At 68.0% G+C, this 57,501-nt stretch carries 46 protein-coding genes, 1 tRNA gene and 1 pseudogene (2 of these 48 running past the window's edge); 17 read left to right on the plus strand and 31 right to left on the minus strand.

The genetic code is table 11. The annotated features are described in order from the left end of the window. Both bioA and N5C18_RS16495 read left to right on the plus strand, forming a co-directional pair. Positions 1-950, plus strand: partial view of an adenosylmethionine--8-amino-7-oxononanoate transaminase gene (bioA, locus tag N5C18_RS16490; RefSeq protein ID WP_279945138.1) — the 3' portion only. Its footprint begins 442 nt before the window's first position; the window shows 950 of its 1,392 coding nt (coding positions 443-1,392); its start codon lies beyond the left edge, outside the window; its stop codon occupies positions 948-950. Then, the gene (locus N5C18_RS16495; RefSeq protein ID WP_279945139.1) at positions 941-1,678 is read left to right on the plus strand and encodes a 16S rRNA (uracil(1498)-N(3))-methyltransferase; all 738 of its coding nucleotides are present in this window, start codon (positions 941-943) and stop codon (positions 1,676-1,678) included. The genes bioA and N5C18_RS16495 overlap by 10 nt, the downstream gene beginning before the upstream one ends. Positions 1,679-1,786: 108 nt before the next feature. On the opposite strand, the gene N5C18_RS16500 is transcribed toward N5C18_RS16495, so the two are convergent. From N5C18_RS16500 to pilG, 7 genes are all read right to left on the minus strand, one after another. Next, entirely contained in the window at positions 1,787-2,251 is a 465-nt protein-coding gene (locus N5C18_RS16500; protein ID WP_053511044.1) for a chemotaxis protein CheW, read from the minus strand. After that, positions 2,248-3,570, minus strand: coding sequence for a chemotaxis protein CheB (locus N5C18_RS16505; protein ID WP_279945140.1), 1,323 nt, complete (start codon positions 3,568-3,570; stop codon positions 2,248-2,250). The genes N5C18_RS16500 and N5C18_RS16505 overlap by 4 nt, the downstream gene beginning before the upstream one ends. After that, the gene (locus N5C18_RS16510) at positions 3,557-10,117 is read right to left on the minus strand and encodes an Hpt domain-containing protein (RefSeq protein ID WP_279945141.1); all 6,561 of its coding nucleotides are present in this window, start codon (positions 10,115-10,117) and stop codon (positions 3,557-3,559) included. Before N5C18_RS16510 ends, N5C18_RS16505 begins: the two co-directional genes overlap by 14 nt. Positions 10,118-10,217: 100 nt before the next feature. After that, positions 10,218-12,254: a methyl-accepting chemotaxis protein gene (locus N5C18_RS16515; protein WP_008266837.1), complete on the minus strand. Its 2,037-nt coding sequence runs from the start codon at positions 12,252-12,254 to the stop codon at positions 10,218-10,220. Between the two features lie 41 nt (positions 12,255-12,295). Further along, the gene (locus tag N5C18_RS16520) at positions 12,296-12,826 is read right to left on the minus strand and encodes a chemotaxis protein CheW (protein WP_006464979.1); all 531 of its coding nucleotides are present in this window, start codon (positions 12,824-12,826) and stop codon (positions 12,296-12,298) included. Continuing rightward, on the minus strand, positions 12,826-13,188 hold the full coding sequence (locus N5C18_RS16525) for a response regulator (RefSeq protein WP_005410717.1): 363 nt from the start codon (positions 13,186-13,188) through the stop codon (positions 12,826-12,828). Before N5C18_RS16525 ends, N5C18_RS16520 begins: the two co-directional genes overlap by 1 nt. An 18-nt stretch (positions 13,189-13,206) precedes the next feature. Next, positions 13,207-13,608, minus strand: coding sequence for a twitching motility response regulator PilG (pilG, locus tag N5C18_RS16530; protein ID WP_005418455.1), 402 nt, complete (start codon positions 13,606-13,608; stop codon positions 13,207-13,209). 240 nt (positions 13,609-13,848) lie between these two features. Between pilG and gshB the strand changes: the two genes are divergently transcribed. Both gshB and N5C18_RS16540 read left to right on the plus strand, forming a co-directional pair. Further along, the gene (gene gshB, locus N5C18_RS16535; RefSeq protein ID WP_053450547.1) at positions 13,849-14,796 is read left to right on the plus strand and encodes a glutathione synthase; all 948 of its coding nucleotides are present in this window, start codon (positions 13,849-13,851) and stop codon (positions 14,794-14,796) included. Next, positions 14,796-15,680, plus strand: a complete 885-nt coding sequence (locus N5C18_RS16540; protein WP_053450548.1) for an energy transducer TonB — start codon at positions 14,796-14,798, stop codon at positions 15,678-15,680. Before gshB ends, N5C18_RS16540 begins: the two co-directional genes overlap by 1 nt. A 583-nt stretch (positions 15,681-16,263) precedes the next feature. Here N5C18_RS16540 and tsaB read toward each other — a convergent pair. From tsaB to N5C18_RS16580, 8 genes are all read right to left on the minus strand, one after another. Further along, positions 16,264-16,977 carry a tRNA (adenosine(37)-N6)-threonylcarbamoyltransferase complex dimerization subunit type 1 TsaB gene (gene tsaB / locus N5C18_RS16545; protein ID WP_164088090.1) on the minus strand — a complete coding sequence of 238 codons (714 nt, stop codon included), beginning with the start codon at positions 16,975-16,977 and terminating at the stop codon, positions 16,264-16,266. A gap of 9 nt (positions 16,978-16,986) precedes the next feature. Next, on the minus strand, positions 16,987-19,032 hold the full coding sequence (locus N5C18_RS16550) for an ATP-dependent DNA helicase (protein ID WP_279945142.1): 2,046 nt from the start codon (positions 19,030-19,032) through the stop codon (positions 16,987-16,989). A gap of 570 nt (positions 19,033-19,602) precedes the next feature. Next, entirely contained in the window at positions 19,603-20,127 is a 525-nt protein-coding gene (locus N5C18_RS16555) for a hypothetical protein (RefSeq protein ID WP_053511711.1), read from the minus strand. Positions 20,128-20,138: 11 nt separating this feature from the next. Then, complete coding sequence (gene mrcB, locus N5C18_RS16560; protein ID WP_279945143.1) at positions 20,139-22,577, minus strand: penicillin-binding protein 1B; 2,439 nt, start codon at positions 22,575-22,577, stop codon at positions 20,139-20,141. 85 nt (positions 22,578-22,662) lie between these two features. Beyond that, complete coding sequence (locus N5C18_RS16565) at positions 22,663-23,715, minus strand: glycosyltransferase family 2 protein (protein ID WP_279935710.1); 1,053 nt, start codon at positions 23,713-23,715, stop codon at positions 22,663-22,665. 69 nt (positions 23,716-23,784) lie between these two features. Next, positions 23,785-24,675 (minus strand): NAD-dependent epimerase/dehydratase family protein, encoded by an 891-nt coding sequence (locus tag N5C18_RS16570; protein ID WP_053450553.1) that lies wholly within the window; start codon positions 24,673-24,675, stop codon positions 23,785-23,787. Between the two features lie 63 nt (positions 24,676-24,738). Beyond that, positions 24,739-26,310 (minus strand): hypothetical protein, encoded by a 1,572-nt coding sequence (locus N5C18_RS16575; protein ID WP_279945145.1) that lies wholly within the window; start codon positions 26,308-26,310, stop codon positions 24,739-24,741. Between the two features lie 30 nt (positions 26,311-26,340). Further along, positions 26,341-28,497: a bifunctional (p)ppGpp synthetase/guanosine-3',5'-bis(diphosphate) 3'-pyrophosphohydrolase gene (locus tag N5C18_RS16580; RefSeq protein ID WP_053450555.1), complete on the minus strand. Its 2,157-nt coding sequence runs from the start codon at positions 28,495-28,497 to the stop codon at positions 26,341-26,343. 130 nt (positions 28,498-28,627) lie between these two features. On the opposite strand from N5C18_RS16580, the gene N5C18_RS16585 reads away from it, so the two are divergent. Next, positions 28,628-29,164, plus strand: coding sequence for a hypothetical protein (locus N5C18_RS16585; RefSeq protein ID WP_164242801.1), 537 nt, complete (start codon positions 28,628-28,630; stop codon positions 29,162-29,164). 53 nt (positions 29,165-29,217) lie between these two features. Here the strand turns inward: N5C18_RS16585 and hrpA are convergent, their stop codons facing one another. Beyond that, a complete protein-coding gene (gene hrpA, locus N5C18_RS16590; RefSeq protein WP_279945146.1) occupies positions 29,218-33,294 on the minus strand; it encodes an ATP-dependent RNA helicase HrpA in 4,077 nt (1,358 codons plus the stop codon). Between the two features lie 86 nt (positions 33,295-33,380). Between hrpA and N5C18_RS16595 the strand changes: the two genes are divergently transcribed. From N5C18_RS16595 to N5C18_RS16620, 6 genes are all read left to right on the plus strand, one after another. Further along, entirely contained in the window at positions 33,381-33,929 is a 549-nt protein-coding gene (locus N5C18_RS16595; protein ID WP_106468898.1) for a Dps family protein, read from the plus strand. 565 nt (positions 33,930-34,494) lie between these two features. Then, positions 34,495-36,300: a DNA helicase RecQ gene (gene recQ / locus N5C18_RS16600; protein ID WP_279945147.1), complete on the plus strand. Its 1,806-nt coding sequence runs from the start codon at positions 34,495-34,497 to the stop codon at positions 36,298-36,300. Positions 36,301-36,467: 167 nt separating this feature from the next. After that, entirely contained in the window at positions 36,468-36,851 is a 384-nt protein-coding gene (locus tag N5C18_RS16605; protein ID WP_164242906.1) for a CopL family metal-binding regulatory protein, read from the plus strand. A 75-nt stretch (positions 36,852-36,926) separates the two neighbouring features. Continuing rightward, a complete protein-coding gene (locus N5C18_RS16610) occupies positions 36,927-38,750 on the plus strand; it encodes a copper resistance system multicopper oxidase (RefSeq protein ID WP_279945149.1) in 1,824 nt (607 codons plus the stop codon). After that, positions 38,747-39,742 (plus strand): copper resistance protein B, encoded by a 996-nt coding sequence (locus N5C18_RS16615; RefSeq protein WP_279945150.1) that lies wholly within the window; start codon positions 38,747-38,749, stop codon positions 39,740-39,742. Before N5C18_RS16610 ends, N5C18_RS16615 begins: the two co-directional genes overlap by 4 nt. 81 nt (positions 39,743-39,823) lie before the next feature. Next, positions 39,824-40,336, plus strand: a complete 513-nt coding sequence (locus N5C18_RS16620; protein ID WP_279945151.1) for a GNAT family N-acetyltransferase — start codon at positions 39,824-39,826, stop codon at positions 40,334-40,336. 83 nt (positions 40,337-40,419) lie between these two features. Here N5C18_RS16620 and N5C18_RS16625 read toward each other — a convergent pair whose 3' ends face one another. Further along, on the minus strand, positions 40,420-40,734 hold the full coding sequence (locus tag N5C18_RS16625) for a zf-TFIIB domain-containing protein (RefSeq protein WP_279945152.1): 315 nt from the start codon (positions 40,732-40,734) through the stop codon (positions 40,420-40,422). Between the two features lie 149 nt (positions 40,735-40,883). Between N5C18_RS16625 and N5C18_RS16630 the strand changes: the two genes are divergently transcribed. Beyond that, entirely contained in the window at positions 40,884-41,651 is a 768-nt protein-coding gene (locus tag N5C18_RS16630) for a CPBP family glutamic-type intramembrane protease (protein WP_279945153.1), read from the plus strand. Between the two features lie 92 nt (positions 41,652-41,743). Beyond that, a complete protein-coding gene (locus tag N5C18_RS16635) occupies positions 41,744-42,166 on the plus strand; it encodes a response regulator (RefSeq protein WP_006438906.1) in 423 nt (140 codons plus the stop codon). A 67-nt stretch (positions 42,167-42,233) separates the two neighbouring features. Here N5C18_RS16635 and N5C18_RS16640 read toward each other — a convergent pair whose 3' ends face one another. Next, complete coding sequence (locus N5C18_RS16640) at positions 42,234-43,172, minus strand: alpha/beta hydrolase-fold protein (RefSeq protein ID WP_279945154.1); 939 nt, start codon at positions 43,170-43,172, stop codon at positions 42,234-42,236. A gap of 82 nt (positions 43,173-43,254) precedes the next feature. Continuing rightward, positions 43,255-44,106, minus strand: a complete 852-nt coding sequence (locus tag N5C18_RS16645; RefSeq protein ID WP_279945155.1) for an alpha/beta hydrolase-fold protein — start codon at positions 44,104-44,106, stop codon at positions 43,255-43,257. A gap of 737 nt (positions 44,107-44,843) precedes the next feature. Between N5C18_RS16645 and N5C18_RS16650 the strand changes: the two genes are divergently transcribed. The 3 genes from N5C18_RS16650 to N5C18_RS16660 all read left to right on the plus strand — a co-directional run bounded on the left by N5C18_RS16650 (position 44,844) and on the right by N5C18_RS16660 (position 46,128). Further along, positions 44,844-45,203 carry a hypothetical protein gene (locus N5C18_RS16650; protein WP_279945157.1) on the plus strand — a complete coding sequence of 120 codons (360 nt, stop codon included), beginning with the start codon at positions 44,844-44,846 and terminating at the stop codon, positions 45,201-45,203. Between the two features lie 78 nt (positions 45,204-45,281). After that, positions 45,282-45,611, plus strand: coding sequence for a hypothetical protein (locus N5C18_RS16655; RefSeq protein WP_279945158.1), 330 nt, complete (start codon positions 45,282-45,284; stop codon positions 45,609-45,611). 154 nt (positions 45,612-45,765) lie between these two features. Then, positions 45,766-46,128: a hypothetical protein gene (locus tag N5C18_RS16660; RefSeq protein ID WP_279945160.1), complete on the plus strand. Its 363-nt coding sequence runs from the start codon at positions 45,766-45,768 to the stop codon at positions 46,126-46,128. Positions 46,129-46,787: 659 nt separating this feature from the next. Here N5C18_RS16660 and N5C18_RS16665 read toward each other — a convergent pair. Then, positions 46,788-46,863, minus strand: a tRNA-Lys gene (locus N5C18_RS16665). Between the two features lie 235 nt (positions 46,864-47,098). Here N5C18_RS16665 and N5C18_RS16670 point away from each other — a divergent pair. Next, positions 47,099-47,344, plus strand: a pseudogene (locus tag N5C18_RS16670) (hypothetical protein); the annotation flags it as partial. A gap of 134 nt (positions 47,345-47,478) precedes the next feature. On the opposite strand, the gene queC reads toward N5C18_RS16670, so the two are convergent. The 11 genes from queC to N5C18_RS16725 all read right to left on the minus strand — a co-directional run. Beyond that, positions 47,479-48,144, minus strand: coding sequence for a 7-cyano-7-deazaguanine synthase QueC (gene queC / locus N5C18_RS16675; protein ID WP_279945161.1), 666 nt, complete (start codon positions 48,142-48,144; stop codon positions 47,479-47,481). 78 nt (positions 48,145-48,222) lie between these two features. After that, positions 48,223-48,924: a 7-carboxy-7-deazaguanine synthase QueE gene (queE, locus tag N5C18_RS16680; protein ID WP_279945162.1), complete on the minus strand. Its 702-nt coding sequence runs from the start codon at positions 48,922-48,924 to the stop codon at positions 48,223-48,225. Between the two features lie 201 nt (positions 48,925-49,125). Beyond that, positions 49,126-49,944: a tol-pal system protein YbgF gene (gene ybgF, locus N5C18_RS16685; RefSeq protein WP_053450574.1), complete on the minus strand. Its 819-nt coding sequence runs from the start codon at positions 49,942-49,944 to the stop codon at positions 49,126-49,128. Between the two features lie 3 nt (positions 49,945-49,947). Further along, positions 49,948-50,466 (minus strand): peptidoglycan-associated lipoprotein Pal, encoded by a 519-nt coding sequence (gene pal / locus N5C18_RS16690; RefSeq protein ID WP_005410748.1) that lies wholly within the window; start codon positions 50,464-50,466, stop codon positions 49,948-49,950. Positions 50,467-50,530: 64 nt separating this feature from the next. Beyond that, the gene (tolB, locus tag N5C18_RS16695; RefSeq protein WP_006438808.1) at positions 50,531-51,850 is read right to left on the minus strand and encodes a Tol-Pal system beta propeller repeat protein TolB; all 1,320 of its coding nucleotides are present in this window, start codon (positions 51,848-51,850) and stop codon (positions 50,531-50,533) included. 190 nt (positions 51,851-52,040) lie between these two features. Further along, positions 52,041-53,093 (minus strand): cell envelope integrity protein TolA, encoded by a 1,053-nt coding sequence (gene tolA, locus N5C18_RS16700; RefSeq protein ID WP_053511480.1) that lies wholly within the window; start codon positions 53,091-53,093, stop codon positions 52,041-52,043. Next, a complete protein-coding gene (gene tolR / locus N5C18_RS16705; protein WP_006438804.1) occupies positions 53,083-53,511 on the minus strand; it encodes a protein TolR in 429 nt (142 codons plus the stop codon). The genes tolA and tolR overlap by 11 nt, the downstream gene beginning before the upstream one ends. 24 nt (positions 53,512-53,535) lie before the next feature. Then, on the minus strand, positions 53,536-54,315 hold the full coding sequence (gene tolQ, locus N5C18_RS16710; protein ID WP_006438802.1) for a protein TolQ: 780 nt from the start codon (positions 54,313-54,315) through the stop codon (positions 53,536-53,538). Between the two features lie 10 nt (positions 54,316-54,325). After that, on the minus strand, positions 54,326-54,757 hold the full coding sequence (ybgC, locus tag N5C18_RS16715; protein ID WP_006438800.1) for a tol-pal system-associated acyl-CoA thioesterase: 432 nt from the start codon (positions 54,755-54,757) through the stop codon (positions 54,326-54,328). Continuing rightward, positions 54,747-55,787, minus strand: coding sequence for a Holliday junction branch migration DNA helicase RuvB (gene ruvB / locus N5C18_RS16720; protein WP_008264609.1), 1,041 nt, complete (start codon positions 55,785-55,787; stop codon positions 54,747-54,749). Before ruvB ends, ybgC begins: the two co-directional genes overlap by 11 nt. Positions 55,788-56,111: 324 nt before the next feature. Next, positions 56,112-57,501: the 3' portion of a potassium transporter Kup gene (locus tag N5C18_RS16725; RefSeq protein WP_168356094.1), read on the minus strand. It continues 461 nt past the right edge of the window; 1,390 of the gene's 1,851 nt are visible here — the last part of the coding sequence; the start codon falls outside the window, past its right edge; its stop codon occupies positions 56,112-56,114.

The following is a 57,501-nucleotide window of genomic DNA, read 5'->3' on the forward strand; positions in this document are numbered from 1 at the left end:
GTGAGTCCCGCCGCACCCGCTTCATCTCACTGGAGAACGGCTACCACGGCGAGACCCTGGGCGCCCTGGCGCTGGGTGACATTCCGCTGTACCGCCGTGTCTACGCGCCGCTGCTGGCCGAAGGCCTGTTAGCGCCCTCGCCCGATGCCTATCTGGCCGAGCCGGGCCAGAGCCCGGCCGACCGTGCGCGGCAGGCCGCCGACGGGCTGGCCACGCTGTTCGACCAGCACCCGGGCGAGATCTGCGCGGTGATCCTGGAGCCACGCCTGCAGTGTGCGGGCGGCATGCGCATGCATGACCCGGCCTACCTGCAGCGCGTGCGCGAACTGTGCGACGCACACGGTGCGTTCATGATTGCCGATGAGATCGCCACGGGCTTCGGCCGCACCGGCACGCTGTTCGCCTGCGAACAGGCCGGGGTGATGCCGGACCTGATGTGCCTGTCCAAGGGCCTGACCGGCGGCTTCCTGCCGCTGGCCGCGGTGCTGGCGACACAGGCGCTGTACGACGCCTTCCTTGATGACTCGCGCGAGCGTGCGTTCCTGCATTCGCACAGCTACACCGGCAACCCGCTGGCCTGCGCGGCCGCCCTGGCAACGCTGGACATCTTCCGCGACGACGATGTGATCGCCCGCAATCGCGGGATTGCTTCGGTGATGGGCACGCTGGCGGCACCGTTTGCCGATCACCCGCATGTGGCCGATGTGCGCCAGGCCGGCATGGTGGTGGCGTTCGAGCTGTCGCGTGGCGGCAACAGGCAGACGCCGTTCGACCCGGGCCTGCGGCTGGGGCTGCACGCCTACAAGGCCGCGCTGAAGCGTGGCGTGGTGCTGCGCCCGCTGGGCGACGTGCTGTACTGGATGCCACCCTACTGCGTGGACGACGAACAACTGGAGCTGCTGGCACATACCACGCTGGCAGCGATTGACGAGGCGATTGCATGCGCGTGACCCGCTGCCCCATCGACCTGGCGCTGCACAGCGGCCAGACCCTGGCCCTGCCGGAAGAGACCGCCAACCATCTGGTGCGGGTGATGCGCCTGCGCGAAGGCGATACCTGCGTGCTGTTCAACGGCGACGGCCATGACTACAGCGCCACCCTCACCGTGGCCGGCAAGCGCGAGGTTCAGGTCCGCATCGACGCAGTGGACAGGGTGGACAACGAATCACCGTTGGCGATCAACCTGCTGCAGGGCATCGCCCGTGGCGAGAAGATGGACCTGATCCTGCAGAAGGCCACCGAACTGGGCGTCGCAGCGATCATTCCGGTCAACGCCGAACGCACCGAGGTGAAGCTCGACGCCGCACGCGCCGAGAAGCGCGTAGCGCACTGGAACAACGTGGTGACCTCGGCGTGCGGCCAGTCGGGGCGTGCGCGCATTCCACCGGTGGGTCCGCCCCTGTCACTGGCGCAGGCTGCGGCGGCATTGCCTGCCAATACGTTGCGGCTGACACTGGACCCGCAGGGCGCGCATCGGCTGTCGACGCTGGACGCCGCACCCGCCGGTGGCATCGTGATCGCCATCGGTCCGGAGGGCGGTTGGTCGCCGCGCGACCGCGACCAGTTGGCGGCGGCCGGGTTCCAGGGATTGCAGCTGGGCCCGCGCATCCTGCGCACGGAAACCGCCGGCCTGGCCGCGATCGCGGCACTGCAGGCACGGCTGGGAGACCTGGGGTAAGGCTCGTTTGCTGGTAGTGCCGGTCGCTGGCCGGCACCCACGGGATCATGCGGTTGCGGGCCAGCGGCCGGCACTACCGGGAATTCAAAATGCCCGGCGGATGCCCGATCAGGCAGCCAGCGAATCCAACGCGGCTTCCAGCGCGTCCAGGTTCGGCAGCAGCGCGCTCTGCTCCCCCAACAGCACGCGCATGTGCACGATCTGCGGCAGGGTTTCCTCGGAGGCGTCAGCCAGCAGGCCGTCACGCGGCACCGAGATCAGCTGCGGGAAGTTCTGTGTCAGAAGCGCGTAGTAGGGACGCTGGGCGTTGCCGGACAGCGCCTTCAGCACCACCACCTTGTTGTGGCCCCCCACGGCCTCCTCGCCGAGTCCGGAAAGCCGCGCGAACGATACCAGTGGCACCTGCCAACCATGCCAGCCGATTTCCCCGACCAGCCAGCGCGGCGCGTCGGCGACCGGCTGCACCGGCACGCGCGACATCATTTCCGCCACCGTAGCGTTGGGCAGCAGCACGCGTTCGCTGCCGGCCTGGATCAGGACGCCGCGGATTTCATCATTGCTGGCGTAGCTCATGGTGCCTCTCCGTTGTCATCCTGCTCGCCCCAGCGCGCGGCGATGGCCTGCGCCAGTTCCTGCGGTTCACCGGCAACCATGCCGGCGGCAACGACAGCGGTGGCCGCCGCCGGGTCATAGCAGCCCTCGCCCACCTGCCCGGCCACCCAGGCCCCGGCAGCGGCGAGGTCCAGCGCCGGCCCGACGTGGGCCAGGTCGGCGCCGCTGAGCAGCACCAGCGCGGTGTATTCGGCCGGCAACGCTGCGATCGAGATACCTGCGGCATCGCTGAGGAAATGCAGGCCGTCACTGGCTGCCTGCACACCGATGTCGTCGGCCAGCACGTGCACTTCCCCGGGTACGGCGCGCTGGCCGGCCTCGGCCAGCTGCACCGGCAACGGCGACACCCGTGCCATCTGCTTGACCAGGTTGCCGTAACGACCGCCATCCAGGCGCATGTGCACCAGCACCGGCACGCTCAATGCAGGCGGCAGCGCACCCAGCAGGCGGCGCAGGGCATCCGGCCCGCCGATACCCGCCAGCACCAGCAGCGAACCGGCGCGCGCGCCGGCCGGTGCCGCAGCATCCAGGTCGACCAGGCTCAGGTGATCGGTATCGAACGAAGGCAACGGCGCTTCCATCGAAGCGCCGCGGGCAGCGGCGGCCGGTGCATCCGCCACGTCATCGACCAGCGACCACGCGGTATGGTCGAAGGACATCGGCGGTGCGGCCACCGGAGGCGATGGCAGGGCCGGTGCCTCCAGCCGTTCGGGCAGCACCGGCTGCAACGCAGCCAATGCCTGTTCCAGGGCAACCGGTTCGTGCAGGTGCGCCGGCGGCGAGTACAGGGTGTCAGCCGGCACACCGTCGGCCCAGCTCAGCGCCTGCTCCAGATGCGGTTGCAGGGCTTCTTCCTGCGGCGCCGGTGCCGGTGCCGGATGGCCCGGCTCCAGCTGCAGGCTGGGTTCTTCCTCGGCGCCGGGCGGCAGCACCTGCTGGTGACCATGCAGCTTGGCCGCCAGATGCCGGCCCCAGCGCTGCGCGTCCCAGCCATCCCGGCGCGCCGCCAGTTCGGCCTCGTCGAATACCAGGGTCAGGCCCGGCGCGGACAGCACGGGCTCAAGGCGCTCCAGCGCATCCTCGATGGCCGCCTCCAGGGCGATCACCACGATCTGCGGACGGGCATCCTGCAGCAGCTGCGGCTCCAGGCCGTTCGGGTCGTCTTCCAGCACCAGCTGCACATCGGCGTGCGACAGTGCCTCGCGCAGGCGCTCACGCGCCGCACCCGGGCGGGCAAGCAGGGCGACGGCCGGGGCCGGATGGGCTTCACTCACGGACACGGGCGATCCCCAGCAGGTCGTACACGTTACGCATCAGGTCCAGTTCCTGGTAAGGCTTGCCCAGGTAGCGCTGGACACCGATCTCGAAGGCGCGCTGGCGGTGCTTGTCGCCGCTGCGCGAGGTGATCATCACGATCGGCACCTCCCTGTAGCGCGGGTCGGCACGCATGGCGGTGGCGAGCTCGTAGCCATCCATGCGCGGCATCTCGATGTCCAGCAGCATCAGGTCGGGCACGCGCTCTTCCAGGCGCTCCAGCGCTTCCACGCCGTCGCGGGCAACGCTGACCTCGAAGTTGTGGCGTTCGAGGATGCGGCCGGTGACCTTGCGCATGGTCAGCGAGTCGTCGACCACCATCACCAGCGGCACCTGGCGCTCCTGGCGCGGTGCGTTGGCCAGTACCGGCAGCGTCGGGTTGGCCAGGAAACGACGCACCAGCGGTGCAACGTCGAGGATCACCACCACGCGGCCATCGCCGGTGATGGTGGCACCGTAGATACCTGGCACCGAAGCAATCTGCAGGCCGACCGGCTTGACCACGATTTCACGGTTGCCCAGCACCTGGTCGATCGCCACGGCGGCACGCAGGTCGCCGGCGCGGACCAGCAGCAGCGGCACCTGGTCCTGGCCGTCGGCACGCGCCGGGGCCTGGCCGACCAGGGTGCCGAGATCGTACAGCGGGTAATCTTCGCCGCTGTAGCGGTAGCTGCTGTCGGCCGCTTCAAAGCGCTCGCGCGACAGGCGGCCGATACCACTGACCGAGGCGACCGGCACCGCGAAGGTGGTTTCGCCGATCTGCACGAACACCGCCTGGGTGACGGCCAGTGTCTGTGGCAGGCGCAGGGTGAATCGCACGCCCTGGCCGCGTACCGACTGGATGTCGACCGAGCCACCGAGCTGGCGCACTTCGTTGCGCACCACGTCCATGCCCACGCCACGGCCCGCCAGCTGGCTGACCTGGTCGGCGGTGGTGAAGCCGGAAGCGAAGATCAGGTTGTCCAGTTCCTGCTCGTTCGGCTGCGCATCGGCGGCCAGCAGGCCCCGGTCGATGGCGCGGCGGCGGATCGCTTCGCGGTCCAGGCCGGCGCCGTCGTCGGCCACTTCCAGCACGATTTCAGAACCTTCGCGGTGCAGGCGGATGGCGATCTCGCCCTCCTCCGGCTTGCCGGCGGCGCGGCGCTGTTCCGGTGCTTCCAGGCCATGGGCCACGGAGTTGCGCAGCATGTGCTCCAGCGGCGCGACCATGCGGTCCAGGACGTTGCGGTCCAGTTCGCCGTGGGTGCCTTCCAGGGTCAGGTGAACCTGCTTGCCGGTGTCCAGGCCCGACTGGCGGACCACCCGGCGCAGGCGCGGCACCAGGCCATCGAACGGCACCATGCGCGCGCGCATCAGGCCATCCTGCAGTTCCGAACTGACGCGCGACTGCTGTTGCAGCAGCGAGTCGTACTGGCGCGACAGGTCGTCGAGCACGCCCTGCAGGCCGCCAAGGTCGGCCGCCGATTCGTTCAGTGCGCGGCTCAGCTGCTGCAGCGTGGAGAAGCGGTCCAGTTCCAACGGATCGAACTTCTGGTCGGCCTGGTCCTGCTCGCGCTGGTAGCGGGCAACGATCTGCGCCTCGGTTTCCAGATCGAGGCGGCGCAGCTGGTCGCGCAGTCGCGCATTGGTGCGCTCCAGTTCGCCCATGGCGCCGCGGAAGGCACCGAGCTGCTGTTCAAGCCGCGAACGGTAGATCGCCACTTCACCGGCGTGGTTGACCAGGCGGTCGAGCAGATCGGCACGCACACGCACCTGTTCCTGCTGCGGTCGCGCCAGCGGGTCTTCTTCGACCATGCCTTCGATCGGCAGCGGTGCCGACAACGGAGCGTCGACCACGGCGGTCGACGGGCTGTCGGCCGGCGCGGGTACGCTCTGGCCCACGCTGACCGCGTGGACGGCCGCGGCGGCGGCGATATCGGTGGTGGTGCGGACGTCGAAGGCGTCGACCAGGTCCTGCGCCGGCTCGACCACGCGATGGGCACCGGTACGGGTGAGCAGCTGGTGCAGGCGATCGAAGCCACGTTCCAGCAGCTGCACGTCACGGCGCTCGATCTCGGTGCGGCCGGCGGCCACCGCTTCCAGCAACGATTCGATGCTGTGGCCAAGGTCGCCGATGGCATTGATGCCGGCCATGCGTGCGCCACCCTTCAGGGTATGCAGGTCGCGCTGCAGGCCGGCCAGCACCTCGCGGTCCTGCGGCGCATCGCGCAGTTCGCTGATCAGGCCATCGCAATGATCCAGCAGGTCCTTGCCTTCCTCGACGAAGATGTCGACCAGCTCGCGGTCATACACGCTGAAGTCGAGTGCCTCGGCGCTGTCCGTGCCTTCTTCCCCAACAACCGCTTCAACATGGACCGGTGCGCTGGGCACGAGGTCGATCTCGACCGGCTCGACGTCGGCAGGCACGGTGGCCTGGCCCGGTGCTTCTTCGAGTTCGAAGAAGCGCACCGGCGCGGCGACATCCACCGCGGGGTGCCCATCCACCGTCGCCGGGGACGGCTGGTCGGCGCTCTCTCCTTCACCGACCGCCGCCTCCCCGCCGACGTCCGCATCCTCGGCAAAGGCATCCGCCTCGCCTGGCGCGAGTTCGCTGGCCTGGAGGCCGAGCACGGGCCACTGCCCGTCGTCGTCCAGGGTCTGCTCTTCGTCGATCACGTGCAGGCCGGCCTCGAGCGCGGCTGCCAGTGTGACCGGTTCTGCAAAACCCGGCGCAGCCATTTCATCCTGCAGGCTCGACAGCCCGCTGTCGAGTGGCAGTGCAGCAGCTTCGTCGATGAAGCGGTCTTCGCTGTCCAGTCCGTTGGCGGACGACTGCGTATTCAGGTCGATTGCGACAACTTCTGCGACCACAGGCAGTTCATCGGCGTCGCGGTCATCCACCGGCAGCGCGCTGGCGTCGAGGTATGGCGACAGATCGTCTGCAGCGGTCAGGTCGGCTTCGGCGTCCGGCGTCGGTGCGGCGTCCGCTTCGGCCACTGCTGCAAGCGGCGCATGCTCGACCGGCTGGATCGATTCAATCGACCCGATATCCACACTGGCTGCGTCGCCCTCAGCCGGCACCGCCGGCCATCCGGCATCGAAGTAGCGCGACAGATCATCGCTGCCGGTCAACTCGGCGGTCTCCAGGCCCGCGCCGATCGCGTCCGTGCTCTCCGCTGTCTGCACTTCGGCAGCACGCGGTTCCAGCTCCGGCTCGTCAGCCTCGGCTGCGGCAGCATCCGCTACCTCGGCAGCCTGCGTATCGGCTGCGGCCTCAGACGCTGCTTCGGCCTCCAGCGCCAGATCGTCGTCTTCGTCTTCCAGCCCGACCATCGGCCAGCGCGCTTCCGGCAGTTCGCCGGCCAGCGCCTGCAGGCGCTGCACCAGTGCTTCCTGCGGTGCAATCCGCGGCTGCTCGGCCTGCAAGGCTTCCATGGTCGCGGTGATCGCCTGCGCGGTCGCGTCCAGCGCGGCCACGCCTTCGTCACCCGGCACCACATCGGCGGCCAGTGCACGCTTGATGTAGGACTCGGCGCCGCCGGTGACGGCGGTGATTTCCGGCACTTCGGTCATCGCGAAGGCGCCATTCATGGTGTGCACCGCGCGCAGCAGCGCGTCGCTGACTGGCTGCGGTGCCTGCTGCGCCGAACGCAGCCAGCCCTGCAGGGTCGCCTGGTGCACTTCCACTTCGGCTTCGAGGATCTCGCGCAGCACGCTGTCGATGTTGGCGGGCGTGCCCACAGCCTCGGGTGCCGCCTCAGCGTCGGTGTGTACCGATGCAATCGCTTCGGCTTCGAGAATGCGGCTGATCTCGTCCTCGCCTTCGGCCTCGGTCTCGAGCACGGGTGCCACCGGTGCAGCTGCAACCGGCAGCGGCACGTAGTAGGTCTCTTCACCGGCGCCGACACGATCGGCAATGGCCTGCATGGCCTGCAGGTCCACACTGATGCGCTGGCCGTGGCGCAGCGCGGCGTTCAGCTGCGGCAGCGCGGCATGCGCGTTGTCGACCATGGCCAGCACCGCCGGCGAGGCCGCGCGGCTGCCATCGAGCACGCGGTTGAGCATGCCCTCGATCTTCCACGCGAACTCGCCCAGGGTGCGTGCACCGACCAGGCGGCCACTGCCCTTGAGGGTGTGGAAGATGCGGCGGATCGGCCGCAGCCGGTCCATGTTGTCCGGCTGCATGCGCCATGCCGGCAGCAAGGTGCCGAGATTGGCCAGTTCGTCGTCGAACTCTTCCAGGAACACCTCGCGGATGTCCTCGTCGATGTTCTCGGCGTCATCGTCGAAGCCTGCTTCGAAGCCGGCCTCGGCATCCGTCGCAACGGACGCTTCGGCAACGGTCGGTGCAGCCACGGCCTGCGGATTGAAGTCTGCGGCGGCCGCGCTCAGCTCGGCGAAGAACTGCGCGTCGGCTTCGCTGAAATCGATTGGTGCGATGGTGTCGATGTCGATCACCGAGACCGCGGGTGCATCCACAGGCGCGGCGTCCAGTCCGGCAACCGCCGGAGCCTCGTCCGCCACCGTTGCCGGGCTGGCGTCGACGACTTCCAGCGACGGGTGCAGCCCGGCATCGTCGTCCAGCGACAGCGTCTCCATCGCATGCAGCGACAGCACATCATCGGCGTTGTCCAACGCGTCGGCGTCGAAGCGGAACACCACGTCGTCGTGCGCCGCCACAGCGTCGTGCTCGGCGGCCACCGGATCGAACACCGGCGCGGCATACGCATCGGCGTCGATTCCTGCCGTCGCGTCTGCGTCCTCGTCGGCGTCGACAGCGACCGCATCCGCCCGTGCCGACGGCACGGCCTCCGAAAGCGTCCACTGTGCCGCAGCGCCCTGCCCTGCATCGTCCTGTTCGAAGCTGACCGGATCAAAGCTGGCAAAGGTCGGGCTGCGCTCATCATCGGCAGATGCGAGCGGGTCGGCATCCGGATGGAACGGCGCAAGATCCCATTGCGGGACGTCGGGTGCGGGCGCACTGGAAGCGGCAAAGACCAGCGGTGCCTCCGCGTCGTCCTGCAACGACAGCGGCGCGGTAGCGGCGTCGATCGCGGCGGAGCCCAGCGCACCGAACATCAGGCGGTTGTCGACAACCTCTGGCGCGGGTGCGACCGGTGACGGATCGAAAGTGAAGTCCGGCAGCGGCACCGGCACGGTGCCTGCCGCAGGCGCGGCCGGCTGCACCGGAATCTCGATGCGCTCCGGCTGCAGGGCCTCGGCCTGCAGCGCAACCGGCTCACGTTCGACCGGCTGTGCCGCGAACGGTGCCGGCTCGACCGCGTTGCGGTCCGGCAGCGGCCAGTAGCGCAGCGCCTCGAGGCTGCTGCGGGTGATGTCGAGGATGTCCTCACGACCCGGACGACGGTCGCGCAGGGCTTCCAAGTAGTACTCCAGGCTGGCCATGGCGTCGGCCAGGGTGTCCAGCTGACGACCGCTGGGCACGCGCTGGCGCCCGATCAACTCGGCCTCGATGTACTGCTGCACACCGCGCAGGTAGTCGGCCGCCGTGCCCAGGTCGAGCATGCGCAGTGCGCCGGCCACATCGCCCAGCAGGCGCGGCACGTCCTGCAGCTCGGCATGGTTCCAGCTGGTTTCGATGAAGGCGACGAAGTGTTCGCGCGCCGCCGCGAAGTTGGCGATCGCTTCGTGCGCCAGCACTTCCACCGTGCGCCGGTTCTCGACCGCGCTCGGGTCGTCCTCGCCACTGCCGCCGGCGCCCAGATGGGCCACCTGGTCGTCCAGCGAGGCGTCCACGTAGAGCAGCGCGCCGGCAATATCCAGCAGCAGGTTCTCGTCGATCTGCTGGCGGCCCTCGACCACGCCGCGCAACGCGTCGCGCTGCTGCACGACCACGCCACGGGCCACGCCCAGGCCCATCATGCCCAGGGTATCGGCCACCGCGCCCAGTTCGTTGGCCTGGGTCTGCAGCTGCTCCGGTGCACCGCCGGTACGCAGGTGCAGATCCAGCGCATCCTTGATGCGCAGCAGTTCTTCCTTCACCGCGCTGCCGACGGTATCCAGCAGTTCGCGGTTGCGTCCGCTCAGGCTGCCACGGGCATGATCCAGCTCGGCCTCGGTGGCGGTGACGCTGTCCGGTGCGAACGCCAGCAGCACGCTATCGTGCACGCCGTCCTCGCCACGCGCCGCGCGGATCTCGTTGAGCAGCGGCATCAGCACGATCGGAATATCGCGGTGGCCGTTCTGCAGGCGTTCCAGGTAATCGGGCAGCAGCACGCTGCCGCGCATCAGCGTCGCGCAGGCTTCGTCACGATCAGCGACGCGGCCCGCACCAATGGCATTGGCCAGCTGTTCAAGCTCTTCGGCCACCATTGCCGGGGCGTACAGCTCGACCATGCGCAGGGTGCCCTGCACCTGGTGCAGGAAGCCGGCGCAGATGCGCATGCGGCTGGCATCGCCGGGGTCTTCCGCGTAGTACTCGACCTCGTTGCGCACCTGGCGCAGGGTCTCGTCCAGCTCGGGCTTGACCCAGCCCAGCGCCGCGTGGCTCATCGCATCGCGCAGACTGCTCATGGACGCGCTCCGGTCGCCACCGCGCGAAGGCCGCGCGGATTCTGGCGTGGGAAATGGAAATGCTTCATCGAGGGGTTCCTTGCTCGCCGCCCTGCCCGCGTCACGCCGGCAGCTTGAAGTCGGCGACCGAACGACGCAGGTCGGCCGCCAGCTGCGCCAGGTGGCCGATCGATTCGGCGGTCTGCCCGGCACCCTGCGAGGTCTGGCCGGTGATCTGCCGGATCACGCCCATGGTGCGGGTGATGTCCGAGGCCGCCGCGGACTGCTGCTGGGCAGCGATGGAGATGTTCTTGATGAGGGTGTTCAGTGCATTGGACACGCGCTCGATCTCGGTCAGCGCTGTGCCCGCATCCTCGGCCAGGCGCGCACCGGACACCACTTCGGCGGTGGTCTGCTCCATCGAGGTGACCGCTTCGTTGGTGTCGGCCTGAATCGCCTGCACCAGGTTTTCGATGCGTCGGGTCGCACCCGAGGTACGTTCTGCCAGGCGCTGCACTTCGTCGGCCACGACCGCGAAACCGCGACCGGCCTCGCCCGCCGAGGCGGCCTGCACGGCGGCGTTCAACGCCAGGATGTTGGTCTGCTCGGAAATGTCGTTGATCAGTTCCACGATCGAGCCGATTTCCTGCGACGACTCGCCCAGGCGCTTGATGCGCTTGGAGGTTTCCTGGATCTGGTCGCGGATCTGGTCCATGCCCTGGATGGTCTCGCGCACCACGCCGGCACCCTCGGCGGCGATCACCACCGAGCGCTGTGCCACGTCGGCCGATTCGGCCGAGTTGCGCGACACCTGCTCGATGCTCGCCGCGATTTCGCCGATGCGGTCCGAGGCCGAGGTGATCTGGTTGGCCTGGTGGCCCGCCGCCTCTGCCAGCTGCATGGCGGTCGCCTGGGTTTCCTGGGTGGACAGCGCGACCTTGGCCGAGGTGTCGTTGATGGTGGTCACCAGGTGGCGCAGTTCGTCGACCGCGTAATTGATTGCGTCGGCGATGGCGCCGGTCATGTCCTCGGTCACCGAGGCCTTCACCGTCAGGTCACCCTCGCCGAGCGAGGAGATTTCATCCAGCAGCCGCATGATCGCCTGCTGGTTGCGGCTGTTGAACTCCACCTGGGTCTGGTAGCGCAGTTCCTGCTCGCGCGAACGGCTGCGCACGTTGGTGGAAACGAAGCCGATGATCGCGATCAGCGACAGCGCGCCGGACACCACGCCGATCCAGAAATTCGGGAACAGGCGGGTATCGGACACCGAGCCGAACGAGGAGAACGCTTCGAACAGCTTGCGGCTGTCATCCAGCATGTGCGCCGAACCCTGGCCCAGCGCGGTGGCGGCCGACTGCGCGGCGAACAGCTGGCGCGAGCTGGCCAGGATCGCGTCGGCGTCCTGCTTCATCGCCTCCCACTTCTGCTGCGATTGTTCCAGCGCGGCGATGGCGGCGGCACCGCGTACGGCGGTGATGCCCAGTTCGTCGTTGCCGTTGCGCAGGCCGTCGAGCACCTGCGAGAACACGGTGATGTCGCGGGCCAGCGCGTCACCGGCGGTGGCCGCGGCGCTGCCACCGGCCCGCATTTCAGTCACGCGGCGGGCCATCGAGCCGGCCACCACCACCTGCTGCAGCGCGCTGTACACCTGCGCCGAGGGAGCGCCGGAGGCGGACATCGCGCGCACCAGCTCGTTCAGCTGGGCCTGCAGGCCCGGCACCGCGCCGGTGAAGTTGTTGGCGTTGCCGGCCAGGGCCAGCACCGCCGGCTCGCTGGCAACCAGCTGCCCGGCCTGCTTGCCCAGCGGCGCCCAGGTCTCGCCCAGCGTGGCAATGGCACCGGACACGCCCGGCTCCTTGCCGTAGCGCCCCTGCAGGGTCGACACGTTCTGCTCGATCGCGTTGCGGGTCGCCTTGAAGGCGGTGAACGCCTGCGCGTTGCCGCCGACGGCGTCACGGCCCTGGTTGGCCAGCTGCTGTGACAGCACCTGCAGGTCGGCAGCCTTGGAACCGGCGTCCGCCAGGCGGCTGCCCTGCCAGGTGGCGACGCCGGTGTTGACGCCGAACAGGATCATCGATGCCAGCAGCAGGAACAGCCAGAGGTTGCTGCCGCCCAGCCGCAGCTTGCCGGATTTGGTGGCGTCCGAAGCAGTACTCATCGTTCAACCTCGATCTTCAATGCAGGGGGCGATGCCCGGCCTCAGGCCGCGGCTTGCCGGAATTCAGGGGTGCGCGACAGCAGCGAGAGCGAGAACACGCCCCAGTCGTGGCCGTCGGCATGGAAGGCGCGGTCGACGAAATGGCCGTAGCGCCCTTCGGCCAGCGTGCCGGCCGCGATCTGCTGGTCCAGTTCGAAGCTGCGCTGGCCGAACAGTTCATCGATGGTCAGCGCGACGTCGCCACCGGCCTGGCGCATGATCAGCACGCGCTGGCCTTCCTGCTGCACGGTACGCGTGCCTTCCAGGAAGTACTTCAGGTCGACCACCGGAAACAGGTTGCCGCGCAGGTTGCCCACGCCCAGCAGCCACGGCTGTGCACACGGCACCGGGGTCACTGGCGGCATCGGCACGATTTCCACCACTTCGCGGAAATCGGATACCAGCCGGCGCTGGCCGACGCGGTAACCGACGCCACGCCACAGGTCCAGGGCGAACTGCCGTTCTGGCAGCTGCACCGCATGGGCCAGGCTGCGCCGTTCGTAGGCCTCGAGGATGTCGAAGGGCGAGCGCATCAGGCCACCAGTTCGTTGATCCGCGCGATCAGTTCATCCTCGCGCGGCGGCTTGACGATGTAGTCGGCCGCGCCCTGGCGCAGGCCCCATGCCTTGTCGGTTTCCATCGCCTTGGTACTGACGATGATCACCGGGATATGCTTGATCGCCGCGTCGCGGGCCATGGCCCGGGTCGCCTGGAAGCCACTCATGCCGGGCAGCACCACGTCCATCAGCACCAGCTGCGGCACCTGGTCGCGGACCAGCTGCAGTCCATCCTCGGCGTTGTCCGCTTCCAGCACTTCATGGCCGGCACGGCGCAGCCACTGGGTGAACACCGCGCGGTCGGTCGGTGAATCCTCGATCAGAACGATACGAGCCATTGTGCCTTTCCCCCCTGGTCAGGCGTTGACGTATGTGCGGATGGCACCCAGCAGTTCTTCACGCGTGAAAGGCTTGGTCAGGTACTGCTCCGAGCCGACGATGCGTCCCCGCGCCTTGTCGAACAGGCCGTCCTTGGACGACAGCATGATCACCGGGGTCGCCTTGAACAGCTGGTTGCCCTTGATCAGCGCACACGTCTGGTACCCGTCCAGGCGCGGCATCATGATGTCGACGAAGATGATCTGCGGTTGCTGGTCTGCGATCTTGGCAAGCGCTTCGAAGCCGTCGGTGGCGGTGACCACCTCGCAGCCTTCGCGCTTGAGCAGCGTTTCCGCAGTCCTGCGGATGGTCTTCGAATCATCGATGACCATCACCCGGAGTCCTGCGAGTTCCCCGCCCGCAGTCGTGTTTTCAGTCATTGCCTATCCCCAAGCGCACGGCCCGTTCTCTGGCGGGGGCCGCTACGAAAGCGTATCTATATCGCACTTTCCGCGCCCGCTTCAAGGCCGGCCCACCGCGCAGGGGGTGGCGGCCGGCTGAACGTGACGGGGTTCGCAATGATTGCGCTGCCGCCGGGCGGACGCTGCGTTGCAGTGCGGCAGGGAGGCGCGCGGCCGGCGTTGCCGCTACCATCAACGCCTTGCCTGACAGGTGCGCCCATGCCGTTGAACGTCATCGTGGTGATGGACCCCATCGCCCACATCAAGATCGCCAAGGACACCACTTTCGCCATGCTGCTGGAAGCCCAGCGCCGCGGCCATGCCCTGCACTACGTGCGCCCGGGCGGCCTGGCCCTGGAAGGGGGTGTGGCGGTGGCCCAGACCGCGCCGCTGCAGGTGCGCGACGACCCGTCCGGCTGGTACGAGCTGGGCACGTTCAGCCGTACCGAGTTCGGCCCCGGCCAGATCGTACTGATGCGCAAGGACCCGCCGGTCGACGCCGAGTACATCTACGACACCCAGGTGCTGGACGTGGCGGCTGCCGCCGGCGCCTGCGTGGTCAACAACCCGCAGGGCCTGCGCGACTACAACGAGAAGCTGGCCGCCCTGCTGTTCCCGCAGTGCTGCCCGCCGACCCTGGTCAGCCGAGACGCCAAGGCGCTGAAAGCGTTCGCGCTGGAACACGGCCAGGCCGTGCTGAAGCCGCTGGACGGCATGGGCGGCCGCTCGATCTTCCGCAGCGGCCAGGGCGATCCGAACCTGAACGTGATTTTGGAAACGCTGACCGACGGCGGCCGCAAGCTGGCGCTGGCCCAGAAGTTCATTCCCGACATCACGGCCGGCGACAAGCGCATCCTGCTGGTCGACGGCGAGCCGGTCGACTACTGCCTGGCACGCATTCCGCAGGGCGACGAGTTCCGCGGCAACCTGGCCGCCGGCGGCCGTGGCGAAGGCCGTCCGCTGAGCGAGCGCGACCGCTGGATCGCCGCCCAGGTCGGCCCGGAGATGAAGCGCCGTGGCATGCGCTTCGTCGGCCTGGACGTGATTGGCGATTACCTGACCGAAGTCAACGTGACCAGCCCGACCTGCGTGCGCGAGCTGGATGCCCAGTACGGCCTGAACATTGCCGGCACCCTGTTCGACGCGCTCGAGGCCGGCCTGCGCTGATGGCTGCCGCACCTGCCGTGCTGCCCCCGCCACCGCGCGAAGCGCAGCGGCTGGGAGCGACCATCGCGCTGTCGGTCGTGGTGCACGCCCTGCTGATCCTGGGCGTGGGCTTTGCGGTGAAGGGCGATGCGCCATTGGTGCCGACGCTGGAGGTGATCTTCAGCCAGACCCGCACCGCGCTGACCCCGAAGCAGGCCGACTTCCTTGCCGCGGCCAGCCAGGAAGGCGGTGGTGAGCACGACCGTGCGCAGCGCCCGCGCGACAACCAGGCCGGCATCGTGCCGCAGGCCCAGGCCGGGGTGAGCCCGGTGCCGCAGCAGCAACAATCGGCCGCGCCGGCTCCGCCGCCGCAGGCACGCGTGGTCAGCAGCCGCAATGGCCAGGACACGGTGGCGCAGGCGCAGGCGCGGCCCACGCCGGAGCAGCCCGAACCGGATGCGCCGCTGAGCGCACGTGAGCAGCGCGACGTGGAAATGGCGCGACTGGCGGCCGAGGTGCACCTGCGTTCGGCGCAGTACGCCAAGCGCCCGAACCGCAAGTTCGTGTCGGCCAGCACGCGGGAATATGCCTATGCCAATTACCTGCGTGCGTGGGTCGACCGTGCCGAGCGGGTGGGCAACCTGAACTATCCGGACGAGGCCCGGCAGCGCCGCCTCGGTGGCCAGGTGGTGATCAGCGTGGGCGTGCGCCGCGATGGCAGCGTGGAGAGCAGCCGGATCCTGCGTTCGAGCGGCACGCCCTTGCTGGATGAGGCGGCGCTGCGGGTGGTGAAGCTGGCGCAGCCGTTCCCGCCGTTGCCGAAGACAGACGATGCGATCGACATCCTGCAGGTCACCCGCACGTGGGTATTCCTGCCCGGTGGCACCCTGCACGACGATCGATAGGGTTTTGCTGCCCGGGCCTGCGGCCCGGGACCCGCTGCGAAGCAAAGTCAACGTCAACGTCAACGTCAACAGCAGCGGTCGGGATGTTGGGCTTGGCGGGGCGGTGTGGGCTTGCAGGACACGCCGTGAACCCCCCTCCGGGGTCCGGCCCAGCCGCTGGCGGCTGGGCGTTCGGGCGCTTGCGAAGCAGTGCTTCGCAAGCAAAGCGCCCTCACCCATGGGGGCTCGATGGCGCCATCCATGGCGCCAACGGTCCTGCAAGCCCACACCGCCCCACCTCCGACAGATCGCGGCGCCTCATCGCTGTTGGTGGGTGTCGACCTTGGTCGACACACATCCACGCCACGCGTGGATGCGAGCGAAGCGATCGGCTTTTGATTTTGATTTTCTTTTTTGATTTTCCGTGGCGGACGCACACGGAAACTGTCAAAGGCTGGGCGGGGTGGGTTCGCGGGGGTATCCGCGCCATGGATGGCGCGGCTAAGCCCCCAGGGACGGGTTCACGGCGTCCCCCGCGAACCCACCCCGCCCGGCCAAGCGCGGCTTTTGATTTACGCGATCAACCAACCCCGCCACGAGGGGCTCAGCCGTTGGCCTTCGCCTTCGCCTCGCGCGCGGCCTGCTGCTCGACCAGGGTCAGCGCCACGTTGTCGCGCAGGTACGCCGGTTCGACCTTCTCCGGTGCAATGGCCTCACCGCGCGCGAAGGCCGGTACCGCCAGCGCCAGCACATCCGACGCACGCGGTAGTGCAGTGGCATCAAAACCGCGCAGGCCCGCCCCCAGTTGTGCCACCAGAGCGCCTTCGGTCGCGCCGAACCCGGTACCGACGCCGTAGGCCGACAGCCCTTCCGGCAACGCCACCGCAGCCGGTGCGCACACGCGCTCGGCATCGCATGCAACCGGCAGGCCGTCCACGCGTTCGAAGCGTGCGACATACAGTTCGCCCATCCGCGCATCGATCGCCGACAGGATCTGCGTTTCTTCTGCCGGCGCCCGCAGCGCCAGCACCTGCAGCGTCGACACCGGCAGCAGCGGGCGGTCCAGCGCCAGCGCGATGCCCTGGGCAATGGCGATGGCCAGGCGCACGCCAGTGAACGCACCGGGGCCGCGGCTGAGCGCGATGCCATCCAGCTGGCGGCGGCTGATGCCGGCTTCGGCCAGCAGCGCCTCCGCCCACGGCAGGCTCAGCTCGGCATGCCGGCGCGGGGCGATCTCGAAACGTTCCAGCACCTGCCCATCGACATGCAGGGCAACGGAACAGGCTTCGGTGGCGGTTTCAAAGGCGAGCAGTTTCATCGGATCAGGTCAGAACAGGGGGAACGTGGCGCCGGGCGCCAGATCCGGGCCCGCCGCAGCGGTGGCCGGAACGGCATCATCGGCCACGGGTGCCCATTGTGGCGTAAAGAAGGCCTGCACATCGGCCAGGCTGCGGGTACGGCGGAACGGCGGCAGCGAATCGAGGAAGACCCGGCCATAGCCGCGATTAAGCAGGCGCGGGTCGCACAGCACCAGCACCCCGCGGTCGCTCTCGCTGCGGATCAGGCGGCCGACACCCTGCTTCAACGCGATCACCGCCTGCGGCAGCTGCTCGTCGCGGAACGGGTTGCCGCCCTGGCTGCGGATCGCCTCCAGCCGTGCCTCGTACACCGGGTCGTCCGGAGCGGCGAAGGGCAGCTTGTCGATCATCACCACGCTCAACGCTTCGCCGACCACGTCCACGCCCTCGCGGAAACTGGCCGAGCCGAGCAGCACGCCATTGCCCGATTCGCGGAAGCGCTGCAGCAGGGTCGCGCGCGGTGCCTCGCCCTGCACGAACAACGGCCACGGCCCGTCGCGCAGTGCCTCGGCGGCTTCGCGCAGGGCGCGATGCGACGCGAACAGCAGGAATGCCCTGCCCTGCGACGCCTGCAGCACCGGCCGCAGGGTCTGGATCAACGCGGTGCCGAAGCCACGCGCGGCCGGATCGGGCAGGCCTTCGGGCAGGTAGCACAGCGCCTGCTCGGGCCAGTTGAACGGACTCGGCTGGACCAGGGTATGCGGATCGTCCAGGCCCAGTCGCGTGGCAATGTGATCAAAGCCACCGCCTACGGTCAGCGTAGCGGAGGTGAAGATCCATGCTGCCCGGCTGCGTTCACGGTGCTCACGCAGCGGCCCGGACACATCCATGGGCGTGCGCTGGCAGCGGAAACCACGCGAGGTGAGCTCGTACCAGAGCACATCGGCCGCACCCGCCACGTCCGCAGGGTCGGTGTCGAAATCCAGGCTGGGCTCGTCATCGCCCAGCCAGCGGCTGAGCCGAGAGACCGCTTCGCGCGCCCGCGCATGGCAGGCATCCAGGCCAGCGGCGGCTTCGCGCAGCGGTTGCAGTGCCTGCTCCAGCGTCATCAGCCCCGCCATCACCGTATCGAAGCCGTCGCGCACCTGTGGCATTGCCAGTGCGCGCCACTGCGTGCCGCGCGATGGCAGGCCATCCATCGCTGCACGCAACGCCAGCAGCGCCTGCTGCAACTGGTCGACCGGTTCCTGCAAGGCCGACTGCGCACCGCCCACGCCACGCGCTTCGGCCAGGCAGTCGCGGCCCAGTTCCTGCCACGGGCGCATGCCGAACCCCTCGCCGAAGAACTGCGCGGCCAACTCGGGCAACTGATGCGCCTCATCGATGACGAACGCCTGCGCCCCCGGCAGCAGTTCGCCGAAGCCATCCTGCTTCAATGCCAGGTCCGCCAGCAGCAGGTGATGGTTGACCACCACCACATCGGCCGCCTGCGCACGTTGCCGCGCACGCACCACGAAGCAGTCGTCCCAGAACGGGCAGTCGGTGCCCAGGCAGTTGTCGACGGTGGAGGTGACCATCGGCAGCAGTGGTGAGTCGTCGGCCAGCCCGTCGAGCTCGGCGATGTCACCGAACTCGGAACGACCGGACCAGGCCAGGATGCGCTGGAACTGCGCCGCCTGCTCGGGGCTGGAAAACCGCGGCTCACCACGCGCCTGCTGCAGGCGATAACGGCACAGGTAGTTCGCACGCCCCTTCAGCAGCGCGCTGCGCAGGCCGACGCCGAGCGCCTGGCGCACGCGTGGCAGATCGCGGTGGTAGAGCTGGTCCTGCAGCGCGCGGGTACCGGTGGAGATGATGGTACGCAGCCCGGACAGCAGCACCGGCACCAGGTAGGCGAAGGTCTTGCCGGTACCAGTACCGGCCTCGGCCAGCAGCAGATCGCGCTGCTGCAACGCATCGGCGATGGCTTCGGTCAGGCGCAACTGCGCCGGACGCGGGACGAAGGCGTCCAGGTGCGAGGCGAGCGCGCCGCCGTCGCTGAGGGCTTCGCGGCTGGCATGGACAAGATCGGACATCAGACGGAAAGGATACCCGGCCGGGCGCTGCCCGGCACCCGTTTCAAGCCAGAGCACAAGCAGCGGCAACGGCAACGTCGCTTGTTCATGGCTCTGGGTTTCTACGTGCTGGGTGGGCCGGGAGGGGCAGGCAGGACACGCCGTAAACCCATCCCTGGGGGCTCGATGGCGCCATCCATGGCGCCAACGGTCCTGCCTGCCCCTCCCGCCCCACCCTCGACAGTTTCCCGGTGACGGAGGGATATGCTTCGTAGAGTCGAGCTTGCTCGACTGGGATGTCAGAAGCGTTGGAGGAAGCGGGGAAAGAAGAAAAGAAATCACAGCGAGCGCGCGCAGCGCGCGATCCGCTTTTGATCTTCTTTTTCTTTTCCGTGGCTGGCAGCGCACGGAATCTGTCAGAGGTCGGGCGGGGTGGGTTCGCGGGGGTGTCCGCGGCATGGATGCCGCGGCCAAGCCCCCAAGGACGGGTTCACGGCGCCCCCCGCGAACCCACCCCGCCCGGCCAAGCGCGGCTTTTGCTCCACGCGACCATGCAGGCAGCCACGAGGGGCTGCGCCGTTGGCTGGAAATCTAGTACCGCTTGATCCCCGGCACGGTGCAGCCTTCCAGCTGCGCATGCGCCGACACCGCATTCTCCTTCTCGCCGCGCGCCAGGCGCGACTGCTCGATCGTCGCCCAGTGCCGGCGGCACAGCGGCCCCGTCTTCGAACCCAGATCGATCGCCTTGCGTGCGAATGTCTCCGCCTGCGCCCACTGGCCCTGCAGCAGCGCCAGCTCGGCACGTTCCTGCAGCACCGCCGGATCACCCGCCACGATCTCCAGCGCATGGTCCAGGCTGCTGGCCGCAGCGGCCAGATCATTGGCCTGTCGCTGCGCCTGCGCGGTCACCCGCAGATCTTCCACCTGCGAATCGCGCAGCGGCTGCACCGACAGCTCCTTGTCGTCCGGGCCGGCGGCGGCGTCCACGGCGGCCAGGCGCTGCGCCGGCGTGGTGGTATCAACCGGCGGCTTGGCCACGGGCGGTGCGCTGCTGACGCACGCGGCCAAGGCCAGGCTGAGGCCGGTCAGGGCCAGGGGCTGCAGCAGGGATCGCATGTTCATCGGCATCATCGGCTTGGAGGAGGAGTGGCAGCCGCGGGGGCCGCGGCGGGTTCCGCAGGGGCGTCCGGCTTGCGGTCCAGGCCGAACCAGCTGCGCCAGCCACCACCTTCGCCCTCGGTTCCACCCTGCCCGTCCGGCGATACTGGCGGCGCGCACGGTGCATAGGCCGGCGCGTAGCCCACCACGAACGGGAAGCGACGCGCGCCCGGGCAGCCTTCATCGGTACTGTTGATGCCGGTGGGCGCCACCGACTGCCAGTCCAGGCCCTTGTTGCTGACACGCAGCGGAGCACTTGGCAGGCGCTGGAAAATACCCGACCACACCCTCATCGCACCGGTGGCACCGTACAGGCCCGCCTGTTCGTTCTGGTCATTGCCGATCCAGATCACCGCCAGATGATCGCCGGTGTAACCGGCGTACCAGCTGTCACGGCCATCATTGGTGGTACCGGTCTTGCCGGCCGGCTGCAGCCGGCCCAGGCCGTCGGCGTTGAGGCGCTGCGCGGTACCGCTGGCGACCACCTGCTGCAGCCCGACGCTGATCAGGTTGGCGGCGATCGAGTCGCCCTCCTGTGCCGGTGCCGGCGTCTTGTCATAGCGCTTGAGCAGCTTGCCCTGCGGATCGAGCACGCCACGCACCGCGTGCAACGGCTGGATCTCGCCGCCGGACGCCAGGAACTGGTACAGCTGTGCCATCGCGTACGGGCTCTGGTCGGTCGAGCCGAGGATCACCGCCGGATTCGCCTCCGCCTTGATGCCGGCCAGTACATGGATCAGCTGCGTCACGCGCTCGGGACCAACCTGCATGCCGACGCGTACGGTGGCCTGGTTGTAGGAATGGGCCAGCGCATCGATCAGGCGCACCGTGCCGTGGCTGCGGTTGTCCGCGTTGCCGGGGTTCCAGTTGCGGCCGCGGCCGAGCTGCACGGTCACCGGGGAATCGTCGACCCAGCTGGCCAGCGAATAGCGGTCCGGCTGTGCCAGCGCCAGCAGGTACACGAACGGCTTGAGCAGCGAACCGACCGGACGCTGTGCCTCGATCGCGCGGTTGAAGCCGACCTCGGAGACCTCGCGGCTGCCGATCACCGCCAGCACATCACCGTTGTGCACGTCGGTGAGCACCATGCCGGCCTGCAGTTCGGGGCGACGCTTGCTTTCCAGCGACTTGATGGTACGGGTCACCGCGCCTTCGGCGTAGGCCTGCGCGGACGGCGACATGCCGGTCATCACGCTCAGGCCGGCGCCCTGCAGCGCCGATTCCGGATAGTCATGGCCCAGCTGGCGGCGGACCAGGTCGACGTAGGCCGGGAAGCGGTTGGCCGCCACCAGGCCCGGCGTCTTCGGCACGCCCAGCGGCGCCTTCAACGCACGCTGGTACTCGGCGTCGTCGATCAGCGTGGCTTCGTGCAGCTTGCCCAGCACGAAGTTGCGGCGATCCAGCGCGCGTTCCGGGTTGCGCCGCGGGTCGTAGAAGGACGGGCCCTTGACCAGGCCGATCAGCAGCGCGATCTGCTCGGTTTCCAGCGACGACAGGTCGCGGCCGAACCAGAACTCGGCGCCGGAGGACATGCCGTGGATGGCCTGGCTGCCACGCTGGCCCAGGTACACCTGGTTGAGGTAAGCCTCGAAGATGGTGCGCTTGTCGTAACGCGCTTCCATGATCAGCGCGTACAGCACTTCGTTGAACTTGCGGGTGACCGTCTGTTCCTTGCCGATGCCGAGCAGGCCACTGCGGGCCAGCTGCTGGGTCAGCGTGGACGCGCCCTGGCGGCTCTGGCCACCGGAGCGGATGGTCACCCATACCGCGCGCGCGATGCCGGACAGATCGATACCGTGGTGACGGTTGAAATCCTTGTCCTCCACCGCCTGCAGGCCGGTCACCAGCAGGTCCGGCGCCTCGTCCATGCGGATCAGGCGGCGTTCTTCCTGCTTCTGGCCGTACAGGGTGGCGATGCGCGCCGGATCCAGCCGCGCGGCCTTCAGCGCCTTGCGGTTGTCGGCATCACGCAGCGAGGCCACGCCGCCATCGGCCAGCGACAGCTCCACCCGGCGCGGGGCGACCCGGCCGTCAACGTCGTTGTAGCCGCGGCTGGAGATGACGAAGCGCCCACCGTTCACCGCATAGGTGGCCGGCTCCTTGCCCTGCCCGTCGTCGCGGTAGGCCGAAGCGGCCAGCTCGGTCTTCAGGGTGGCCGCATCCATCGCCTTGCCGGGCGTGAGCACCAGCGGGCGCGCATACACCCGCGTCGGGATCTGCCAGCGCAGTTCACCGAAACGCTGGGTCACCTGCTGGTTCAGGTACAGCGTGTAGGGAATCAGGAAACCCAATCCCAACGCGACCGCAGCCATGCTCCAGGTGATCAGCCGGCGCCGCCACAGCGGGCTGTCGTCCTGCTGGTCGTCGTCGAAATCGTCGTTGTCGTCGGAATCGTAGCGTCGGGGCACTGGGGCTGCGGGCAGATAGGGTCTGGCGAGTCTAACGCAGGCGCCGTGGTGGCTGGCGGGCGATGGCCTGCGGTTTCACTGCAGTTCAAGCAGCGCGAGGCTCCCGCCAGCCCGCGGCCGCCCCCACCAACGCCGCGCGGACGCCGCGCCAGCCTGCCCCGGCCAGGCACACATTGGCCAAGCGTGCGAACAGCCGCGGCGCGTCGTGAGCGATCCAGCGCGCCTGCACGCCCGCCCGGCGATACAGCTGCAGGCGCGACCAGGCCATGCGCCAGGCCAGCGCGGAAAGACCCTGGAAGCGTTCAGGTGCAACGCGGACACCGCGCTGCACCAGCAGGGCATCCAGGGCCAGCAGGCGCCCCGCAGTACGCTGCCGCGCCTTCCCGTCGAACAGATCGAGATGCCGCAGCCGCTGCAGGAAACCACGGCGGCTGGCGCCAATCTGGTTGTTGCCATGCTGCCGGTAATCGATGGTGGGCTCGGCCAGCATGTCCAGGCCTCCACGCAGCGACGCGTGCACCGCCAGCCATTCGTCGTGGCTCCAGCCCGGCGGTACCGGTAGCGCCCCCTGCAGCAGCGAACGACGCAGCGCACAGGTCGCGCCGGTGACGAAGTTGCGCAGCAGGATGGCATCGATCGCACGGCCCGAGCGTTCCAGTTCGACTTCGGCCGGATGCACCACCAGCACCTCCAGCAGCCGCTGGCCCAGCGGCGCGCCCTGCGCATCCACCAGCCGTGCATCGCTGTGCACCAGCATCAGGCCCGGTTCGGCGTGGAAGCGCTGCACGTAGCGGCGCACCCTTCCCGGATGCCAGACATCATCCTGGTCGCACAGGAACAGGATGTCGGCCTGGCAGCGCTGCAGCGCGTCGGCAAAGTTGCGGACATAACCGAGGTTGCGTGGGTGCCGGGCGATCTCGACCCGGATGCCCAGCGCCTGCGCGCGCACCTCGAAGGCCTGCAGCAACGGCAACGTCTGGTCGCTGGAACCATCATCGCCGATCACCACTTCGCTCACCGGAAGATCCTGGTCGAGGATGCTGTCCAGCTGCGCCTGCAGGTAGCGTGCACCGTTGTAGGTGCACAGCGCGACGCCAATGCGCTCGGCGGGGGCCGATCCGGATGGCGCGTCAGGCATGGAACGTACTCGCGGGGAACAAGGCCGAGGATGGTAGCAGAGCCTCCGCCGGGGGGCGGATCTGCACCGTCAGTGGTTGCCGGGATGCGCTGCGATCCGCTGCAGCGCCTGTGCGGCACTCATCGGCTGCCACATGTCCGCCTCCGGCCTGAACGGCCGCGGGTGTACACCCAGCAGCGCCAGCAGCGGACCGTTGTCGGCGACCAGGTCCTGCTGCAGGCGTGATACCGGGCCGCGCGCGCGCGGCAGCACCGCCGCCAGGCCACGCAATGCAAAGCCCGGCAGTGGCAGCGGCAAGGTCGGTTGCGCCAGGCTGGCGTGCACGCGGCGGAACATCGCGTGATACGGCAGGCGTTCACCGCCGCCGATCTCCAGCACCCGCGCCGACGCCGCACCGGTGGTGATGCAGGCCACCACCGCGCGGGCGATATCGTCGGCATGCACGGGTTGGCGCAGGCCCTCGGCCCGCGGAATCGGGAACAGGCGCAGGCGCAGCGCGCGCTGCACGATCGGGGTGATGCTGCGGTCGATGCCGGCGCCATAGATCAGGGTCGGCCGCAGGATCGTCCACGCCATGCCCAGGCGCTCGGCCTGCTCGATGAGGCCCTGTTCGCCCCGCTGCAGCATCGCCACCACGTCCTGCTCGTCGGCCTGGTCCGAATCCTGCTTGCTCAGCACGCTCATCGAGCTGGTGGCGATGACCCGTGGAGCCGGCGCGCGGGCCTGCCGCGACAACCACTGCGCCAACCCTTCCAGCGGCCCGAAACTGGCAATCGCCTGCCACTCGGCAGACGGCACGCTGTCCAGCGCGCTGGCCAGATCCCCGCACAGCCAGTGCACTCCGTCCTGCGCCGGTTGCGGCCGCCGGCTCACCGCCTGCACCTGGCCGTGCACCTGCAGCAGGCGCGGCAACAGGAACCGGCCGATCTGGCTGGTGGCTCCGGAAACAAGGACGGTCATCGGCACTCCATGGGCGGGCAGCGGGGGCTGGCTACTATAACGACCCCGCCGGCAACGGCGGGCTCAGGGCGAGGGCACACCGATATCGCGAAGGCGCTGCCGCAGCTGTTGATACTCGCTGCTGGACGCGCCCGCACCGAGCTCGGCGGCCTGCTGCAGGGCGCGTTCGGCGAAGGCGACATCACCATTGCCCAGGCGTTCGCTGCCGATCGCAAGCCAGCGCTGTGCCAGGCGCTGACGGGCAGCAGGCAGGCCGTTCGCAGTGGGCGACAGGGTCTGCCAGGCCTGCAGGCAGGCGCCGGCGGCCTGCACCCGGTTCTGCCGCAGGTTGTCATCGAAGCAGGCACGGCTGGCGGGCAGCAGGCGCGCGGCGGCCGCTTTCACCCGGGAATCGCGCGGCGCCAGGGCCTGCGCTTCACGCAGCGCGTCGAACGCGCTGTGTCCCGGTGGACTGATCCACTGCCCGGCGCGCTCGGCGCGCTCGATCCTGCGCAGCAGCTCGCGCAACTGCCGCTCACGCTGCGCGTTGCTGGCCGCCGGCTGTTGCAGCGACCGCTGTGCCTGCTGCGCACGTTGCAGGCGCTGCGCCAGCTGCTGGCGCGCCGCCGCCGACGCGCCCAGCGCCTCGGCCAGCGCTGCATCACGCTGTGCTGCGTCGAACTGGAAATCGTCGGCCTGGCTCTGGCTGCGCGCCAGCACGGCCTGCAGCACCTGCTCGCGGCCACGCTGGGCCGTGGGATCCTCCGGCGCCACGGCCAGCACGGCCAGGAAGCCCTTCGCCGCATTTTCCAGTTGCTGGCGCTGCAACGCGCGCTGCGCCTGCCGCAGGCGCAGGTCCACGGCACGTGCCAGCGCCTCCTGGCTGGCCGGAAGGTCGGCATGGCCGGCATCGAACTGGCGGGCGCGCTGCACGATCGCAGCCGCCTCGGCCAGCTCCCCTCGCCCGGCCTGCGTGCGTGCCTGCTGCAACAGATCGCTCAGGGCATCCTCGCGCCCCTCCAGCGCCGGCAGATTGTCCGGCTGCACTGCCAGGATGCGCTGGAACAGCGGCAATGCACTGCTGTCGCCATCATCAAGCCGCCCCGCCGCAAAGGCATTGCGCGCCTGTGCCAGCAGCGCGCCGATGCCGGCCCCCGTGTTGCGGCGCGCCTGCAGCTGGCGGGCAACCGCTTCGGCTTCGCTCTGCGGCACCTGCAGCTCGCGGGCCAACGCCAGTGCCTGTACGCTACCGTCGAGATCGTTGTTCTGCAGCCTGTCGCGTGCCTGCTGCAGTGCCGCCGCAGCGGTTCGGGCCAGGCCTTCGCGCGCCTGCGGGCGATCACCGTCCAGTGCCAGCACCGCCTGGTAGCGCTCGCGTGCGCCACTGCCATCGGCCGCGCTCAACCGGCCCGCGGCGAGTGCGCGGTCACCCTCGGCCAGCAACTGTTCGATCTGCGGCTCATCCCAGAACCAGTCGGCCAGCGGCTTGCGCAGCAGCACCAGCAGCACGAACACGGCCAGCGCCGCGACCAGCGCCCAGCGCCAGACCCGGCGCGCGTGGCGTGCCTGCAGCCACCACCAGCGGCCTTCGCGGCGGACGCGGTCCAGCGCAGGATGTTCAGCGCCATGCGGGCGATGCGGAGGCTCGCGTTCCATGCGTGCAGGGTAGCCGGGGCAGCGTGAAGCTCAGCCGAGGCGACGTGCCTCGCTCACGCCCGGCAGCGCGTCCAGCTTGCCCAGCAGGGTCGACAGCTGGCCGTAGTCGCTCACCTTCAACCGCAGGCGCAGATGGGCACGGCCACTGTTGCGCACATTGTCACTGTGGATGTCGAGCACGTAGGCGTCTTCCTGGGCGATCAGGTTGGTGATGTCCTTCAGCAGCCAGCGGCGATCGACCGCCGTGACCACCACGTCCACTTCGTAGCCGCCACCGGCCTGGCCCCATTCCACCGGCAGGATCCGCTGTGGGCTGGTGGCAGCCAGGCGGGCCAGCGCCGCACAGTCTGCCCGATGCACGGTGACACCACGGCTACGGGTGAGGTAGCCGACGATCGGCTCGCCCGCCACCGGCTGGCAGCAGCGTGCCAGCTGCACCAGCAGGTTGCCCACGCCCTGCACGGTGAACTTGGACTTGCCCAGGTTCTCCCGGCGCGCGGTCGGGCGCGGCAACGCCGGCGCGGCTGCCGGCTGGCTGGCCGCGCGCTCGGCTTCCAGCAGGGCGCGGCTGACCTGGTTCGGCCCGGTATCGCCCAGCGCCACCTGGATGTAGAGGTCATCGACACTGTCGGCGTGGAATTTCTTCGCCGCCACTGCCAGATCCGAATGCTGCAGGCCCAGCCGCTTCAGCTCGCGCTCGAGCAGTTCGCGACCGGCCTGCACGTTGCGCGCACGGTCCAGCTTGTGGAACCAGCTGCGCACCTTCTCGCGGGAACGGTTGCTGGCCAGGAAACCATTGGCCGGCATCAGCCAGTCGCGGCGCGGGTCGGCCTCCTTGCCGGTCAGGATCTCGACGCGGTCGCCGCTGCGCAGGCGGTAGGTCAGCGGCACGATGCGGCCATTGACCTTGGCGCCACGGCACCGGTGCCCGACCATGGTGTGCACCTGGTAGGCGAAATCGAGCGGCGTTGCACCCTGCGGCAGGTCCAGCACCTCGTCCTTCGGGCTCAGCGCATAGACCCGGTCCTCGGTCAGCTCGGCGTCGAGCGCCCCGGCCAGTTCGTTACCCTGCCCGTCCTGCGCCTGCTCCAGCAGCTGCCGCATCCAGGTGATCTTGCGGTCGAAGGCCTTCTCCGCGCCCTTGCCGCCTTCCTTGTACTTCCAGTGCGCGGCCACGCCCAGTTCGGCCTGCGAATGCATCTCGTGGGTGCGGATCTGCACTTCGATGGTGCGCCCTTCCGGGCCGACCACGGCGGTGTGCAGCGAGCGGTAGTCGTTGGCCTTGGGACGGGCGATGTAATCATCGAATTCGCTCGGCACCGGCGCCCACAGCGCGTGCACCACGCCCAGCGCGGCATAGCAGGCGGCGACATCGTCGACCATCACCCGCACCGCGCGGATGTCGTACAGCTGGTCGAACGCCAGCCGCTTCTTCTGCATCTTCCGCCAGATGCTGTAGATGTGCTTCGGGCGGCCACTGACCTCGGCCTTGATGCCCTGCGCGACCAGTTCGCGCGACAGCACCTTCTTGACGTTCTCGACGTAGCGCTCGCGCGCGATGCGGGTCTCGTCCACCTCACGGGCGATGCGCCGGTAGGTTTCCGGTTCCAGGTGGCGGAAGGCCAGGTCCTCCAGCTCCCACTTCAGCTGCCAGATGCCCAGCCGGTTGGCCAGCGGTGCATGGATGTCGCGGGTGAGCTGGGCCAGCGCGCGGCGCTGTTCGTCATCCAGCTTGTCGGCCGCGCGCATCCGCGCCAGTTGCCGGGCCAGCAGGATCGGCACCACGCGCAGGTCGCGGATGATCGCCAGCAGCAGGCGGCGCAGCCCTTCACTGTTGCGCCCGGCCTCGCGACCGGCATGCAGCGCCCATACCGGGTCAGCAGCGTCCTGGCCGTCGAGCAGGCCGATCACCGCTGCCTTGTGGTTGCCCAGCGGCAACGCGTCCAGGTGGGCACGCAACCCGGGAAGGTCGAACAGCAGGGCCGCGACCACTGCGCCTTCGTCGGCTGAAAGCATCGACAGCGCATCAAGGGTGTCACCCAGCACCGACCAGCTGGCGCGCATCTGGTGGTCGCACTCCGGGGCATCCCAGTGCCCGCGCAGGGCCTGGCGCAGCGGAGCGGGCAGCACCGCTGCCGAGGGACGGTTCAACAAGGCATCCAGGCCGGGGACGGAAGCGCGGTTCACAGCATCGAGCAGGCAAGACAGAGGCCCCTACACTAGCGCCGGCGCCGTTCAGGGACAATCGCCGCGGCCACCATCGCCTGGCATGAGGACATGCCGCTACACTCGCGGGCAAACCCAGGAGAGTCCCGCCATGCCCTCGATCGTTCCACACTTCCGTCCACGAGTGCTCGCCTGCGCCGCGCTGTTGCTGGCCGTATCGGCGCCTGCGCTGGCCCAGCGCGTGGTGGAAGGCGACCTGCAGCAGCAGATGTCGCCCGCCGAGTTCAAGGCCGCCGGGCTGGACAAGCTGGATGCGGCGGAACTGGCCACGCTCAACCGCTGGCTGCAGGGCAAGGTCGAGGCGGCCACCACCCAGGCCGTGGCCGCCGTCCGCGAGGAGGCACGCGAGGAAGGACGCCAGGAAGTGATCGTGAAGAACCGGGGCTTCTTCGATTTCGGCAGCAACGAGCCAATCACCGGCGTGCTGCAGGGCGAGTTCCGTGGCTTCGGCAAGGGCCGCATCTACGTGCTGGACAACGGCCAGGAATGGGAACAGACCGATGCCACGACCCTGGCCGGCGTGCGCAAGTCGTCACCCCGGGTGAGCATCAAGCCCGGGGTGATGGGCGTCTGGTACATGAAGGTTGACGGTGTCAACACCCAGCCCAAGGTCCGCCGCACCAAGTAACGGCGCGTCCTGGAGGTAGAGCCGAGCACCGGCTCGGCTCTACAGGATCGGACTCACGCCTGGCGCAGTGCGGTTACCCGCTGCGCCAGCTTCTTCGCCGAGATGCCGGTGCGCGCGCCCAGCTCCTGCGCGAACAGTGACACCCGCAGTTCCTCCAGGTCCCAGCGCAGTGCCTGCCATTGAGGGCGTTCACGCAGGCCCTGTGCCTCACCGTCGCGCAGTGCGTCCAGGAACGGATGCAGCTCCAGCATGCGTGCCTGGTCGCGCGGCGGATCGCGTTTGGCCCGCTCGGTGCGCAGGATCATCGCCTTCAGGTAGCGCGGATACTGCGCCAGCGCGTCGGCAGGCGTATCACGCAGGAAGCCGGGGTGGATCAGCCCGGCCAGCTGCGCTTCCATGTCATCCAGGTTGCCGCGCGCCCAGCCCATCAATGGCGCCTCCAGCATCGGCTTCAGCTCGGCCACTAGCGCCAGGATGGTCTCGGCCAGTTTCAGCCGCGACATCGCCTCGCCGAACAGCGCCTTGGCCGCGTGGTCGCGGCGCTGCTCGAAGACCGCCGCATCGCGGATGTCCTCCAGGCCTTCGGCCAGAACGGCATTCATCGCCGCATCGACCAGGTCGCCACGCAGGCGCTCCTGCGATTCGATGGCCGCGTACAGCAGGCCGGTCTTGGCCCCCACCGGCAGCTGCTTGCGTGCCTGCTTGACCTTCTCGGCAAGGGCGATCTCCAGCAGGCGGCGCACGCCCAGCGGATGGGCTTCCTGCGCCTGCTGTCGGTCGGCGAAGATGCGCAGCGCCACGCTGTCACCTTCATCGAGCAATGCCGGATAGGCCGGCACACCCGCTTCGCCGGGAACCTGCAGCGGAATCGGCGTGGCCGGGAACGTGCGCAGGCCATCGGCGGCCATCTCGCGCCCGGCACGCGCCGCGAAGGCATCACCGGCACGACCGCCGAATTTCGCGCGCAGCGCATCGAGGTCACGCGAAGTGGCCAGCACCTTGCCGTGCTCGTCGCGCAGGCGCAGGTTCATGTGCAGGTGCGGTTCGATCACACCGGGCTCGAAATCGAGCGCGGTCACCGTGGCACCGGTCGCGCGTGACAGGAAGCGTGCCAGCTCACCGGTGATGGCATCGGCGCTGGGCTGCGGGAACGCCTCGTAGAACGCGCGACCGAAGTCCGGCGCCGGCACGTAGTTGCGGCGCATCGCCTTGGGCAGGCTCCGGATCAGTGCCGAGGCCTTGTCGGCGACGAAGCCCGGCGCCAGCCAGCCCAGCTGCACCGGATCCAGCGCGTTGAGCAGGTGCAGCGGTACGTCCAGGGTCACGCCGTCATCGTCGGCGCCCGGTTCGAAGCGGTAATGCAGCGGCAACCGCGCCTGGCCCAGCGCCAGGTACTTCGGGTAGCGCTCCTGTTCACTGCCTTCGCCGGGCAGCAGGTCGACCAGCGACCAGTGCAGCGTCTTGCGCTGCTCCGGCGCCAGCCCCTTCCACCAGGTATCCAGACCCGCCGCCGAATGGATCTGCGGCGGCACCCGGTCCAGGTACCAGCGCGCCTGCCAGTCCTCGTCGGCAACGATGCCGGCGCGGCGCAGCTTGGCCTCTTCCTCGCGCGCGACCTCCAGCACCTTCTGGTTGTCGGCCACGAAGCTGGCACGGGTGTTGATTTCGCCGGTCACCAGCGCCTGCCGCACGAAGATGTCGTGCGCTTCGCCCGGTTCGATGCGGCCATAGTGCACCGGCTTCTTCGGCGCCAGCACCAGGCCGAACAGGCTGATCTGCTCGGACGCCAGCACCTGGCCCTGCGCGCGCGACCAGTGCGGATCGAAGTGCTTGCGCAGCAGCAGGTGCGGCAGTTCGGCGATCACCCAGTCCGGCTCGATTGCGGCCAGGGTCATGCCCCACACCTTCTGCGTGTCCAGCAGGTTGGCCGCCAGCAGCCAAGGCGGCGGCCGCTTGGACAGCGCCGAGCCCGGGAACGGCAGGAACCGGCGCTGGCGCGGGGCCTGGAAATCGCCCTTCTCGGTGCGATGCCCGATCTGCGTCGGCAGGCCCGCCACCAGCGCCCGGTGCAGGGTCTGGTAGGCGGTGGCACGCACGCGTTCGCTGAAACCGCCGCCCGCCGGCGCCTGTTCCTTCTGCGCGCGCACGGCCACGGGTGCCGGCGCGGCTTCGGCCTTGCCCTCGCGGGCCAGCCGCGCGGCACGGTGCAGCTGGCCACGGGTGGCCTTCACCGCTGCCGCGTCATCACGCGCCGGCGCACTACTGCCGGCCAGCAGCGGCGCCATCGACGCCTCGGCAGCCTCTTCCTTCCAGCCCAGTTCCTCGCACAGCAGGCGCAGCTGGCGATGCAGCTCGCGCCATTCGCGCATGCGCAGGAAACCCAGGAAATGGCGACCGCACCAGTCGCGCAGCTTGGATTGGGTCAGGTCTTCATGGGCCTGCCGATAGGCGTCCCACAGGCGCAGCACGCCGACGAACTCGGAGCGGCCATCGGCAAACTGCGCATGTGCGCTGTCGGCCGCGCCGCGCGCCTCGGGCGGTCGCTCGCGCGGGTCCTGGATGCCGAGGAACGAGGCGATCACCAGCATAGGGCGCAGGCAGCCGGCGGCCTGCGCGGCCACCAGCATGCGCGCCAGCTTCACGTCCACCGGCAGGCGTGCCATCTGCTTGCCGACGGTGGTCATGCGCCGCTCGGCATCGATCGCGCCCAGCTCGGTCAGCTGCTGCCAGCCATCGGCCACCGCACGCTCATCGGGTGCTTCCAGGAACGGGAAGTCCTCGATGCGGCCCAGGCCCAGCTGCAGCATGCGCAGGATCACCCCGGCCAGGCTGGAGCGGCGGATTTCCGGATCGGTGAACTCCGGCCGCGCCTGGAAATCAGCTTCGGCGTACAGGCGATAGCAGATGCCCTCGGCGATACGACCGCAACGGCCCTTGCGCTGGTTGGCGCTTGCCTGCGAGATCGGCTCGATATGCAGGCGATCCAGCTTGTTGCGCGGGCTGTAGCGTTTGACGCGGGCGAAACCGGGGTCGACCACGTAGCGGATGCGCGGCACCGTCAGCGAGGTTTCGGCCACATTGGTGGCCAGCACGATGCGCCGGTTCGGGCCGGGGTTGAACACCCGGTCCTGGTCCTGGTTGGACAGCCGCGCGTACAGCGGCAGCACTTCGGTATTTCGGTACTTGCGGCGCTCCAGCGACTGGTGCGCGTCGCGGATCTCACGTTCGCCAGGCAGGAAGATCAGCACGTCGCCGCGCGCATCCAGGCGGGTGATCTCGTCGATGGCCGACACGATGGCATCGTTGACAGTGCGTTCGCCCTGGTCTTCGCCCTCGCCTTCCAACGCGCGGTAACGCACTTCCACCGGGAAGGTGCGGCCCTCGACGCTGATCACCGGCGCATTGTCGAAATGCTGGGCGAAGCGTTCGGTGTCGATGGTGGCCGAGGTGACGATCAGCTTCAGGTCCGGGCGCTTGCGCAGCAGCTGCTTCAGGTAGCCCAGCAGGAAGTCGATATTGAGGCTGCGTTCGTGCGCTTCGTCAACGATGATCGTGTCGTAGTTCGACAACCAGCGGTCACTGGCGATCTCCGCCAGCAGGATGCCGTCGGTCATGAACTTGATGCGGCTGTCGTCGCTGACCTTGTCGTTGAAGCGCACCTGGAAGCCGACCAGCTGGCCCAGTTCGCTCTGCAGTTCCTGCGCCACGCGGCTGGCCACCGCACGTGCGGCAATCCGTCGCGGCTGGGTGCAGCCGATCATGCCGGCCTGGCCACGGCCCGCGGCCAGGCACAGTTTCGGCAGCTGGGTGGTCTTGCCCGAACCGGTTTCGCCGGCAATCACCACCACCTGGTGGTCGCGGATCAGCTCGATGATCGCGTCGGCTTCACGCGCAATCGGCAGCTGCGGGTCCAGAGTAATGGATGGTTGCTGTTGCGCCCGCACCTGCCGGCGCTGCACCGATGCCTGCAAGGCCTGCTCGAAGGTGGCGGCCAGTGCTGCATCCTGCGGCTTGGCCTGGCAACGCGAGAGCATTCCCAGCAGGCGGCCCCGGTCGCGGCTCATGGCGCCGTCGATGGCGGCACGCTGTTGGCGCAGGCGGGGCGATGGATTTTTATCGATAGCGTTCATCAATCGGTTCGTTCAAAACTTTGAAAGCGACCAGTCATCGAGACTGATTTACTGTGAAGGCCAACGATTCCACAAGGAGGAACCCCATGGCGAAGACCAAGAGCACGACCAAGGCCAAGACCGGCAAGCAGAAGCTTGCAGCGGCGGCACCGTCGGCACCGAACATCGATATCGGGATCACCCAGAGCGACCGCAAGAAGATCGCCGACGGCCTGTCGCGCTTCCAGGCCGATGCGTTCACGCTCTACCTGAAGACCCACAACTTCCACTGGAATGTGACCGGGTCGATGTTCAACTCGCTGCACACCATGTTCGAGACGCAGTACACCGAGCAGTGGGCGGCACTGGACGACGTGGCCGAGCGCATCCGCGCGCTGGGCTTCAATGCCCCGGGCTCCTACCGGGAATTTGCTGCGCTGACCTCGATCGCCGAGGAACCGGGCCTGACCGACAGTGCGGACTGGCGTGAAATGGTACGCCAGTTGGTGGTCGCCAACGAAGCGGTCTGCCGTACGGCACGTGAAGTGCTGGACGTGGCGGCCAAGGGTGACGATGCCCCGACCGAGGATCTGATGACCCAGCGCCTGCAGACCCACGAGAAGTACGCCTGGATGCTGCGTTCCCTGCTCCAGTAAGGGTTTGAGGGGCTCGGCAGGGCTGCGCCCTGCACCCGCGGTAGTGCCGGCCGCTGGCCGGCAACAGCAACAGCAACAGCAAAAGCTGGCTTCCTGTGGGTAGGCGGGGCGGGTCCGGTGGCAGGGGACGCCGTGAACCCGTCCATGGGGGCTTGGCCGCGGCATCCATGCCGCGGACACCCCTGCCACCGGACCCACCCCGCCTTCGACAGTTTCCCGCGATCTGTCGGCAAAGCCTGGGGTCAGAGCCGTTTTCCGCAGGAAAACGGCTCTGACCCCATTTCGTTTGTCGATATCTGAAAGATGTGTCGACCAAGGTCGACACCTACCAACAGGCGCGGGGAACTGTCGGGGGTGGGGCGGTGTGGGCTTGCAGGACCGTTGGCGCCATGGATGGCGCCATCGAGCCCCCAGGGACGGGTTTACGGCGTGTCCTGCAAGCCCACACCGCCCCGCCCAACCAGCAGGCACCCCAGAGCCAGCTGTTGCCTTTGACGTTGATCTGGCCTGGAGCAGGTGCAGGGCGCAGCCCTGCCGAGCCCCCCCGCCGAGGTAAACTACCCGGATGGCTTCCCGTCCCGCGCACGACCTGCTCCAAAGCGTCTTTGGTTACGACGATTTCCGTGGTCCGCAGCAGGACATCGTGGAGCACGTGGCTGCCGGTCACGATGCCCTGGTGCTGATGCCCACCGGCGGCGGCAAGTCGCTGTGCTACCAGGTGCCGGCCCTGCTGCGTGACGGTTGCGGCATCGTCATCTCGCCGCTGATCGCGCTGATGCAGGACCAGGTCGAGGCGCTGCGCCAGCTCGGCGTGCGCGCCGAGTACCTGAATTCGACCCTGGACGCCGAAACCGCCGGTCGCGTCGAACGCGAACTGCTGGCCGGCGAACTGGACATGCTCTATGTCGCGCCCGAGCGCCTGCTGACCGGCCGCTTCCTGTCGCTGCTGTCACGCAGCCACATCTCCTTGTTCGCCATCGACGAAGCGCACTGCGTGTCGCAGTGGGGCCACGACTTCCGCCCGGAATACCGCCAGCTCACCGTCCTGCACGAGCGCTGGCCGGACATTCCGCGCATCGCGCTGACCGCCACCGCCGACCCGCCCACCCAACGCGAGATCGCCGAGCGCCTGGACCTGGCCGAGGCCCGCCACTTCGTCAGCTCGTTCGACCGTCCCAACATCCGTTACACCGTGGTTCAGAAGGACAACGCCCGCAAGCAGCTGACCGATTTCCTGCGTGGCCACCGCAGCGAGGCCGGCATCGTTTACTGCATGTCACGGCGCAAGGTCGAGGAAACCGCTGAATTCCTCTGCGGCCAGGGCTTCAATGCCCTGCCCTACCACGCCGGCCTGCCGCCGGAGGTCCGCGCCAACAACCAGCGCCGCTTCCTGCGCGAAGACGGCATCGTGATGTGCGCCACCATCGCTTTCGGCATGGGCATCGACAAGCCGGACGTGCGCTTCGTGGCGCATACCGACCTGCCCAAGTCGATGGAAGGCTATTACCAGGAAACCGGCCGCGCCGGCCGCGATGGCGAGGCCGCCGAGGCCTGGCTGTGCTATGGCCTGGGCGACGTAGTGCTGCTCAAGCAGATGATCGAGCAGTCCGAGGCCAGCGAAGAGCGCAAGCAGCTGGAGCGTTCCAAGCTCGACCACCTGCTGGGCTACTGCGAATCCATGCAGTGCCGCCGCCAGGTGCTGCTGGCCGGTTTCGGCGAGACCTATCCGCAGCCCTGCGGCAACTGCGACAACTGCCTGACCCCGCCGGCCGCCTGGGACGCCACCGTCCCCGCACAGAAGGCGCTGAGCTGCGTCTACCGCAGTGGCCAGCGCTTTGGCGTCGGCCATCTGATCGACATCCTGCGCGGCAGCGAGAACGAGAAGGTCAAGCAGCAGGGCCACGACAAGCTGAGCACCTATGCGATCGGCCGCGACCTGGATGCGCGCACCTGGCGCAGCGTGTTCCGCCAGTTGGTGGCCGCCAGCCTGCTGGAAGTGGACAGCGAAGGCCACGGCGGCCTGCGCCTGACCGATGCCAGCCGCGCCGTACTGACCGGCCGCCGCCAGATCAGCATGCGCCGCGATGCCGCCAGCACCAGCAGCGGCCGCGAACGCAGCGCGCAGCGCACCGGCCTGTCGGTGCTGCCGCAGGACCTTGCCCTGTTCAACGCCCTGCGCGGCCTGCGCGCCGAACTGGCGCGTGAACAGAACGTGCCGGCCTTCGTGATCTTCCACGACAGCACCCTGCGCAACATCGCCGAGCAGCGCCCGACCAGCCTGGATGAACTGGCCCGGGTCGGCGGCATCGGCGGCACCAAGCTCAGCCGCTACGGCCCGCGCCTGGTGGAGATCGTGCGCGAGGAAGGGTAATGGCGATCCCGTTTGTAGAGTCGAGCTTGCTCGACTGCTGTTGATTCCACGCCAGGAGCAGTCGAGCAAGCTCGACGCTACAAATCCCACCCTGGTGCTGCTCCAACCTTGAACCGGCCATTCAGCCAGAAGTGCATCCGCGCCCGCTTGCGGCTAAATTGACGCCCATGTCCCTGGCCTCGACCCTGCTCCGTGTCGTGCTCATGCTCAGCCTGTTGCTCAACGGGCTGAACGCGGCCATGGCCAGTGGTCACGAGGAGATGGGCCGGATGGCCCATGCCGTGGCCGCCGCCGCCGAAGACGGCGAGGCCGACTGCCACCACCACGCCGGCATGCAGGCCGAACAGGCTCCGCAGGCCAAGGCCCCCGCCCACGACGCCCATTGCCAGATCAAGGACTGCGTGCGCAGCTGCGCGCAGCACCCGTTGCTGGTGGTGCAACCCCTGCCGTACCTGGCCGGCCCGGCATTGTCGCTGGCACCGCAACCGATGCCGGCCAATGGCCGCCCGGCGCCGCCACTGCCGCCGATCTCGCGCCCTCCCATCGGCTGATTCCACGCGTACCGTGCGCGCTGCGCACCAGAGCCGGCTGTTTGCCGGCATCTATCCGTGTCTGGAGTCACCACCATGAATACCCGCATTCCCCCCGGCCCGGGCGCTGTGCCCATGCCGTCGCGCCGCCTGTTCGTGCAGGGCCTGGCCGCCGGTGGCGTCGTCGCCGGCATTGCCGCCGTCGGCGTGCCGCAGCGCGCGCTCGCCGCCGCCACGTCCACGCCGCGCCTGGCCGGCGCCCCCGCCGTGCTCAGCGACACCCGCGTCGAGCTGTCCATCGGCGAATCGCTGGCCAACTTCACCGGCCGTACCCGCCCGGCGATCACCGTCAACGGCTCGCTGCCGGCACCGATCCTGCGCTGGCGCGAAGGCCAGAGCGTGGACCTGTTCGTGCGCAACACGCTGCAGCGCCACCCGACCTCGATCCACTGGCACGGCATCCTGCTGCCGGCCAACATGGACGGCGTGCCCGGCCTGAGCTTCAACGGCATCGGTCCCGGCGAGACCTACCACTATCATTTCGACCTCAAGCAGTCGGGCACCTACTGGTACCACAGCCACTCGATGTTCCAGGAGCAGGCCGGCCTGTACGGCGCGCTGATCATCGACCCGGCCGAGCCGGCACCGTACCACCACGACCGCGAGCACGTGATCCTGCTGTCGGACTGGACCGACATGGACCCGGGTGCGTTGTTCCGGCGCATGAAGAAGCTCGCCGAGCACGACAACTACTACAAGCGCACGCTGCCGGACTTCCTGCGCGACGTGAAACGCGACGGCTGGTCGGCCGCACTGTCCGACCGTGGCATGTGGGGGCGGATGCGAATGACCCCGACCGACATCTCCGACATCAACGCGCACACCTACACCTACCTGATGAACGGTACCGCGCCGGCCGGCAACTGGACCGGGCTGTTCCGCAGCGGCGAGAAGGTACTGCTGCGCTTCATCAACGGCGCCTCGATGACCTACTTCGACGTGCGCATCCCCGGGCTGAAGATGACCGTGGTCGCCGCCGACGGCCAGTACATCCATCCGGTCAGCATCGACGAGTTCCGCATCGCACCGGCCGAGACCTATGACGTACTGGTGGAGCCCACTGGCCAGGATGCGTTCACCCTTTTCTGCCAGGACATGGGCCGCACCGGCTTTGCCGCCGGCACGCTGGCGGTGCGGCATGGCCTGCAGGCACCGATTCCGGCGCGCGACCCGCGCCCGTTGCTGACGATGTCCGACATGGGGCACGACATGGCAGGGCATGACATGGGCGGCCACGCTGGCCACGACATGGCCGCGATGAAAAGCATGGAAGGCGGCTGCGGTGCCAGCATGGGCCACGGCGCACATGGCGGTGGCAGCGATACCGCCAGCAAGGCACCGAAGCACCCGGCCAGCGAACGCAACAACCCGCTGGTGGACATGCAGAGCTCAGCCACCGAACCCAGACTGGACGACCCGGGTATCGGCCTGCGCGACAACGGCCGCCAGGTGTTGACCTATGGAGCGATGCGCAGCCTGTTCGAGGACCCGGATGGGCGTGAACCGGGCCGCGATATCGAGCTGCACCTGACCGGCCACATGGAGAAATTCTCCTGGTCGTTCGATGGCATCCCGTTCGCCAGCGCCGAGCCGCTGCGGCTGAACTACGGCGAACGCATGCGCATCGTGCTGGTCAACGACACCATGATGCAGCACCCGATCCACCTGCACGGCGTGTGGAGCGACCTGGAAGACGCACAGGGCCAATTCCAGGTGCGCAAGCACACCATCGACATGCCGCCGGGCACCCGCCGCAGCTATCGCGTGCGCGCCGACGCACTCGGCCGCTGGGCCTACCACTGCCACCTGCTGTACCACATGGAAGCAGGCATGATGCGCGAAGTGAGGATCGAAGAATGAGCCGCTCACTGCTTTCCCCCAGCCTGCTGGCCCTGGGCCTGGCGGCTGCACTTCCGGTGTTCGCGCAGTCGCATGCCGGCCATGACATGGCCGCGATGGACGCGCCTGCGAAAGCCACGACAACGCCAGCCGAGCAGGTCGATCATTCGAAGATGGATCACTCGAAGATGGATCACGGTACGACGCAGCCGGCGACGATGGATCATTCCTCGATGGATCATTCCTCGATGGATCATTCCTCGATGGACCACGCCGCGATGGGCCACGGATCGCCTGCACCGACCGAGCCACGCGAGCCGATCCCGATCCCGACCGACGCCGACCGCGCCGCCGCCTTCCCGCCGATCGCACATGGCGCGATGGAACATGCGCCGGAGATCAACAGCCTGCTGCTGATCGACCGTCTTGAACACTGGGATGGCAAGAGCAGCAACGGCCAGGCCTGGGAAGCGACCGGCTGGATCGGCGGCAACATCAATCGCCTGTGGCTGCGCACCGATGGCGAACGCAGCCGTGGCCGCACCGAGTCATCATCGCTGGAAGCGCTGTACGGCCGCAGCGTGTCGCCGTGGTGGGATGTGCTGGTGGGCGTGCGCCAGGACTTCCGGCCGGCTGACTCGCGCACCTGGGCCGCGCTCGGCATCCAGGGCCTGGCGCCGTACAAGTTCGAGAGCTCGGCCACGCTGTACATGGGTTCCGGCGGCCAGGTACTGGCCAAGGCCGAAGTCGAGTACGACGTGCTGCTGACCAATCGCCTGATCCTGCAGCCGTTGCTGGAAGCCACCGTGGCGGGCAAGGACGAACCGGAGTACGGCATCGGCCGCGGCCTGAACAAGGTGGAAGCCGGCCTGCGCCTGCGCTACGAGTTCAACCGCCGCTTCGCGCCGTACATCGGCATCAGCCACGAACGCACGTTTGGCGACACCGCCGATTACGCCGGTGACCACGCGCGCGACACGCGCTGGGTGGCCGGCGTGCGCATGTGGTTCTGAGCAGCGGAGTGTGAGCAACCGCCAGCCCCGGCAGGCGCCGGGGCCGGCTACACTGCGCCACGTTCCAATGCAGGCCCCACCATGTCGTTGCAGATCCGCCGCGCCACCCTGGCCGATGTCGAAGCGCTGTCGGCCATCGCCATCGCCACCTACAACGAGACCTGGGGTGACTCGTATCCGCCGCAGGAACTGCATGATTTCCTGCAGGCGCACTACAGCAGCGTCCCCCAGCGCGCCGAGCTGTCCGACCCGCGCAGTGCGGTCTGGCTGCTGATGGATGGCCGCAATGTGGTCGGCTACCTGGCCGCCGGTGCCAACACCCTGCCGCATGCCGAGGCACGCGAGGGCGGCATTGAACTGAAACGTTTCTACATCCTGGCCGCCTACCAGTATGGCGGCCATGGCGCGCGCCTGATGGACGCGTTCATGGCGTGGCTGGACCACCCGCAGCGCCGCACCCTGTGGGTGGGCGTATGGGAAGAGAACTTCGGCGCGCAGCGCTTCTACGCACGCTATGGCTGCAGCAAGATGGGCGAGTATGAATTTATCGTCGGCGAGACCCACGACCGCGAGTTCATCCTGCGCCGGCCGTGATCACGGCCCCGTAGAGTCGAGCTTGCTCGACTACTGTCGGAACAGCCAGTCGAGCAAGCTCGACTCTACGAAGAGCGAACTGCTCAGAAATCGAACAGTTCGGACAGGAAGCTGTCCTTCTTCTTTTTCTTGTAGCCGTGCCCATGCTGCTGGCCACGATTGTCTTCGTAGCGCTGGCCGAGATGGCGGGTGTCACGGTGCATCACCGGCGGCGGCGTGGACGCCGGCTGCTGCTGCGCAGGTGCAGGTGGCGGCACCGCCGCTCCGGCGCGCTCGATGATCTTGTCCAGCTCGCCACGGTCCAGCCACACGCCACGGCAACCCGGGCAGTAGTCGATCTCGATGCCATGGCGTTCGGCCATCTGCAGGGTCTGGGTCGTGCATATGGGGCACAGCATGGGCATTGCTCCTGTCGGTCTGGCATCGACTGTACCTGCCCTGCGATGACTGTGCGGCAACACATGACCGATGGCACAGGGACTTCCGGCGCGTGCCGGCGGAAGCGGCCGGCCCGACACTGCGGCCTTGTCCCGCAGGGAGTGCGCGCATGACCATGCTGTCCCGCCTGCCCAATCCGGTGCGCCTGTTGCTGGTGCTGCTGGGCGTTGGCCTTGGCCTGAACCTGCGCGATATCGCCGCGTCCGTCGGCGCGCCGATTCCAGCGCTGCCCATCCCCTATGGCGGCAGCCTGCTCGACAATGCACTGGCCGTGCTTGCAGCGCTGTTGCTGGCCGCGCTGCTGCGCCCCCGCGGCATCGGCCTGCTGGCCAGTCTCGGGCTGCACGGCAACGGCTGGAGCGGACCGCTGTGCGTGCTGCTGGCCAGCCTGCCCTGCTGGCTCGGCCTGGCCCTGCTGGGTACACCGAACACGGCGCTGACCGTCCTGGACGCAGCGATGCTCGCGGTACTGTTCCCCGTGGCCGAAGAGGTGCTGTTCCGCGGCCTGGGTTTCATCCTGCTGGTGAAGATCGTGCGCGGCCCGTGGCCCCTGCTCGCACTGCCGCAGGCGCTGCTGTTCGGCTGGGTGCACTGGCTCGGCTTCGGCGGTTTCGAGGGCGGTGGCACCGCGCTGTTCATCGGTGCGGTGATCGCCTTCGGTGGCTTGATCTTCGCCTGGCTCGACCACCTCGACGGCGACACCCTGTGGTGCGGCCTGGTGCTGCACGTTTCGATGAACCTGGCCTGGAATGTGTTCAGCCTCGATGACGCCATCGCATTGGGCTGGCAGGCCACCAGCCTGCGCATCGGCACGGCCCTGCTGGCGGTGGCCGCGCTGGCCTGGCACAGGCGTCGTCGCCGCCCGACACGCCTGTAACGCCCACTTAGCCTGCCGTGCACGCCGGTATCACTACCGGCTTGCGCATACTTGCGCGCCTTTTCACCGTTGCTGTCCGGAGTTGTCGCGTCATGTTGCTGTCCAAGCGCCACGTTGAGCCCCGCGTCCTGCTGATCGAGGACGCGGAGGAAACCCGCGAACTGAGCCGGCTGGCGCTGGAAAGCCAGGCCTGCCACGTGGTGGGCGTCAGCTCGGCCGAAGCCGCGTTGGGCCTGCTGGCCGCCGGTGAGCGTTTCGACCTGCTGTTCACCGACGTCAACCTGGGCCGCGTGAGCGGGATTGAAGCCGCCAACCAGGTGCGCGACCTTTATCCGTACCTGCCGATCCTGGTCACTTCGGGCATGGACCAGCACCGCGTGCTGCCACAGCTGCGCGACGGCATCCATTTCCTGCCCAAGCCCTACAACATGAGCGAACTGCTCGATGCCATCCGCCTGTGCTTCCGGCACGCCGATGTGGGCGTGCTGACCGGACCGGACGCACAGGCGGCCTGAGGCATTCATCCACGCATGGCGTGAATCTACTGAATCCGCGTCTCATCGGCGTGGCTGCAACCGCCGATCAACCGCTGCTGTACGGCCCGGTACCCGGAAACACCTTCAACAACGCGCGGGTGATCATGTCCGGGTAGACCGTGAAGTGGTCCTCGTCGTCGATCACCATGTTCTCCACCTTCAACGATCGCCCGCTGTTGCGCAGCTGCTCTGCGAATTCGGCGTTATGGCGCAGCATATCGTTGCGGGTGAAATAACGCGGTTCCGGCTTGACCGTTTCAAAGCTGCCCACCGACAGCACCACCGTGGTCGGCTGAGTCGGCGCCCTGGCCTCGGCCTGCAGGCGCGGCACAAGGTGGTTGTCGAACCACAGCGACGGGCTGGACAGGATGTAGGTACGGAACATGTCCGGACGCGTGGTCAGCACGTAGGCGCCGAACAGGCCGCCGTAGGAATGGCCCGCATAGGCGCGCCGTGCCGGATCGGTGCGGTAGCGCGCATCGATCATCGGCAGCACGCGCTCGGCGAGGAAATCGCGGTAATGCGCGGCGCCGCCATAGCTGACGTCATCACTGTAGTCACGCGGATCGGTGCGCGCCGGGTCGCTGGGCGTGTAGTCCCGCGAGCGGCTCTGCTTCGAGGTCAGGCCTTCCTGCGGAGGCAGCCCGACCAGGATGAAATCCTCCAGGTTGACGCCCTTCTGCCCCAACATGTTGCGCACGCTGCGCACCAGCGGGAAGCTGTACAGCGCGTCTGTCACGTACAGCACCGGGTAGTGCTTCTCCGGATGTGCGGCGTAGTCGGCCGGCAACGCCACCCAGACCGGATAATCGCGGCCGACCGGATCGTGCACGCGCAGCGCTTCGGTATCCGGCAGCACCACGCCCGGCGCAGCGGTGGCCGCGCTTTCCTTCGCTTCACTCTGCGTTGCCGGCGGTGCCACCGACATCGCACAACCACTCACGGCCAGGCAGGCCGCCACACTCCATCCACGCACACGCTGCATCCACACGCTCCCGTTGCGGTCGGCGCACCGGATGGCGCCGCTGCCGCATCCTTGCATGGCGCGCAACGCGGTGCCAGTGCGGTCAGGGCGAGGCCGGCGGCGGTGCCGGGAACAGCGTGCGCAGCGCCTGCAATGCGGCCGGATGATAGATCGTGGCGTGGGTTTCCTCCGGCAGTGGCAGGTACTTCACCAGCGGCGACGGCGAGGGCTGCTCCAGCAGCGTTGCCAGCTGCGCGGCAGAGGCTGCCAGCTCCGGCTGCCCGCTGCTGGCCAGGAACACGCGCGGCTGCGCACGCGTCACTGCCGGCAGCTGCTTGGCTGCACCCGCCAGCATCGTTCCCCGGTTCCACCACAGGCTGGGGTCGAGCGCGATGTAGCTGTTGAACAGCGTCGGTTCCTGCAGCAGCGTCTCGACCACGAACAGGCCAGCCAGCGACTCGCCGATCAGCGCGCGCTCGTCGGTGGTCGGGTAGCGCTGGCGCACCTGCGGCATCAGTTCATCGCGCAGGAACGTGCGGTAAGCCGCCGAGCCACCGATGCGCGGCGCGATCTTCTGGTCCTGCGGATCCTTGCTGGGGCCGGTCATGTCGCGGCGGCGTTCTGTGTTCTCGATGCCGACCAGCAGGAATGGACGCATGCTGCCGTTGCCGCTCAGTACCTGCACCAGCCCGGCCACATGCAGGAAGTCTTCGCCGATGCCACCGTCGGGCATGTACAGCACCGGCAGCGGCGCCTTCGGGTCCAGGCCCCACGACTGCGGGCGATAGACATTGATGCGGCGGGTTTCGCCCAGCGCCTTCGACTGTACGGTGAAGGTCTCGCCAATGACCAGTGGAGTTGCGGTGGCTGATTGTGCGGCCAGCGCTGGCTCGGCCGCCATCAAGGGTGCGGCGGAGATGGCGGACAACAACAGCGGCAGCACGATGAGGCGCATGGGGAAAACCCATCCTGGGAAAGAGGCCGAGCATAGCGCCCAGCGGTAGGCATTGGAGGCTTCGGCACGCTCAACACCCCTGCCAGATGCGTAGATCCGCACCCTGCGTGGATGGATCACTGTAGAGCCGAGCCCACGCTCGGCTAAGCACCCCACGCGAGGCGCAGCCGAGCATGGCACGGCTCTACAGGGAGCCTGCACGGATATGTCGCGTTCGCACCGCAATTTTGCCGCGTGACGCGCTCGCGCCGCTGCTACGGATCATGAAAGTGCAGCCCGCTTTACACGCGCCGGTTCACAGCAAATGCGCCACCCGATGCGGTTCGCGCCATTCCACAACGCGATTCGCCAGGCCACCAGAACGGATGCGTCGCGTCCTGTCGCTCGCTGCATCGGAGCCCTCTGTGACAATAGTGTCGCGCTGTGGGTGGCAGAAATTTTTTCCCACATTTCATATTGAAATCCGCGCGCGGGCGTAACCAATATGCAGCGCCACCGACAACGGGTGGCACCGGGCCTGCAAGCCCGTCATGACATTCACGCTGTTGTTTGCGCTCACCCGTCGGCACCGTCTCCGGACCGTGCCGGCGGGTGATCCGTCGGCCTTCATGGCGGGCGGTGCGTGGGGGTTTTCGGACCCGCCGGTTACTGCGTGATGTCTCCCGGCTTGCAGCCATGCACCGTCCGCCACCCGTCCTGCACGGTGGCGCTACTGCCCAAGAGCCGAGGAACCCGAGATGACCCGACGTCCGCCCCAAGCGCCCTACTGCACCCCCGACAGCGTCAATGACGATGACAACCCCGCACCGGATCTCAGCACGTTCTGGGGATGCCTCAAGCGCATCCGCGATGGCGACGGCGCCGACGGCCTGCCCTGGCCGGAAACCGACCTGCCGCCCGGCCGTGATCAGGCGATGGCACGCGCGGAGCGTGCCGCCGTTGGCATGCTGACCGTGGCGGAAATGCTGCACGCCGCCGAACGCTGCCGGTCGATCGCCACGCCCGACCGCCATCTGGATGAAGGGGTGATCGATGGGTTGTTCTTCGCCTGCCGCGGGCTGGCGGAACTGGTGTGCCGGGATATCCGCCCGGCGTAGCCGCCGTTGCACCCCGAACCGGTCCATACTTGGGCCGGACGGGTCGCCAGTCCCTTCGAAACCTACAAGGAGGTTTACATGTTGAATGCCGTGCTCATCGCCGCGCTGGCCGCCGGCCCGGCCGCGCCCGTACCGTACGCCGACTGCCTGCTCGGCAACATCCAGCCCGGGCTGTCTGATCGTGCCGTGCAACTGGTGCAGGAGGCCTGTGCTGCAAAGCATCCGGAGAGCTTCGCCGCAGCGATGGAACTGGAACGCAGAACCAGTCTGCAACGGCTCACCTACCTCGAGGCGGCAAGAGCGGAGGCGGCACGTTCTGCGAATGCGGCAGCAACGGCCGCACAGGAAGCTGCCGACGCGGCGGCGGAACGCGAGGCGGCGAGGGTCAAGAATGCCAAGCCACAGTAGGCGCACCCTCGCAGCCTCTGTTGCGCTTTTCATGCTGGCATTACCTGTGCTCGCTCAGTCCCCTGCGCAGAAGCACGGACCTCCCGTTCCCCCAGCGGAGGCCTACCGATGGGTCCATCTGAGTGGGGGCGTCGAGTACGCCAGCAGACGTGGCATGACGATGAACCTTTGGACCGCTACTGCAGACAAGGGAGAGTCAACGGATACGTTCATGGCCCGCGTTGGCCGTGAAGCATTGCTGGTTCTTGGGCCATCGCAGGCTGTGATCTGTGGCCAACTGGTGAGCACCGCTGGGCAGGACGGCATTCAGCTCAAGACGACAAACAAGCCTGCCGATTGCCGCGCTCCCGGCTCGACGCTTCCCTACATGTTTGTCAGTCGATCCGAGACGGGGGCCGAAAGACTGGCATCGTTCCAGAGTGAGCTGCCTGGTGCGCGGTACACGGTAGAGCCGGCTGGAATCGAGTTCAGAAACGGCACAACTACCAGGCTGGTCGCAAGCTACCTGGAGGAGTAGCAGAATGGCCTGCAGTTAATTTGCCGCGATCCCGATCAGCCACCTGCGCGTGGGCCCGCGACGGCACGGTGGTGCCCTATGTGCCTGCTGCCCGCCACGCGGTGAGGAACAGCTTCAGTGTGGCGTTCCTCCATGGCGCGGCGTTCGCGTCCACTCCGAACGAGCGTCTGGACTTCACCTACACCAAGGTGGTGTCGGGACCGGTGCGGGTCGACGGCCGAAGAAGTCCAACTGGATGAGGGGCGTTGGAGCGCTGACCCGGTTCGGCCTCCATGATGCCGAACAGCCACAGATTCCGCTGCTACAGGGACAGACCATCGGAAGCGCGCCGGCATCGTCGATGGCATTGGCTGCGAAGACCGGACGGGTTGGCCCATGCTCTGGACTTGTGCTGTCAGGGCCTGCCGTTGAGCCACTCCCGGCAACCGACCACACGGCTTGTCGAGATGATGACGGCGATCGAGTCCAGCCACACCGACGAACCACGCTGCCTCCCTCACCGCGGGCAAGGGGGTTCGTCCGGCGCCACCATCAGGGTAACCACGCGCACGTGATTGGAAGGGCCAACGCCTGCTGATATTGCAGGTGCCATGCAGGCACCCAATGCAAAAAGCACCGGAAGCCGGTGCCTTGGGAATGACGCAGATCATTGAGTGCGATGGTGGGCCGTGAAGGATTCGAACCTTCGACCAAAAGATTAAAAGTCTTCTGCTCTACCGACTGAGCTAACGGCCCATTGCATTGCCCCAGCCTTTCGGCGGGGTGGGCATTCTACCCTACTTTGAGGGGCCGCGCGAAGCCTGGGGGGGCCGCGGTCGCCGGCCAGGGGCCGGCACGCTCCGTCCGGCCTGCCCGTGCTGGATCCACACAGCGTCCACCGCATCCCAGCTCGCCGCCGACAACATCGCCTGGCTCTGCCCCGTCGGTTGTGCGGTTCGTGCCGGGCGCATCAGCGCGATGCGAGACCGGGATCCGCACGCGCTTCATCGCCGAGATGGACGGCGATGCCCTGGATAACTGGCTGTACAACAGCGCCCGCAACCCTTTCGGGGTGAGTGATGTGGGCTATTACGCCGGGTATCGCATCGCGCAGGAGTACATGCAGCAGCAGGCGGATGAGAAGGCGGCGATCGCGCGGATGATCGAGTTGGACTACGCCGATGCGGGGGCGGTGCGGGCGTTTATTGAAGCGTCGGGGTGGTTGCGGCAGCGGTAACGCTGGGCTGTGCCCGGCGGGTCAGGGAGTGCGAACCAACGGTTCGCACCCACCGAGGGAGCGGTTCGCATCCACCATCCGGGATTTCACATGCATCGGGGAAGCCGGCCAGCGGCCGGCACTACCAGAGGCGGTCAGGCGTACAGCGTCGGGTCGGCCACGCCGGCTTCGGCGAAGCCCTGCGCGCGCAGGCGGCAGGCGTCGCAGTGGCCGCAGGCGGCGCCGTTGGCGTCGGCGTTGTAGCAGGAAACGGTCAGGCCGAAGTCCACGCCCAGGCGCACGCCTTCGCTGACGATCTGGCCCTTGCTGAGGAACTGCAGCGGTGCGTGCACCTTGATGCCCGCGCCTTCGACGCCCGACTTGGTGGCCAGGTTGGCCAGTGCCTGGAACGCGGCCACGAACTCGGGGCGACAGTCCGGGTAGCCGGAGTAGTCCACGGCGTTGACGCCGCAGAAGATGTCGTTGGCGCCGAGCACTTCGGCCCAGCCCAGGGCCAGCGACAGCATGATGGTGTTGCGCGCCGGCACGTAGGTGACCGGGATGCCGGTACCGCCGGCCTCGGGCACGTCGATGTCGTCGGTCAGCGCCGAGCCGCCGATGCTGCGCAGGTCCACGTCCACGGTCTTGTGCGCGACCACGCCCTGGGCCTTGGCCACGCGCGCGGCGGCATCCAGTTCGGAGGTATGGCGCTGGCCATAGCGCACGCTCAGGGCATGCACGGCGAAGCCCTGTTCCTGGGCCATGGCGATGACGGCGGCTGAATCCATGCCGCCGGAGAGAAGCACGACTGCCTTCTTCATGGGTAAAACATCCGGTTGGGAGGGGAAAGCCAGCACGCTGTCCCGCGCCGGAGCTACATCAGGGAACGCTGCCCGGGCTCATCGGCCCGGCTCGTCGTTCCACAGGATTTTATGCAACTGCATCTGGAAGCGCACCGGCAGCCGGTCTTCTACGATCCAGTCGGCCAGCTGGCGCGCGGTGATCTCGCCCTTGCTGGGCGAGAAGAACACGGTGCAACGCTTGACCAGCTCGTGCTCGGCCAGCAGAGCCTTGGCCCAGTCGTAATCCTCGCGGCTGCAGATGACGAACTTGATCTGGTCGCGCGCGGTCAGCAGCGGCAGGTTGTCCCAGCGGTTGCGCGCCACTTCGGCCGAACCCGGGGTCTTGATGTCGACCACGCGCGATACGCGCGGATCCACTGCACTGACGTCCAGCGCGCCGGAGGTTTCCAGCGAGACGTCCATGCCGGCATCGCACAGCTTCTGCAGCAGCACCAGGCAGCGCTTCTGCGCCAGCGGCTCGCCACCGGTCACGCAGACATGGCGCACGCCCTGGGCCAGCACCTCGGCCACGATGTCGTCGATGTCCCACCAGGTGCCGCCGTGGAAGGCATAGGCGGTGTCGCAATACTGGCAACGCAGTGGGCAGCCGGTCAGGCGCACGAACACGGTCGGCCAGCCGGCGGTATTGGCTTCGCCCTGCAGCGAGGTGAAGATCTCGGTGATCTTCAGGCGTGGCAGCGGCGACTGCACGATGTCGCTGGGGGTGGCGACGGCATTGGACGGGATAACGGCGGTCATGGCGGGTACGTCTTGGTGGGGCACGTGGCGGGGGGCTACCGTGGCCGGTAACGAAAGCAGCCGAGCATGGCCCGGCTCTACAGCAGCGACCGGGCGGCATGGCCCAGCCGGGAGAACGCAGCCCGGCCGGCGTTACGGCAGCCGGAAACGCAAACAGCCGAGCGGGGGCTCGGCTCTACAGGGAACGTATTGTACGCCGGATCAGCGGATCTGCTTGCCCAGCCGGATCGACTGCAGGCGGTCCTGCGCGGTGCGCGCGGCGTCCGAGCCGGGGTATTGCGCCACGACGGTCTCCAGCGTCTGCTGGGCCTGGTCGACCTTGCCCTCGCCATACTGCGAGAGGCCGACCTTGAGCAGGCCGCCAGCGGCCTTGTCGTGGGTCGGATAGCGCGAGAGCAGTTCACGGAACTGGGTCTCGGCCATCGGGAAATTACGGGTCGCGTAATAGCTCTCGCCCAGCCAGTACAGCGCGTTCGGCGCATAGACGCCGTTCGGGTACAGCTGCAGGAAGCTCAGGAACAGCTGCGCCGAATCGTCGTACTTGCCGGCCTTCAGCGATTCGAAGGCCACGTTGTACGAGGTGCGCTCGTCGCCGGTGGCGGCCAGGCTGCCGGCATCACCATGGACCGAAGGCGGCCGCTCGGAAGTGGCCGCCGCTGCGGGGGTTGCCGGGGCCGGAGTGGCCTTCGGCGCAGTCGCCGGAACAGGCGGCAGGGCTGGGGCGGCGTTGCCCCCTTCCAACCGGTTCAGGCGGCTGTCCAGGTCCAGGTACTGGTCCTGGGCGGACTGCTTGAGCTGGGCGTTGTCGTGCTGCAACTGCTCGATCGAGGCCTGCAGGCTGGTGACCTGCTGCCGCAGCTGATTGATCTGGTTCAACAGGTCCTGGTTGGCACTGTTGTTGTACATCTGCTGCTCGAGCGCGCCGACACGGTCGGCCAGGCTCTGTCGCTGTGCATGCGCCGGTGCGGCAGCCACGAGGGCTGCCGCAACGACCAGCATCAGTTTGATGCCAATGCGCATGGATTACTGCGCGGTGTAGACGATTTCGACGCGACGGTTCTGCGACCAGCAGGACTCGTTCGACTCGGTGCAGACCGGACGCTCTTCACCGTAGGACACGACGGTCAGCTGCGAAGCCGAGCCACCGTTGGCCTGCAGGGCCGAGTTGACGCCGTTGCCACGACGCTCGCCCAGGGCCTGGTTGTACGCGCGCGAACCGCGCTCGTCGGTGTGGCCCTGCAGGGTGATGCGCGAGGACGGACGGTCACGCAGGTACTTGGCGTGGCACGCCATGATGGCCTGGAATTCCGGCTTCACGTCTTCCTTGTCCAGGTCGAAGTAGACAACGCGCTGGCGCAGGCAAGCGTCGGTGTCCAGGTCGCCCGGGCCGTACAGGCCGGAGGTCGACGGGCCGGTCGGGGTGGTGGTCGAGGTGCCGGTGTCAACCGGGGCTGCCGGCTCTTCCTTCACCTTCTTCGAGCAACCGGCCAGGACGGCCACAGACAGCAGGGAAACAAGCAGAACGCGGGTGGACTTGTTCATGGCGATACCTTTGTGGCTCCTAGGCCGATGAGGGGTTCAAGACAGCGAAAATATTAACACTCTTTTAGCGCTGGGTACGGTATGGGGACCATGCCGGTTCGCGCACATCACCATCGGCCAGAACCAGGCGCTGGCGGACCCGCGCATCGGCCGAAACGGCATACAACACACCACGGCCACCTTCGCGGGCGGCGTACAACACCATGCTTGCGTTGGGCGCAAAGCTCGGAGATTCATCCAGCGAACCCGGGGACAGCGTGCTCCAGCGGGGCGACCCCAGCGAGCTGTCCATCATCGCGATCTTGTAGCTGTTGCCCGAACCCTGGGCGACGGCGATCTTCTTGCCATCGTAGGACACGGTGGGCTTGGCGTTGTAGTTGCCCTGGAAGGTCACGCGCTCGGCGCTGCCGCCGCCCGCACCGACCTTGTAGACCTGCGGACGGCCGCCGCGGTCGGAGGTGAAGTACACCGCGCTGCCGTCCGGTGCCCAGGTCGGCTCGGTGTCGATGGCGAAGTGGTTGGTCAGCTGGGTCAGCTGCTTGCTGCCCAGGTCCATCACGTAGATTTCCGGATTACCCGAACGCGACAGGGTCAGGGCCAGCTTGCGGCCGTCCGGCGAGAACGCCGGGGCGCTGTTGATGCCGCGGAAGCTGGTGACCAGCTCGCGTGCGCCGGTGGCGATGTTCTGGATGTAGATCGCCGAGTTGCCACGCTCGAAGCTGACGTAGGCCAGCTTGCCGCCATCCGGGCTCCACGACGGCGACAGCAGCGGCTCGGCCGAACGCACGATGGTCTGCGGGTTGTAGCCATCGGAGTCGGCCACCATCAGCGCATAGCGCATGGCGTCGCCCTTGCCGCTGGCGGTCACGTAGGCGATGCGGGTCCAGAAGGCGCCGCGCACACCGGTGATCTTCTCGTAGATGGCATCGGCCATCTGGTGCGCGACGTCCCGCATGGCATTGCCGCGCGCGGTCATCGCCAGGCCCAGCAGGCGCTCGCCCTTGGGCACGTCGAACAGTTCGTACTCGACGCGGTAGGCGCCGGCACCGGCGTCGAGCACGCGGCCGACCACGATGTAGTTCTGCTTCAGCGCGCGCCAGGTGGCGAACTGGATGTCACCGCCGCGGACCGGCTTTTCGACGATCTGCGCTTCCGGCAGCGTGCGGAACTGGCCGGAGCGCTCGAGGTCGGCGCGGACCACGCCGGCGACGTCGGTCTGCGGCGCAGCCGCCGAACCCTGGTAGGGCATCGGCACGATGGTGATCGGCAGCGCGGAGGCATTGCCGCCGATGATGTCGATATCCAGCCCCTTCTGCTGCGCGACGGCAGCGAAAGGCAGCAACAGGGCCGCAAACACGGCAAGCCAGCGAGGCATCTTTTTCATGGAGCGCTCAATAGGGGGAAACCGGAACGAGGGATAGCAAAGCGGAAGTGAACCGCTTCGCAATCATGAACCAAGGGTACGTGAATTCCGGGTCAGTTCCAGCCCGTGCTCTCACGCACCGTTAACGTCGCGGCCACCTTGATGGTGGCCGGGGCCAGCGGCGACCGGACGGCCGCCCTGCCCCGCTCGATCAATCCTGCGCAGTGAAGGTCAGGTTGAGCGTGCGGTTGAACACCGACTCGAAGCCCCGGTACGGCAGCGGCTGGGCATTGAGCACGGCGGCCTCGATCGAGCGCTTGCCGGCCTCGTCATAGGGGCAGTTGGCGCCAACCTTGGCCTGCAGCACCTGGCCACCCGGAATCTGGGTGATCGTCACCTGGCACTTCTGCCCCAGCGGCACGCTGTCCGGACGCGTCCAGGTGTCGCGCACCTTGGCCTGGATGGCCGCAGCGTACTTGGCGGTCAGGTCATCACTGTTGCCACCGCCACCGGCCGCCGGCTGCGCGGCACCACTGGCGCCGGCAGCGGCCGTACCGGCAGCATTGCGCGCGGCAGCCACCTGGCGCAGTTTCTGCTCGGCCAGCTTGGCTTCCTTCTCGGCCTGCTCACGCTTGGCACGGATCTCGGCGATCTTCTTCTGCTTCTCGGCCTCGGCCTTGTCCGCAGCCTGACGCGCCTGGTCGGCCAGCTTCTTCTTGGCGTCTTCTTCCTGCTGCTTGGCCAGGCGCAGCTTCTGCTCCGCTTCTTCCTGGCGCTTGCGTTCGGTCAGGTCGATCTGCTCCTGGCGGCGCTTGGCTTCCTGCTCCTGCTTGGCCTTCTCCTGCGAGATGGCCAGCGCGTTGGCCGCTTCCTGGTCCTTGGTATCCGGCTGCGCGACACGCTCCTGCGCCTGTTGCTGCTGCGGTGTCGGCGCGTCCTGCGGGCGCGGCTCGGGAATCGGCTGCGGGGGCGGCACGGTGTCTTCCGGCACCGGGATCGGTTCGGCGACCGGCGGCGGCAGGTCTTCCAGCTTCTCCGACTGGCGCAGCGCCTGGCGCGCGGCGGACGCTTCGGACGCGGACAGCGCCAGGCTGGCCTCGACCGACGGGTCGCCGGCAGCGGCATCGGTGTTGCGCTCGGGCGACCACAGCCAGGCGCCGATGAAGATCAGCGCGACCAGCAGATGCACCAGCACCGCCAGCGCCAGGGGCAGGCCCCAGCCGGGTTCGCGCTGATGCGGAGGTGGCAGGGCGTCAGCGTGCATCGGTGGCCAGGCCTACCTTGTCTACCTTGGCGCGCTTGATCACATCCATCGCGGCGATGACCTTTTCATAGGCCACGGCACGGTCGGCGGCGACGATCACGCGCACGCCCTTGTCCTGGGCGGCGATGCCGGCCAGGCGGCCTTCCAGTTCCTCGGCCGACACCGCGGCCGGTTCCTTGGCGTCGGGCAGCTTAAGGCTGAGCTGGCCGTCCTGGCGTACCGAGACGATCACCGGGTCCTGCTTGCTTTCCAGCGCCTTGGCGTTGGACTGCGGCAGGTCGACGTCGAAGCTCAGGGTGAGCAGCGGCGCGGTGACCATGAAGATGATCAGCAGCACCAGCATGACGTCGATGTAGGGAACGACGTTGATTTCCGATTTCAGCTTGCGGCGCTTGCGGCGACCGATGGCAGCGGACATGGCTTGGACTCCCGGGTCAGGCGCTTACTCGTCGCCAGCGCTCTGGCGCTGCAGGATGGAGCTGAACTCTTCGGCGAAGGTCTCGAACCGCACCGACATGCGCTCCACGCGGGTGGTGAAGCGGTTGTAGGCCCACACCGCCGGAATCGCCACGAACAGGCCGATGGCGGTGGCAAAGAGCGCTTCGGAGATACCCGGCGCAACCGCGGCGATGCCGGCCTGCGCGCCGCTGCTGATCATGTCGTGCATGGTCACCATGATGCCGAACACGGTACCGACCAGGCCCACGTACGGGGCGGTCGAGCCGATGTTGGCCAGCAGTTCCAGGTTGCGCTCGAGCTGGTCCACTTCGCGGGTGTAGGTGGTGCGCATGGCACGCTGCGCGCCTTCCAGCTGCGCACGGCCATCCAGCCGGCGCTTGTCGCGCAGGCGGGTGTACTCGCGGAAGCCGGCTTCGAAGATCGCCTCCAGGCCGCCGACGTTGCGGCTGCGATCAGTGGCCGAGCTGTACAGCTTGCCCAGGTCGGCGCCGGACCAGAAGCGGTTCTCGAACTCGTCGGCTTCGCGGGTGGCCTGCTTGAACACGCGGGCCTTGCGGAAAATGATCACCCAGCTGACGAACGAGCCGACCAGCAGCAGCAGCACGATGATCTTCACCGGCAGGCTGGCCTTGGCCATCAGTTCGAGGTAGTTGATGCCGCCGCCGGTGGTGGCCTGGGCAAGGGTCTGTGTCGCGGCGTTGCTGACGTCGGCCGGCAGTGCCTCGGTGACCGTGGCCTGCAGGGCCAGGAGCGTTGCGATCATCCGTTGTTCCTCAGTGTTCGGATTCGGGGTGGAGGTGGGGTTGCAGCACCGCAAGGACGGATTCGTCCATGCCGCGCGGGCGGAAACTGGCCGCTTCCAGTGCGGCGATGCGGACCTGGGCCGACAGCAGCAGCTCGCCGTCGCGCAGGATCTGCTGGTCGAAGACCATGCTGGCCTTCTTCAGCTGGACCAGCGTGGCGCTCACCTGCAGGGTGTCATCCAGCCGTGCTGGCCTGATGAAATCCATCTGCATCGAGCGCACCGCGAAGACCATGCCGTGCTCGGCGCGCATGCGCTCCTGGCCGTAGCCCAGCGCACGCATCCATTCGGTCCGGGCCCGTTCCATGAAGGCCACGTAGCGGGCGTGGTAGACCACCCCGCCAGCGTCCGTATCTTCCCAGTAAATGCGTGTCGGCCAACTGAATCGCGGCTCAACCGACATCGGGAACCTCCGCGAACAGGTCCTGCGGCGGGTTCTTCGGCTTCAGGCCCATGTGCCGGTAGGCCTTGTGTGTGGCCATGCGGCCGCGCGCGGTGCGCACCAGGAAGCCCTGCTGGATCAGGTACGGTTCGACCACGTCTTCCAGCGTGCCACGTTCCTCGGACAGCGCCGCGGCCAGCGATTCGATGCCCACCGGGCCACCATCGAAGTAATCGACCATGGTCTTCAGCAGGCGCCGATCGAGCTCGTCGAAGCCCTCCGGGTCAACCTTCAGCATCTGCATCGCGGCCTGCGCGACAGCCTCGTCGATGTGGCCACCGGCCTTGACCTGGGCATAGTCGCGCACGCGGCGCAGCAGGCGGTTGGCGATACGCGGCGTGCCACGCGCGCGGCGCGCGATCTCGCCAGCGCCATCGGCGGTGCAGTCGATGCCGAGGATGCTGGCCGAGCGGCGCACGATCCGGGTCAGCTCTTCGACGCTGTAGAACTCCAGGCGCTGGACGATGCCGAAGCGGTCGCGCAGCGGCGCGGTCAGCAGGCCGGCGCGGGTGGTGGCGCCGATCAGGGTGAACGGCGGCAGGTCGATCTTGATCGAACGGGCCGCAGGGCCCTCGCCGATCATGATGTCGATCTGGAAATCTTCCATGGCCGGGTACAGCACTTCCTCGACCACCGGCGACAGGCGATGGATCTCGTCGATGAACAGCACATCGTGCGGCTGCAGGTTGGTCAGCAGCGCGGCCAGGTCACCGGCCTTCTCGATCACCGGGCCGGAGGTGACCCGCAGGGCCACGCCCAGCTCGTTGGCGATGACGTGGCTGAGGGTAGTCTTGCCCAGGCCGGGCGGCCCGAAGATCAGCACGTGGTCCAGCGCGTCGCCACGACCCTTGGCCGCCTGGATGTAGATTTCCATCTGCTCGCGCACCGGCACCTGGCCGAGGTAGTCGGCTAGCCGCTTGGGGCGGATGCTGGCGTCGGCGGCGTCATCCTCGCGGGTGGCGCCGGCGCCGATGATGCGGTCGTCGGTCATGTGCTGATTATGCGGCAAAAGTACGGGTTTCGGCCGGGCTGCGCCCGGCACCCGCTAACGGCAACGTCAACTTCAAAAGCCGGTTTCCTGCGGGATGGCGGGGTGGGTCCGGTTGCGGGGGACGCCGTAAACCCATCCATGGGGGCTTGGTCGCGGCATCCATGCCGCTCACACCCCCGCAACCGGACCCACCCCGCCTTCGACAGATTCCTGCGATCTGTCGGAATGACATGGCTGCTCTTGGTGGGTGTCGACCTTGGTCGACACAGTAGATCCACGCCATGCGTGGATGGAAGCATGGCGGTATCGAGGAAGGAAGCGGCCCTAGATCTCCACCTGGGCGCCCAATTCCACCAATCTGTTGCCCGGAATCCGGAAGAACCCCGTCGCCGGCGCGGCGTTGCGATGCATCAACGCGAACAGCTTGTCGCGCCAGATCGGCATGCCACGGTTGGCGGTGGCGACGATGGTCTCGCGGCTGGCGAAGAAGGTGGTGTCCATCGGGTCGAAGTAGATGCCACCGTGGTCGCACGAGCGCATCAGCGCCAGCGGCACGTCCGGGGTTTCCATGAAGCCGAAGCGCACGTAGACCCGGTAGAACTCGTCGCCCACCGATTCGATCTTCAGCCGCTGCCCTTCCATCGCATACGGGATCGGCAGGGTTTCCACGTGCAGGAACACGTTGCGCTCGTGCAGCACCTTGTTGTGCTTGAGGTTGTGCATCAGCGCGTGCGGAGCCACGGTCGGGTCGGCGGTGAGGAACACCGCGGTGCCCGGCACGCGCACCGGCGGCGCCAGCATCAGGCCCGGCAGGAAGGTATCCAGGCGGATGCCGTCCTTGCGGATTTCATCGCGCAGCAGCTCGCGGCCACGGCGCCAGGTGCGCATCATGGTGAACAGGAAGATGCCCAGCACCACCGGGAACCAGGCGCCCTGCAGCAGCTTGGCGCCGTTGGCGATGACGAAGCCGAGGTCGATGATGAAGAACACCACGCACAGCGGCAGGATCCAGTTGCGCGCCTTCGGCCACAGCGAACGCGCCACCAGCGCTAGCAGCAGGGTATCGATCAGCATGGTGGCCGATACCGAGATGCCGTAGGCCACGGCCAGGTTCGACGAGCTGCGGAAGGCCAGCACCAGGCCGATCACCATCACCGCGATGCCCCAGTTGATGCCCGGGATGTAGATCTGGCCGATGGTGTCGTGCGAGGTGTGCTTGATGCGCATACGCGGGATGTAACCCAGCTGCATGGCCTGGCGCGAGACCGAGAACGCACCGGTGATGACCGACTGCGAGGCGATCACCGCCGCCATCGTGGCCAGGATGATCATCGGGTACAGCGCCCACGGCGGTACTGCCTCGAAGAACGGGTTTTTCAGCGCCTCGGGGTGGTTGAGCACCAGTGCGCCCTGCCCCAGGTAGTTCAGCACCAGGCACGGCAGCACGAAGAAATACCAGGCGTGGCGGATCGGCTTGGCGCCGAAGTGGCCCATGTCGGCGTACAGCGCCTCGCCACCGGTCACCGCCAGCACCACCGCGCCCAGGATGAAGATGCCGTGCCAGCTGTGCTCCATGAAGAAGCGGATCGCCCACCACGGGTTGAAGGCCTTGAGCACTTCCGGCGCGTCTACGATGTTGTAGATGCCGATCGCGGCCAGCGAAATGAACCAGACCGAGGTGATCGGGCCGAACGCCTTGCCGATCTTCTCGGTG

Source organism: Stenotrophomonas sp. GD03930 (genome assembly GCF_029839665.1).
Taxonomy (GTDB): domain Bacteria; phylum Pseudomonadota; class Gammaproteobacteria; order Xanthomonadales; family Xanthomonadaceae; genus Stenotrophomonas; species Stenotrophomonas forensis.

What these genes read in the sequence shown, in the direction of transcription:
- N5C18_RS16495 (WP_279945139.1), top strand. Translation starts at nt 941, where the DNA reads ATGCGCGTGACCCGCTGCCCCATCGACCTGGCGCTGCACAGCGGCCAG.
- N5C18_RS16500 (WP_053511044.1), bottom strand. Translation starts at nt 2,251, where the DNA reads ATGAGCTACGCCAGCAATGATGAAATCCGCGGCGTCCTGATCCAGGCC.
- N5C18_RS16510 (WP_279945141.1), bottom strand. Translation starts at nt 10,117, where the DNA reads ATGAGCAGTCTGCGCGATGCGATGAGCCACGCGGCGCTGGGCTGGGTC.
- N5C18_RS16515 (WP_008266837.1), bottom strand. Translation starts at nt 12,254, where the DNA reads ATGAGTACTGCTTCGGACGCCACCAAATCCGGCAAGCTGCGGCTGGGC.
- N5C18_RS16520 (WP_006464979.1), bottom strand. Translation starts at nt 12,826, where the DNA reads ATGCGCTCGCCCTTCGACATCCTCGAGGCCTACGAACGGCGCAGCCTG.
- N5C18_RS16525 (WP_005410717.1), bottom strand. Translation starts at nt 13,188, where the DNA reads ATGGCTCGTATCGTTCTGATCGAGGATTCACCGACCGACCGCGCGGTG.
- pilG (WP_005418455.1), bottom strand. Translation starts at nt 13,608, where the DNA reads ATGACTGAAAACACGACTGCGGGCGGGGAACTCGCAGGACTCCGGGTG.
- gshB (WP_053450547.1), top strand. Translation starts at nt 13,849, where the DNA reads ATGCCGTTGAACGTCATCGTGGTGATGGACCCCATCGCCCACATCAAG.
- N5C18_RS16540 (WP_053450548.1), top strand. Translation starts at nt 14,796, where the DNA reads ATGGCTGCCGCACCTGCCGTGCTGCCCCCGCCACCGCGCGAAGCGCAG.
- tsaB (WP_164088090.1), bottom strand. Translation starts at nt 16,977, where the DNA reads ATGAAACTGCTCGCCTTTGAAACCGCCACCGAAGCCTGTTCCGTTGCC.
- N5C18_RS16550 (WP_279945142.1), bottom strand. Translation starts at nt 19,032, where the DNA reads ATGTCCGATCTTGTCCATGCCAGCCGCGAAGCCCTCAGCGACGGCGGC.
- N5C18_RS16555 (WP_053511711.1), bottom strand. Translation starts at nt 20,127, where the DNA reads ATGCGATCCCTGCTGCAGCCCCTGGCCCTGACCGGCCTCAGCCTGGCC.
- N5C18_RS16565 (WP_279935710.1), bottom strand. Translation starts at nt 23,715, where the DNA reads ATGCCTGACGCGCCATCCGGATCGGCCCCCGCCGAGCGCATTGGCGTC.
- N5C18_RS16570 (WP_053450553.1), bottom strand. Translation starts at nt 24,675, where the DNA reads ATGACCGTCCTTGTTTCCGGAGCCACCAGCCAGATCGGCCGGTTCCTG.
- N5C18_RS16575 (WP_279945145.1), bottom strand. Translation starts at nt 26,310, where the DNA reads ATGGAACGCGAGCCTCCGCATCGCCCGCATGGCGCTGAACATCCTGCG.
- N5C18_RS16585 (WP_164242801.1), top strand. Translation starts at nt 28,628, where the DNA reads ATGCCCTCGATCGTTCCACACTTCCGTCCACGAGTGCTCGCCTGCGCC.
- hrpA (WP_279945146.1), bottom strand. Translation starts at nt 33,294, where the DNA reads ATGAACGCTATCGATAAAAATCCATCGCCCCGCCTGCGCCAACAGCGT.
- N5C18_RS16595 (WP_106468898.1), top strand. Translation starts at nt 33,381, where the DNA reads ATGGCGAAGACCAAGAGCACGACCAAGGCCAAGACCGGCAAGCAGAAG.
- recQ (WP_279945147.1), top strand. Translation starts at nt 34,495, where the DNA reads ATGGCTTCCCGTCCCGCGCACGACCTGCTCCAAAGCGTCTTTGGTTAC.
- N5C18_RS16605 (WP_164242906.1), top strand. Translation starts at nt 36,468, where the DNA reads ATGTCCCTGGCCTCGACCCTGCTCCGTGTCGTGCTCATGCTCAGCCTG.
- N5C18_RS16610 (WP_279945149.1), top strand. Translation starts at nt 36,927, where the DNA reads ATGAATACCCGCATTCCCCCCGGCCCGGGCGCTGTGCCCATGCCGTCG.
- N5C18_RS16615 (WP_279945150.1), top strand. Translation starts at nt 38,747, where the DNA reads ATGAGCCGCTCACTGCTTTCCCCCAGCCTGCTGGCCCTGGGCCTGGCG.
- N5C18_RS16620 (WP_279945151.1), top strand. Translation starts at nt 39,824, where the DNA reads ATGTCGTTGCAGATCCGCCGCGCCACCCTGGCCGATGTCGAAGCGCTG.
- N5C18_RS16625 (WP_279945152.1), bottom strand. Translation starts at nt 40,734, where the DNA reads ATGCTGTGCCCCATATGCACGACCCAGACCCTGCAGATGGCCGAACGC.
- N5C18_RS16630 (WP_279945153.1), top strand. Translation starts at nt 40,884, where the DNA reads ATGACCATGCTGTCCCGCCTGCCCAATCCGGTGCGCCTGTTGCTGGTG.
- N5C18_RS16635 (WP_006438906.1), top strand. Translation starts at nt 41,744, where the DNA reads ATGTTGCTGTCCAAGCGCCACGTTGAGCCCCGCGTCCTGCTGATCGAG.
- N5C18_RS16640 (WP_279945154.1), bottom strand. Translation starts at nt 43,172, where the DNA reads ATGCAGCGTGTGCGTGGATGGAGTGTGGCGGCCTGCCTGGCCGTGAGT.
- N5C18_RS16645 (WP_279945155.1), bottom strand. Translation starts at nt 44,106, where the DNA reads ATGCGCCTCATCGTGCTGCCGCTGTTGTTGTCCGCCATCTCCGCCGCA.
- N5C18_RS16650 (WP_279945157.1), top strand. Translation starts at nt 44,844, where the DNA reads ATGACCCGACGTCCGCCCCAAGCGCCCTACTGCACCCCCGACAGCGTC.
- N5C18_RS16655 (WP_279945158.1), top strand. Translation starts at nt 45,282, where the DNA reads ATGTTGAATGCCGTGCTCATCGCCGCGCTGGCCGCCGGCCCGGCCGCG.
- N5C18_RS16660 (WP_279945160.1), top strand. Translation starts at nt 45,766, where the DNA reads ATGACGATGAACCTTTGGACCGCTACTGCAGACAAGGGAGAGTCAACG.
- queC (WP_279945161.1), bottom strand. Translation starts at nt 48,144, where the DNA reads ATGAAGAAGGCAGTCGTGCTTCTCTCCGGCGGCATGGATTCAGCCGCC.
- queE (WP_279945162.1), bottom strand. Translation starts at nt 48,924, where the DNA reads ATGACCGCCGTTATCCCGTCCAATGCCGTCGCCACCCCCAGCGACATC.
- ybgF (WP_053450574.1), bottom strand. Translation starts at nt 49,944, where the DNA reads ATGCGCATTGGCATCAAACTGATGCTGGTCGTTGCGGCAGCCCTCGTG.
- pal (WP_005410748.1), bottom strand. Translation starts at nt 50,466, where the DNA reads ATGAACAAGTCCACCCGCGTTCTGCTTGTTTCCCTGCTGTCTGTGGCC.
- tolB (WP_006438808.1), bottom strand. Translation starts at nt 51,850, where the DNA reads ATGAAAAAGATGCCTCGCTGGCTTGCCGTGTTTGCGGCCCTGTTGCTG.
- tolA (WP_053511480.1), bottom strand. Translation starts at nt 53,093, where the DNA reads ATGCACGCTGACGCCCTGCCACCTCCGCATCAGCGCGAACCCGGCTGG.
- tolR (WP_006438804.1), bottom strand. Translation starts at nt 53,511, where the DNA reads ATGTCCGCTGCCATCGGTCGCCGCAAGCGCCGCAAGCTGAAATCGGAA.
- tolQ (WP_006438802.1), bottom strand. Translation starts at nt 54,315, where the DNA reads ATGATCGCAACGCTCCTGGCCCTGCAGGCCACGGTCACCGAGGCACTG.
- ybgC (WP_006438800.1), bottom strand. Translation starts at nt 54,757, where the DNA reads ATGTCGGTTGAGCCGCGATTCAGTTGGCCGACACGCATTTACTGGGAA.
- ruvB (WP_008264609.1), bottom strand. Translation starts at nt 55,787, where the DNA reads ATGACCGACGACCGCATCATCGGCGCCGGCGCCACCCGCGAGGATGAC.